Below are 54950 nucleotides of genomic sequence, written 5' to 3'. Positions count from 1 at the left end.
GGCATTCTGGATAGGAAACAACTGCTGGTTAATCGGTTCAAAGGCGTCAGTCAAAGCAGTGATAGGCATAAAGAATAGGGTCAACGTTAAGAGTCAGAAAGCTATTATACGAATATTTCAGCAATTACCAAAATTTATGCCGTAACGGTTTGTCACTTAGCGTTTTTATGAAAAAACCAATAGCCAAATAGTTGATAAAACTTATATTCGTATATAAAGACAGGATGAATAAATGTAAAAACCTCAACGGTTAAGCTGAGGTTTTTGAGTTATATGCATTAAGCTGTTTTTAGATTAATGGCTTATCGCTAGCGATAATGCCGTTATTGTCTGCATAAACAAACATACCAGAATTTAGTGTTAAATCACCAAAGCTGATTTCAAGATCGATTTGACCTTCATCGCGGCGATTTGATTTACGCGGAATGCAACCAAGTGCCATGACACCGATGTCCATTGCTGCCACATCATCAACATCACGGACGCAGCCGTATACGATAACCCCCGCCCAGCCATTATCAATCGCTGACTGCGCAATCATGTCGCCTAGCAGCGCACAACGCATTGAACCACCACCGTCAACCACCAATACCTTGCCATTGCCATCTTTGTCTTTACCATCGCTATTTAGCAATGATTTGACGCGACTATTGTCTTCGAAGCATTTCACCGTCACAATTTCACCGCAGAATTTCTTTTTGCCGCCAAAGCTATGAAAAGACTTACCTTCGATATTAGGCAAACACACCTGCGACTCAGGATTGGCATCCAATAAATCACAGGTCACAAAATTCTTTTTATCCATTGTTATTGATTCTGGCATGTCTGACATAGTGACGCTCCTTGTTATGTATGTTTGGTTATTCATGACTGACTATTTATGACTAGGGCTTAATTTTAATTGTTCCTTTAACTTAATACTTAGGCTATTTTTTAACTTTAGTCATCGCTAGCATTTGCTTATTTTCGATGATATCAGTGGTTTGGATAGCAGGTTCAGTACGGTATTTATTACGCTGATAAACATCATGCGCACTCATCGCCATGGCAATGGCAACGCGTTTGGCGGAAATGGGATGCAGTGACAATGATTCTGAAACTAAGGGCGATATCAGCTGAAAGGCTTTTTGACCAATACTTTCAAGCGGACGACCTTTATGCTTGCCAAGTAACAAGGACGGACGGAAAATAACTAGCTGCGTAAAACCTAGCGCCATAATAGACTGTTCAGTTTCAGCTTTTACGCGATTGTATAAAAACCGACTATGAATATCAGCATTCATGGATGATAACAAAAAGAAATTTTCAACACCTTTTTCTTGGCACAGTTTGGCAAAATTGACATTATAATCATGATCAACCTTTCGAAAGGCCTCATCGCTACCAGCCTGCTTCTTAGTCGTACCAAGACAGCTAAAAGCGTCCGTCTTTCGATCAACACCAACGCTGGCAAATATTTCAGCCAAATTATCAAAATCATTAACCTGATAAAAACGCATGCTGGTATTGATATAGCGTGGCGGACGCCTTGCAATCACAATTAACGTGTCATAAAGCTCACTAAGCTGTTTGACAAGATGCTGTCCGACCAATCCTGTCGCGCCAATCACAATTGCTTTTCGCTGCATAGCCTATCCATTTATAGTGTGTTGGAAAATAGATGATAATGAAAAATCTGATTTTAAAGCCTATCACCAAAGCTTTTCATCTTAGGGCGTATCTTCATTTTAGAAATGGTGATAAAAATGAGATAAATCATAGTCAAATGAGGAAAATAGCGCAGATACTATCAGAATGTTAAATAGTATCGGGATATTAACCAGCTATTTGACATTTTTTTTAACATTGTTTGGCAAGATTCAGCCACTTTTAGCCCATTTAGATGTCCATCGATTGAATTGAGGACATGCCCTAGTATCATACCTAAATTAACGCATAACTGAGGGTATTCTATAGAATTTATTGTAAGAGATTTTATCGGCTAAGCGATTTATTCACTCATAAGCGGTTTTTAGTGCAACAATATTGATAAATATTTCAAGAAACAGTTGAGTAGAGACACAAAAAACTGTCGTATATATGAGCACACAACTTCTTTAAGCATTAATCATCAAATATATTGTTCTAAGGGCGATAATTTGCTAAGATAACCGGCTTTACACGTTAACGCTGTTTAATTACTCCAAACAGTTTTGGCGCTTGCGATGCTCTATTGCTCATTTAGGTGCCTTTAATAACAGATAGGCACTTTAATATTAGACATCGACATCATGTTTGGCGAGACGGCTGCTCGTTACCGATGATGGTTAAACCCTTTTTTATTGTAATCCACATTCATATTTTTATCTGTCTTTATCAAGGAGATTCGCGTGGCTAATACTGCACAAGCTCGTAAACGCGCCCGTCAAAACACCAAACGTCGTCAGAACTCTGCGTCACAACGCTCTATGGTTCGTACTTACTTAAAACGTGTTGATGCGGCTATCGCAGCTAAAGATTATGACGCGGCTACCGAAGCTTACAAAAAAGCGGTACCAGTTCTTGATCGTATGGCTGACAAAGGTATTATTCATAAGAATAAAGCTGCTCGTCGTAAGAGCCGCCTGAACAAAACCATCAAAGGCCTACAAGCTTAAGATTGGTAACGTTTAGACCATATCTCGCCTTTATAGCGTGATGACTAAAACCTTGTTACTGGTTCTAATACTGGGGCAAGGTTTTTTTATGTCTGCTTGAAAAGTGAGTAGTAATCTATTAAATAGTATCTATATTAAATAGTATCTATATTAAATAGTATTTAGATCCATTTTACTTCTGGTGGTAAGAGCAATGTATTAGGATGAAAGCCGGCAGCACGGTAGTCTTCTAATAAAGTATGAATCGGGCGCACATACACTTCACCGCGCCAAACGAAGTGTGCACTGGCTTGTTCAAACGGCTTATCATCAAACCACAAAAATACGCCTTCCATCATCTTTGGCCAATCATTCCAATCAATCTCGACCACATCAAACATCACTGCTAAAAAAGCAGATAACAACGTATCATGACTAACAGCAAGCATGAGATGCCCTTGCTGCGGCTGATGTTGATAAAACAGTGATAAAATATCGAGACCACCTTGGTAAGCGTTTTTGGTACCTTCAAGATTGCCTTGCAAAAATCGATTGATAAAGTTGAGCACGCCAATTTCTTTAAATACTGGATTTGCTATTTCAGGCTCAGTCACTAGGCTACCAGGCTCGACCAACAATGACTGATGCGTAATATCACGTTGTAGTCCCGCACCTGCTTGCATCAGCTGCGCCGTGTCAATACAGCGTCCAATCGGACTTGAGATACTGTCTACATCAAGCGAGTACGGTAAATGCCCTGCCAACCAACGCCCCCACGACTTCGCTAGTACTCGACCTTTAGGTGTTAGGGGTAATTGATAACTGGCAAAACCATTGCCATCAGAGCGTTCACGTAAGGAATGTCTGGTAAATAAAATAAGCCGTTTATCTTCAGGCAATAAGCTGACTGAGGAAATCATACTATCAGGCAAGTGCGAAGGCGCCGGAGCACTTGGAGTATGACTCGCAAGCTTTTCAGCAGACAGTTTTGAGGGATTGTTATTGAGATATTTGCTCATGGTAGCAAGCGTAGCAGATTTTTTGATATGAATGAACAAAATATCAGTTCAATTGTAATATTGCTTACGAGTCTAGGCAGTTAGACTTTAAAATAAGCACTATTTTATATTCACTATTTTAAAAAATACGAATCAAGGTGACAAATAACTAAAAAGATATTTACTTTCAAGAGGCTAAAATTACTTAGCCGATATCAATGACTTTGTCCCACGCGAACGCTAATGCAGTGCTGCTCACCTCATTTGGATACGCACGTGGATTGACAATGACTCGTGTATTACCAATACGGTAACCAAATGCTTCGTGAGTATGTCCATGTACCCATAGTATTGGCGCCCAATCTTCATGCATCCAGCCAGATAGATCACTGATAAAAGCTGCGTTACTTGGTAGATTCGCATACTTCTCAGAAACCGATAATGGACTGATACTATGATGACTCATTACAACAGTTTTTTTGCCAAGTGTTTTGGCGGTGATCAATGCTTGCTTTAACCATTGACGCTGCTTAGCATGGATTTGCATCGATACTTCAGGTGAAAAAAGCTCGCCTCCAGCATAGATTTGTTTATAGTCACGCATAAAGCGCATAGCAGCAGCTATAGTATCTTCATTGGCCTGATATTGGTAATCTGTCCATAAAGTACAACCTAGGATACGTATGTCACCAATATCAACATGTTGACACTGTAGAAAACGGACGCCTTGCTGCGACTGGGCATTATAATTATCCCAAGTCGCAAGCTTTTTATCAAAATGTAGCACATCTTCATTAAAGTATTCATGATTACCAGCTATCGTAATCACAGGCACTTGCAAACGTGCTGCCTGCTCTTGTAGCCATGGCATACCACTATCGCTGTTGGCAGTATCGCCCGCGACTAATACCACGTCTGCATCAGTTTTGGGAATATGCCCTAGCGGATGTGACTGACGCGCATAACTGTCAATATGTAAGTCACTTAAAATCTGTAATTTCATAAGTTCTAATATCATTAAATAAACGTAAATAGTTTAGCACTTTTTGATATACCCGCAAAAATTAAAAAAAGACAGCGGATGAGGCTGTCTTTTTTATCATGCTGACACTATAAAATGCTAAACGCTTTGTAAATATCCAAATATTTTATAAGTATCTAAATACCTCGGAGTATCTTTTGTAATTTAGCCGCAGGATCTGCTACCTGAGTAATTGAACGACCAATCACCAAATAATCAGAACCATCATCTAACGCCTGTTTTGGCGTGCAAATACGCTTTTGATCATCTGCATTGTCGTCTAGCAAGCGAATACCAGGGGTAATCAATTTAAAATCCTGACCACATAGTGTCTTGAGCGTTTTAGCTTCTTGCGCTGAACAGACCACACCATCAAGACCTGCTTTCTTGGTTAATTGTGCCAATCGACTCACTTGCGCATCTAGACCATCGGTAATACCTGTTTGCATCAATGCTTGATTATCCATAGAGGTCAGCACGGTGACGGCTATCAGCAAGGTATCAAAGTTACCGTCTAACAAGCGCTGTTTAGCCAATGACATCGCCTCTAAGCCCGCGCTGGCATGCACATTCACCATCCATACGCCAAGCTCAGCTGCCGCTAGTACCGCTTGAGCGGTAGTATTAGGAATATCATGGAATTTCAAGTCTAGAAATACGTCAAAATTACGCTGATGTAGCGCCTTAACTATCTCAGGACCACAGCGAGTAAATAGCTCTTTACCCACTTTTAAGCGGCATGATGTTGGATCTAACTGATCAGCTAATGCTACCGATGCCTCCATAGTCATATTATCTAAGGCAACGATGACTGGGGAGTTCATTGTATTATTCATGGTTTTACCATATCTATATCAGAATTATCAAAACACTATATATGAACTGCTCATAGGTCAGTACAAAATATAATTTAGTCTCGTTTTTGTTTGGTAAGTGTCGCGCCTTCATCTACAGTAAGTACTTCTGCGTCTTGCACTTGCACATTGGTCGCTGTCGAACCATAAACAGCCTCTTCCACCGTTGGTGCAGTTGCTTGGCGATCAATGACAGCGTTGGCTTGTGTCAGTTGCGCTTGCAAGTTCACATTCGCTTTTTGCAAACGCGAGATTTCCCACTTATTCTGTAAGACACGGAAAATAAGTAGTGCCAACAAGATGCCAATAACAATACCAAGCATAAGGCATAAAATCAGCAGCAATCCTAGATTCATCGTCGGTGCTTGCGAGAATAATAAATTTACGCCAACTTCGGTATTGTTTGCCAACACCAAACCAAGTGCATAAGCAAAGCTCAAAAACAGCAATACAAATAGTAAAAAGCGCATGAGACGTCTACCTCGATTTGGAATGTCGTTAGTGTTTTAAAAATAGCACTCTAAAACCTTCATCAACCCACACATTTATATGCTTATAAACTCACTAGTGATAAGTTCTAGAAAAGGTGGCTGGCAAGCACTCTTGTTGGCAATTTTACCCAATAAATACTTTATAACACACTTAGCTATTTGCTACTGTATCATTGACTGCTTCACGTAATGCTTTACCTGGTTTAAAGTGCGGTATCGCTTTGGCTGGTACAGGTACGCTTTCTCCTGTCTTAGGATTTCGACCCATACGGGCACGACGATGGTGCAGACAAAAACTGCCAAAACCACGAACTTCTACGCGTCCATCATTGGCTAACGTATCGGTCATCAAGTTTAATATTTCACGTACTGCATCATCGACTACAGTATCAGTCATATTGTCACAGTTCGCACTTAAATTACTAATAAATTCGGACTTGTTAATCGCTTGCTGCATTATTACGCTTGCCTTGTTGATTAATGGATAAGATGACTGTGAATTGAACCATCATTTTCGATAGCTGGTTACTTTTAAGACAAGCTATACATCAATATCATAAGGATAAATAGCCATACACTAAAATAATCTCAGTGTCTTAAATAAGTAATAATTCACATCTCGTTACTCAATGTTGCAAATGATAGCGGATATTACGGTAAATGGAAATAAGAGTTTGCCTGTTTGAGCAAAAACCTCATTGATTAATAATACACTTAAAATTTAAGCAAAAAAAAAGCGACCATAGTCGCTTCTTTTATAATCTTATATCAATAACGTGCAGCTTACTGCATTTGCTCTTTGATCAAGTCACCAATTGTTTTTGGCTGTGCATCAGAACTGGCAGTAGTACTAGTCGTGCTAGTGCTGCTTAGCTCTTTAATCGCTTGACGCTCTTCAGCTTCGTCTTTCGCTTTGATAGACAAGTTGATGTTGCGAGTTTTACGATCAACACTGATGATTTTAGCTTCAACATCATCACCAACGCTCAAATGCTTAGTCGCATCTTCAACGCGATCACGTTGAATTTCAGAGGCACGTAGATACGCTTCAACTTCGTCAGCAAGCTCGATAGTAGCGCCTTTAGCATCTACTTCTTTTACTTTACCATTAACGATAGCACCGCGGTCATTGTTGACTAGGTATTCGTTGAATGGATCAGAGCTTAACTGCTTCACGCCTAGGCTGATACGGTTTGCTTCTGCATCTACTGACAATACCATTGCTTCAACGGTGTCGCCTTTATTGTAGTTACGGATAGCGTCTTCGCCAGTTTCGTTCCAAGAGATATCAGATAGATGAACAAGACCATCAATACCACCGTCTAGACCGATAAAGATACCGAAGTCAGTGATTGATTTGATCGTACCAGTGATTTTATCACCGCGCTCATGTTTCTTATCAAACTCATCCCATGGGTTAGCTAGAGTTTGTTTGATACCTAAGCTGATACGACGACGTTCTTCATCGATATCAAGAATCATTACTTCAACTTCATCGCCCACTTGAACAACTTTTGATGGGTGAATGTTTTTGTTGGTATGATCCATTTCTGACACGTGTACTAGACCTTCAATACCTTCAGAAATCTCAGCGAAACAACCATAATCAGTTAAGTTGGTGACGCGTGCTTTAACCACACTACCTACTGGGTAAGTGCCGCCAACGTTATCCCAAGGATCAGTACCAAGTTGTTTTAGACCTAGGCTAACGCGATTGCGCTCACGGTCAAACTTCAATACTTTAACTTTTAGGTCTTGACCAACTTCAACAACTTCAGATGGATGCTTAATACGGCGCCATGCCATGTCAGTGATGTGCAATAGACCATCGATACCACCTAGATCAACGAATGCGCCGTAATCAGTAAGGTTCTTAACGATACCTTCGATCTCGATGCCTTCTTCAAGCTTGTTCAATAGCTCTTCGCGCTCAGCTGAATTTTCAGCTTCCATAACTGCACGACGGCTAACAACAACGTTGTTGCGTTTTTGATCAAGTTTGATGACTTTGAACTCTAGCTCTTTGCCTTCAAGATGCGTGGTGTCACGGATAGGACGAACATCTACCAATGAACCTGGTAGGAACGCGCGTACTGAACCAATATCTACAGTGAAACCGCCTTTAACTTTGCTTGAAATGATACCTTTTACGATTTCATCATTATCAGCGATTTTCTCAAGGAAGTTCCAAGTTTCAACACGTTTGGCTTTTTCACGTGAAAGCAAGGTTTGACCCATGCCGTTATCAACCGCTTCAACCACGACATCAACGCTATCGCCAACTTCAACTTCAAGTTCGCCTTCTTCGCTTAAAAACTCTTCACGAGCGACGATACCTTCAGATTTCAGACCAGTATCAACAGTGATCCAGTCGTTATCAATGGCCACAACAGTACCAGTGATAACCGAGCCACGCTCGATATCCAGACCTGTTTCTTCGATGCTCGCTTCAAATAGTTCAGCAAATGATTCCATTATGTCTACCTTTGTATAGCCGTATCCTGTCCAGCACAGTACGGATCAAATTTATGATTGCATAAAACGAGAATACTGGTTTTATATCCCATACAATCATATATAAAAACGTTTGTTGTTAGTAAGCACATAACTTATTAAACTCACTAGCAACAACTGTCTTATATTGCAATGCCTTATACTTTTAAATCTCTATGATTTAGAAAGAATATTTTTATCACTCTCTATAGATTATTAGCGTCTACTACTGTGATTTTATACTAAAATCAAGCGTATAGGAAACTTTTTCATACTTACTAACTTGTTTTTATTAACTATTAAAGAAAATACCTTTATCCTGACAATGTCTTTTCACTTGTGCATAAACTTCATCAGCATCTAAGTTAGAGCTATCTAGTAGTAGAGCATCTTCTGCAGGCTTTGATGGTGCAGTCGACCGATTCTCATCACGATCATCACGAGCTTTAATCGTCGCTAAAATCGCGTCAAAATCTGCCGTCTGACCAGCATTTATTAACTGTGTTACGCGGCGCTCGGCACGCGCTTCAGCACTGGCAGTCAAATACACTTTTACATCCGCATCTGGGAACACAACCGTCCCCATATCGCGACCATCAGCGACCAATCCAGAACGAGTTGCCATATCTTGTTGCAACTTTAGTAATGCTTGGCGAACTTTTGGAAATACTGCTATTTGTGATGCATAGCCGCCCACGGTTTCATTACGAACCTGCTCACCAACCGCTTCACCATTCACTAAAACATCAACACGTCCTGATGCATTGTTAGGTACAAAAGCAATCTCTAGGCGCTGCGTTAATGCTAATACAGCCATCTCGTCAATGGCTTGGATTCCGTCTGCCGCAACTAATCCCGCTTCAAATGCTTTGAGTCCAACGATACGATACAGAGCACCTGAATCCAGCAGTTGATACTTCAATGCTTGGGCCAAACGCCACGTGACCGTACCTTTACCTGCTCCACTTGGTCCATCAATGCAGATAACTGGGTAGCGCAACACTGGCGCTTGGTTATCATTACTACCAGAACTAAAGTTATCAAGTATAGCGTTATCAGCTGTAGAAACGGTCATAATACTCACTTAATAGTAGACGATACTGATACGGCTTAGTACATGCTAGCTGCAGAACAATATTTACTTATTTATCAAACGCTTGACAATCAATTCATCATTTCGTCATCAAATAGGGCGATATTATAGCAAAAAAACCTACCCATCACTAGCAGCAAGACTGATATCTTGTTAATTGCTTATATTGTCTTTCCTTTTTGCCGCTTTTCGTCGTTCACGGAAAAAGGTCTTAAGCATCTGGCTGCTATGCTCACGACATAAGCCATTATGTACTTCGATAGCATGATTATAAAAAGGCTGTATCGGTAAATTTATTTGACTACCAACCATACCCGCTCGTGGCTCGCTTGCTGCATAAACCAATCTATCGACCCGCGCATGAATGAGCGCTCCGATACACATCGTACAAGGCTCTAAGGTAACGTATAACGTTGTCTGTAATGGTAGACGATAGTTTTTTAAGCGCGCACACGCTTCTCTTAATGCGACAATCTCCGCATGAGCGGTCGCATCGTGACGCCCAATTGGTTCATTAAATCCTTGACCAATAATCTGCTGATCGTGTACCAGTATCGCTCCTACCGGCACTTCTCCACGCTCAGCACCTTGCCTAGCAAGTTTAAGAGCTATTTTCATCCAGCTCATATCTTGAAGTGACCAAAATGCGCTGGCTTGCATATCTTCAATAACTAACTGACTATTTGCGGTTGGATGTGGCTTCAAGCTTATATTTTGTTTATGTTTCATTTATTTTGACAACTATTGCGGTAATTGCCAATCGATAGGCGTTTGCCCATACTGTACCAGATAATCATTGGTCTTAGAAAACGGCTTGGAACCAAAGAATCCACCACGATTGGCAGCAAGTGGTGATGGGTGTACAGCGGTGAGAATAAGATGCTTATCAGTATTGATATATTTGCCTTTTTTCTGTGCTTTACTGCCCCACAATATAAATACGGTATGTTCTGTTTGTTCATTTATCACATCAATCACCGCATCGGTAAACTGCTCCCAGCCTTCATTTTGATGACTGTTTGGCTCACTTTCTCGCACGGTCAGAGAACTATTTAATAGCAAAACTCCTTGCTGCGCCCAGTAAGTCAGATCGCCATGTTTTGAAGGTGCGATACCAACGTCACTCGCCATCTCTTTCAACAAATTATTGAGTGAGGGTGGCTTTGGAATGGCTTTGGGCACTGAAAACGATAAGCCCATTGCTTGCCCTGGTCCATGATAAGGATCTTGACCTAGTATCACGACTTTAACTTGTGATAAAGGGGTCAGGTTTAACGCATTAAATATTAAAGGTGCTGGCGGATAGATGCTGTTTTCTGATTGATAGGCTTCTTTTAAAAACGCACGCAAGTCGTCCATATTGTTAGAAGTTAACTCGTCTGCTAATGCCGTTTTCCAATCTTCTGGCAAGCGTACATTGTCTAAAATCGCCTGCTTTTGTGCTGGCGTTTTTGGCGTTTGTTCATCGAATAATTCCATATTATGTCCTTTTATATTTGTTATCGATTAGATAAATATCGAATGGGGGAGCGTGAACCAATCTCGCACATGAATGGGAGCTCGTGATTTCATACGTTGGTTTTGTTATGAATTATAGCAATAAAAAAACGGCTACCACAGTAACATGGTAACCGTTGTTATTACATTAGTAGCAAAAACTTAGCTGGCGAGTGACTCAGAGTCTGGATGTGGCTCATGAGTCTCAACGACCGTCAAGATAATACGACTCTCCGCTGACCCTTTATCTGTAGACTTATAATCCGTCTTACCACTGTACTTATCAAGCTTAACAGAATCACCATCTTGTTCATCATTAGCTTCAGGCTCTAAGGTGAGATGTACTACCCCACCATTGACCAAATCACCAAACAAAATCATACTTGCCAATGACTTTTTAATCTCATCTTGAATCAGACGCTGCATTGGGCGTGCACCCATTAGGCGATCATAGCCTTTGTGAGCCAAGTAATCGCGTACTTCGTCATCAATCTCTAAGGTGACTTGTTTATCATCAAGCTGAACTTGTAGCTCAACCAAGAATTTATCAACCACAGATACCACCACGGAGGTATCTAATGGGTTAAATTGGATGATGGCATCTAGACGATTACGGAACTCTGGCGTAAAGACACGTTTGAGCGACTCCGTATTATCACGGCTATGGTCTTGCTGAGTAAAGCCCATTGAAGAGCGGCTAATACTATCAGCACCGACGTTGGTCGTCATAATCACAATGACTTGCTTAAAGATAGCCACACGACCATTGTTATCAGTCAACGTACCATGATCCATGACTTGCAGTAACAAGTTGAAGACATCAGGGTGCGCTTTTTCAATCTCATCAAGCAATAAAACACAATGTGGATGTTGATTGATTTTTTCAGTCAACAAACCACCTTGATCATAACCGACATAGCCAGGAGGCGCACCAATCAAACGTGATGCAGTATGGGCTTCCATATACTCTGACATATCAAAACGAACCAATTCTACGCCTAACAAATTTGCCAATTGACGTGAAACTTCGGTTTTACCCACCCCAGTAGGACCGGCAAACATGAAGGAACCAATTGGCTTATCTGGTGCTTTGAGACCAGCACGTGATAGCTTAATGGCGTCGGCTAAGGTTTCAATGGCCTCATCTTGACCAAATACTAAGTGTTTAAGATCACGATCTAAGTGCTGAAGAATACTCTTATCATCACTTGATACTGACTTGGGGGGAATACGTGCAAGCTTGGCAACAATCGCTTCAATATCTGCCACATCGATTTTCATCGGTGGGTTTTTCTTAGCTTTGCCACTTTTTGATTCACTGAACGATTTGGCACGATCATTGGCTTTTGCAGTTTCCGCTTCATCCTGCATTTCGCTATCGCTATACGTGTCACCACCGAGACCCTCAACATCAGCATCAATCTGAGCATCAAAATCTTGCTCTATATCCGCAATGAAGCTTTCTTCTGCATCAATATCATTAGCATCAGGAATTACGCCTAAACGCTTATAGGCACCTGCTTCGTCAATCACATCAATCGCTTTATCTGGTAAAAAACGCTCGTGAATATGCTTAGCAGATAATTGAACGGCGGTGACCAACGCTTCATCGGTATATTCAACATTATGAAATTCCTCATAACGAGGCTTCAGACCGCGCAAAATATCAATTGTATCGTCGACACTCGGCTCTTTGACATCAATCTTCTGGAAGCGACGTGACAGTGCATGGTCTTTTTCAAACACTTGACGGTATTCGGTAAAGGTAGTTGATCCGATACAGCGCAGCTCACCATTAGCAAGTGCTGGCTTAATCAAGTTTGATACGTCCATATTGCTACTCATTGACGACCCTGCGCCAATAATCATATGAATCTCATCAATAAATAAGATTGCATTGGGCTTTTTCTTTAGCGCATCAAGCAGTGACTTCATGCGTTTTTCAAAATCACCACGGTATTTAGTACCAGCGATTAATGAACCGATATCAAGGCTATAAATCACACAGCCGTTCAATGGTTTCGGTGCTTTATCATTAATAATCAACCACGCCAAGCCTTCAGCAATCGAGGTTTTACCAACGCCTGGCTCACCAACCAATAACGGGTTATTTTTACGGCGGCGGCATAGCACTTGAGCGGCGCGCTCAATTTCAGGGCCACGTCCAATTAATGGATCCGTCTTACCTTCAGCCGCACGCTGGTTTAGGTTGGTCGCAAACTCAACCAAGGGATCCTTACTGGTTTTTTCTGAGGCACTACGGCGTTCACCCGTCATAGAAGCACGTGGCTCAGATGGCTCGTCTTTATCTTGACCATGTGATAAGTATTGGGTCAACTCAAGACGACTAATACCCTGCTTTTTGAGCAAATAAACGGCATAAGTATCGTGCTCTGAAAACATAGACACTAAAATGTCTGAGCCTTCAACAAGGCGACCACCGCCAATAGATTGCACATGGAAAATAGCACGCTGCAGAATACGATCAAAGCTTTGGGTTGGCTGCGGTGACTGCTCGGTGTCTGCGTCTACCGTTGGCGTATGCTTATTGATATAAGCTTCTAACTCGGTGCGCAGCGTTGAAACATTGGCATTACAGGCAGTTAATGTATTGGCAGCGTGAGTATTCTCTAATAACGCCAATAATAGATGCTCAACAGTGAGGTACTCATGCGATTTTTGGCGCGCAAGTGTCATTGCTAAACGCAAAGAAACTTCAAGATGACGACTTAACATAACGACTTCCTACGGTTATACCTATCTTTATAATTGATAGCTTTATGAATGAGTTAGTAAGTAAATCAGGGCGACAGATGGATTGTTCAAGGGCTAAATCTGTATTATCAAAAGACAGCGCTAAATGATATTGACCATGTATTACTCAAGTAGCAGTGCTATCTACTTGTCACCAATTAAGCGTTTTGATCACTCATACTTGCTTTTCTTTATCTCAACACGATACTTAAGAAGAGTCAATCTATTAACACAGACTAAAATGTATCAAGGCGTACTGCGCATCAATATTTATAGTAACGAAATAGTATGAAAGCTTCAAAAGCTGAGCAAATAAAGGAGAAATCGGTAATAGAATAATAAATGAGAGAATGAAAGATACAACTGACTTTTTTAAGCCATCAGCTGATTAAATTATAGAAAAATTCAAGTTAATAGGATGACTAGAAAATGATACGAGTGCAGCAATCATTTCTATAAAATTTAGACAGCTGTTTGATGTGATGACTTAATATAGATAAGGGTATATTAAAGAAAAATCAAGGTTAGGACATTTTTATAATAAGGAATTTATGAGTGACTGCTTGGATACAGAGTACCTATCAAGCTCACAATGAGCGGTTTTTAGAGCTTGAAAGGGTTTCTAAACGATAAAACCATTGGAAATAATAAGATAGAAACACGAGAAGAAGATAGAACTTTAAATTCATATTTACGCTATTTTCTTATTCGCCTTGATGTGGCTCAATCTGGGTCAATAAGGGATAGCCTTCACGATGTGCCAGACTATTTACCTTTTTGGCTTTGGTCTCAGCGATATCTTTAGGATAGATACCAGCAATGCCTTTGCTACTGTTATGAATCGTCAGCATAACTTCGACTGCCGAATCCATACTATGACGAAATTCGGACTGCAAAATATAAACGACGAACTCCATCGGCGTATAATTATCATTATACATAACGACGGCATACATAGGCGGCTTAGCCACTTCTGGCTCTGCTACCAGTACATCTGCTTGTGGCGAGGTCTCGCCATCCGTATCACCATCTTGTGCACGGTGAGCAGGTATGGTTGGAAAGTGCCAATCAGCAACAGTTGGCAACGCTTGCAATAGGGTTTGTTTTATCATAATTGGCATACAAATTAATGGTTATATTTATAACAGAATAAAGGGCGCTAGCAGAGGTTGGCAAACGCAATGCTTATTATAGCGCTCTTAAATATGAATAGATTAAGGCTCAATCGGACTTTCGTCGACTTCAGGTAAATCTAAAAGTGATAGCGGCATATTATCAACTCGGTCGCCAAGTTTCCAATCATAGAGCTGCTCCACTTGTTGTCCGCCAGCTTGTAAGCTAAGTTTGACTTGTAACGGTTTAAAACCTGATGGCATCATGAAACGACCACGAATACGAACGATACCTTCAATAGTATAAACTGGAGGATCTAGCGGCACCTCCACAAAATCATCGTCATTGAGCAACGTCAACGTTGGCTTTAGGCGTTTGGCTTTGCCATCGCTAGCAAGCATGCCTATATCGAAACCATATTCGAAGGCATTTTCAGGTAACGGTTCAATCTTTGCTGCTATTACTTGTAAAGGCATGCCGCCTTTGTCACGAAGGACATCAGCATATAACTCATTCAGTTGAGAGACTTGTCTATTCTCAACCATTAATTCTTGCTGGTTTTCACGCAACTCTTTGATGTTCGCCAAGCTAATCGCCAGCTCCTGCTTAGCAGTAGCCGCTTGATTGGCCGCTATTTTATGACTAAGACGTAAATCTTCAAGCGCTTCTGTTGCCTCAGTGCTATTGATCATCGCTTGCTTGGTTTCAGTTTGCATAGAATGAAAGCCACGCTGATATCCTAATTTATGACCGAATATCAATCCAACAATGGCAGTCACCAATATGACAACGACAAAGAGAGCCAACACCAATGTGGATGCCCCTTGTTGGGTACCACCTACCTTAGTTACTGAACTAGCATTGGTTTTAAGAGAATGCGGACTACGCTCTAAATGATACAAATCAGAGTCTTTGCACGATGAAGGTGCGGGCTGTGAGCAAAAGCGTCGTACAAGCTTGACACGCATTTAGACAATATCTCTTAACAGTAATGGCAATATTATAGCGGAATTTATAATCAATACCTAGCACCATAAATGTGAATGATTTGACCACAGCTAAACATCTGCTACGGAACAATAGGTGCAAAGTTTAGACCCATTGTTTCATCGAATCCGAACATGACATTCATGTTTTGTACCGCTTGTCCTGCAGCGCCTTTTACCAAATTGTCTTGTACGACAATCAATGTCAATTCTGCACGTTCATTGTCTTGATGCACAGCAATGCGTAAACGGTTGCTGGCGCGGACACTACGGGTATCTGGATAAATACCTTTTGGCATGACATCAATAAACGCTTCTGATTCATAGCATGTTTCAAATATCTGCTGCCAATCAATGGCAGCACCCGCATCCGTCAGCTCAAGATGAATAGAGCTCAGCATGCCACGTATCATCGGTACAAGGTGCGGTAAAAAACGAATGCGATGGGTGAACTGGCTGTCTAATAACTGCGCCACACCTTGCTCAATCTCGGGCAGGTGACGATGTCCTTCAACGCTATAAGCTTTAAAGTTATCAGTAGTTTCAGCATAATTAAGCGCAAGTGAAGCTTGGCGACCAGCGCCAGAAACACCAGACTTTGCATCGATAACGATGCGTGATTCCACCAGTCTCTCTGCTTGCTTATTTTGCATATCGATTATTGGTTTCAAACCCAAAATAGCGGTAGTCGGATAACAACCCGGATTACCGACGACTAAAGCAGTGGCAAGTTTATTGCGATTGACTTCAGGTAAACCATAAACGGCTGTCTTTAGCAGCTCAGGACAAGCATGCGACTGCTGATACCAGTGTTCAAAATCGGACAGCGACTGCAAACGAAAATCAGCAGCCAAATCAATGACTTTCACACCAGCTTGCGTTAGCGCCTCTGCTTGCTTCATCGCTACGCCATGTGGAGTGGCAAAAAAGACCACATCACACTTTTGCAGCGTTGCAAGCGTCTCATCGCCCAAGTCGCTAAAGACAATATCTGATATACCGCGTAAGCTTGGAAATATCTCATCAGCGCGTGTACCAGCTTCGCTACGCGAGGTTAGCAAATCAATAGATACTTCAGGATGCGCAGATAACAAGCGAATCAGCTCAATACCCGTATAACCTGTACCACCAACAATCGCTGCTGAAATCATAAGATATTCCTTTTTATTTTACTTGGTAAATATCAGTGTTTGTTAAACAAATCTTAGATAGAAAGCTCGCTTATATACCTGAACTTTGTCATTTTTGGATTCTAGCAGCTTTAGATTTTATAATCGTGCACCGCATCGATAAATACTTTGGCATTGTCAGGATTGACCCACTGCGTAATACCATGACCTAAGTTTGCTATATAACCCGTTTTTTCGCCGCTTGCATAAGCACTATCAAGCATTGCATTTACTTCAGCACGAATCGTCGCAGGTGAACCATACAATGTTGCTGGATCCAAGTTGCCTTGAATGGCTTTACTACTCTGTAGTTTTTTGTGCTGTTTGGTCAATTGACGCTGACTTTCAGCCAATACTTGGCGTGCACGATCAATGGGCATCGTCCAATCTAACCCTAAAACATCAGCTTGACTATCTGCTTGCACATCCAACCATAACCCACCACCTTTGGTAAATAATACCACTGGTATCTGCGGATGGCGTACTTTTAATTCAGCGACGATACGCTTATTATAAGCATGAGAAAAATCGATAAACTGACGATGGCCAAGCGCCCCGCCCCAACTATCAAAAATCTGTAAAATTTGAGCGCCAGCGACCACCTGTGCATCTAGATAATCAATGACAGAAGTGGCTAATTTATCTAATAATTGATGCAAGAAATCAGGGTTGCTATACAAAAAGCCTTTAGTATAACGATAGTCTTTTGAGCTGCCGCCTTCAATCATGTAGGTGGCCAATGTCCATGGACTACCAGAGAAACCAAATAACGGCACTTGACCATTTAATGCTTTGCGGATGCTCGTCACCGCACGCATGACATAATCAAGAGAATCATTGGGTTCAAGTACTGGCAATCTATCTAAGTCTGCTTGCGTACGAATAGGATGTTTAAACTTAGGGCCTTCGCCCGCCTCAAAGTATAAGCCTAGACCCATAGCGTCAGGTATGGTCAAAATATCACTAAATAAGATAGCAGCATCTAAATCATAACGGCGTAGTGGCTGTAAAGTGACTTCAGTGGCGCGGTCCGTATCTTTGCACAGGCTCATAAAGTCACCCGCTTCTGCACGAGTGGCTTTATATTCTGGTAAATAACGACCAGCTTGACGCATCATCCAGACTGGCGTGGTGTCTATTGATTCAAAGCGTAATGCCCGTAACAATCTGTCGTTCTTTAAAGGCGCAAACTCTTGCTGAATCGAGTTACTATTGTCTGAAGCACTCATGTACAAATCTCCAAAACAACACCGCATTCATGATCATCAATGAATACGGTGCTGGATAAAATAAGTTGAATAAAAGAATATTAAAACGTTTAGATAGCGACAATCTATTCTAAAAAACCACAAATAATGAGATATTAGTTAATAACAATTTATTGGTTAATATCTCTCGTGTTAACAATCATAAAAACAGTAATCATTAAAAGTATTTGTGTTTTTTAGAGCGTCATTTGCCGTTAGTCTTTAATCAATAATATCGTGCTCATATTTGAAATTAGATGAATACCATGAATGGTCTACATGGTCAGCGCTAAATTATCACGGTGTACCATGACCACACGCTCTTCATTATTACCAAGAATTCTATCAAACTGCTCAGTACGCTCACGAGCCACTCGGCAAGCATCCCGAGATGAGAAGTTCACTTGTCCAACCGCTAAACGCTCGCCCGTATCTTGGTGAACCACCTCAACCACATCACCTTCATCGAAATCACCGCGTACTTCCACAACGCCGACCGGTAGCAAGCTCTTGTGATGCTCGACTACTGCTTTTGCTGCGCCTGCATCGACTATTAGAGTGCCTGACATACGTAAATGTGCGGCAAGCCATTGTTTGCGTGCAATGATTTTGTCTTGATCATTGGTGGTCAACAAAGTACCGACCGCTTCGCCTGATACCACACGAGTAATAACATCATCGATAGCACCGCTCACGATAACGGTTGGACAACCACCCATCGCAGCAAGACGACCAGCACGAATTTTGGTCAGCATACCGCCGCAACCAAGCTTGCCACCATCCCCTGCAATATCAAATAAGTAATCCGCCATCGCACGCTCTTGGCGAATCATTTTTGCATTAGGATTGTCACGTGGGTTGTCCGTAAACACCCCATCTTGATCGGTTAAAATGATATATAAATCGGCATTGACCATCGCCGCCGCCATCGCGCCCAAAGTATCATTATCACCAAATTTAATTTCATCAATGGTAATGGTATCATTTTCATTGATGACTGGTAGCACGCGCCACTCTAGTAATTGTGTCAACGCGCCCGTCGTATTGAGATAACGGCTACGATTGGACAAATCATCATGTGTTAGTAGCAGCTGCGAGCTTTGAATACCATGTTGGATTAATGCTGACCACCACGTTTCAATCAAACCCATTTGACCAATAGAAGCACAGGCCTGTAGTGCTGCTAGTTTCTTCGGGCGCTCCTCAAGGTTCATTCGTACCACACCTTCAGCAACGGCACCTGACGATACTAGCAGTACTTCGACGCCTTGCTTGTGCAATTTAGCGATCTGCTTTGCCCACTCATATATGGCAGTTCGATCCAGCCCTCGACCGTTATTGGTTAACAACGATGAGCCAATCTTGACAATAACGCGCTGAATATCAAAGTTGCGAGTTTGTTTAATAAACCTTGCTTCTTCGGTCGTGTTTTCTATGTCACCTGCCATATAAACTCCTGTCTCTCATGTGAATTGATTACGGGGATTGATCTAAAAAATTCAAGTATATCAGCTCAAGCGTGTTAGCTTAAGGAACATAAATGACCTCGACACCATCTTCGTCGTCATCGTCAAAATCAGCATCGTCGTCGCTTAAATCTACACCTTCGCGAGCCGCTTTGCGAGCCGCACGATAGGCTTCACGCTGCGCCTCAGTGTTTAGACGTACTTCTACTTCTAAGCGCTCAAAACGGCTTCTTTGTGCTTCAGCGAAGATAGGATCTTCTAGTTCACGCTCACGCTCTAGTTCAATCTCATTCATTAAATGATATTTAACTGCATCCGTCCCTTCACCCATTAGGGTTGACGTGCGAAATACATCGCCTGTCCAATCAAGCTCGGCGACAATATGAGTACAAAGCTCATCTAACTCTTCGTCAGGCACCTGATCAATTTTGTTTAATATCAAAATCTGGGGCAAGTTGGATAACTCAGGCGAAAAACGCTCAAGTTCATTCAAGATAACACGAGCGTTGGCTACCGGATCGCTGCCATCAATTGGCTTTACATCAACCACATGTAACAGACGACGAGTACGAGCCACATGTTTTAAGAAACGAATGCCAAGTCCAGCACCTTCTGAAGCACCTTCGATCAAACCTGGAATATCTGCCATCACAAATGAGCGATGACGACCGATATCAACCACACCTAGATTCGGAACGAGGGTGGTAAACGGATAGTCAGCAACTTTTGGTCTAGCAGCAGAGACTTGACGAATAAAGGTAGATTTACCAGCATTAGGCAAACCAATCAAGCCAACATCAGCCACAACTTTTAGCTCAAACTTAAGAACTTTTAACTCACCTTCAAAACCAGACGTCGATTTACGCGGTGCTTGGTTGGTAGAGCTCTTAAAATGGGTATTGCCCAAACCACCATCACCACCTTTGGCAATCAGTAGCGTCTGACCAAGTTCAATCAAGTCACCCAACACTTCGTCAGTTTCGGTATCAACTACCGTGGTACCGATAGGTACTGGTAAAAACAAATCATCAGAGCCCTTGCCTGAACAGTTTCTACTGTGGCCATTCTCTGCTCGCATAGCATCATGACGACGGGTATAACGATAGTCCACTAGGGTGTTGGTGTTATCCTCTGCAATGACGTAAATATCTCCGCCCTTGCCACCATCTCCACCATCAGGTCCACCACGTGGGACATACTTTTCTCGGCGAAAACTGGCGATTCCGTTACCACCGTCACCTGCTTTTACCGTTACGACGGCTTCATCAATAAATCGCATCTTACGTTCCTTTATTTACACTCTAGTTTATAGACTCAATAGCAGTCATATACTGCTTCTTTTGCCTATAGGTATCTTTTAAAAAATAGGAGACTTACGTCTATGTTGCTATATATCATTGCTTTATTTATGACAATAACACCCGATAACCAATTGGACTATCGGGTGCGGTATATATTAACTTAAAAAATCACATCTATTTGTCCATGCTAAAAGTGACTATTAAAATACTTTCTTATAAAGAGTACCTCAATATTAAAAACTCACTACTGCTGTACAAATGTATTAAGCTGGAATCTGTGTATAACTGATGCCTGCCATTTGTGTGGCTAAACGTAATACTTGCGTACTATAGCCAACTTCATTGTCATACCAGATATAAACAATGGCATGATTGTCGGTCAAAATAGTCGCTTGGGCATCGACAATACCTACATGGGTATCACCAACAAAATCCGTCGATACCGCTTCAGTAGAATCTGTATAAGCAATCTGTGTTTGCCACTGACTGCTATTAGAGATTTTACGCATGAATTCATTTAACGCATCAGCATTTTCTGGTGCTGTTTTAAGATTCAAGTTTAAAATCGCTAAGCTGACGTTTGGCGTTGGTACACGGATGGCATTACCCGTTAGTTTACCACTAAGCTCTGGCAGTGCTTTACCAACCGCTTTAGCAGCACCCGTACTGGTAATAACCATATTCAATACAGCACTACGACCACGGCGATCCGCTTTATGATAATTATCAATCAAGTTCTGATCGTTAGTGAATGAGTGAATCGTTTCAACGTGACCGTTTTCGATACCGTATTCATCGTTCAATACTTTTAACGTTGGGGTGATTGCGTTGGTGGTACAGCTCGCCGCACTGACGATTGTATCTTCACCGACTGTATCGTTATTTACACCATAAACAACGTTTTTAATCTCACCGCCAGCTGGGGCTGTTAATAGGACTTTTTTCACACCAGTCGATTGCAAGTGCTTACCAAGACCCGCTTCATCTTTCCAAATGCCCGTATTGTCAATCACTAACGCATCATTAATACCGTAAGCCGTATAATCGATCTCGCTTGGATCTTTGGCGTAGATGACCTGAACAAAGCGGCCATTGATAATCAAGCCGTTGTTTTCATCATCAACCACCACGCCACCAGCAAAGCTACCATGAATCGAATCACGCTCTAGCAATGAGGCGCGCTTGGCCAAATCGCCAGATGCCGCAGGACGTACAACTATGGCTTTTAACTGCATACCTTTAGCACTTGACGCTTGTGATAATAGCAGGCGAGTTAAAATACGACCGATACGACCAAAACCGTATAGCACAACATCAGTCGCAGGATTAACCGTAGTGTCATCACTATTAACGGCTTGAAGTGCTGCTTGTAAATCACTGTCATTAGCGATTAATTGACCAACATCAACCTGTGCAGACTGAAGCTTATCATTAGCCGCTAGCGCTTTAACCATGGCTAAAGTGTCAGCGATATCAATAGATTTAGCCTCTTGGTTACGCAAGGCTACTTTTTGATGCAATGCCAATATTTGACCAACTGACGTCGTATTTAACGTGTCACCGAACAAGGTTACTTGTACGTCTTGCTCATTATAGAGCTTATTCAATAGCCCCATCAGCTCAATCGCTTGTTGCTCTTGATTGTTGTAGTTGCTTAAGTGGTCTTGATGTAATTGGCGTAAGGTATCAGCGTTGCTCACGAGAAACATCCTTATGGTCAGTAATGTGTGATCAGTAAATGATAGAGAATACAGATTAGATAGATTATGTGTGGTCTACGCAATCACTCTAGTATGGCAACCGCACGATATCGGTGTCAGTTATTGATATAGAGTATTGAGATCGCCTAGATTTTAGCCTAAAACGGCCTATTTTGCCAGTGATAACCGATCTGCTAGCGCTTATAAAGCATTTTATTGAGTTATGCAGGTTATTATAAAAATAAAGGCAGCCAATTATGCTGCCTTATTGTTTATTATTGCCAGTATCAAATAGTGGATGATGAAGTAACACTACTATTTAACCCAGTATCTAGTAAGTGATGCTCCTTATGGAACGAGACTAACCGTTTGATTGGTCTGCGAGGTTAACTTAAATTCCTTTAAGTCATAGCCTTGCTGTTGAGCGATTTGACGATATTTGGCATAGGTTTCTTGAGTGACGTTTGGCGAACGCGCCAATAACCATAAATATTTTTTATCAGGTGTTCCTACTAAAGCAGTCTTGTAATCAGCATCACGTGCTAGTACCCAATAGTCGGCACGACCAACTGGCAACCAACGAATCCACGATGGTAAAAATGTGACCTTTAACTTACTGCCTGACTCATCAACAGGCTTAGCGATACCCTCAGAAGTAATACCAGAACCGTCTTTCTGTACGCATTTATTAGTGACTATGATACCTGAACCATCGGTTTTTTCCGTATAATTGGCGGTGACATTACTGGCACAATTGCGCTGAAAATACATGGGCAAACGACCTATCTCATACCATGTCCCTGCATACCTTTTTAGATCAACGCTATCCACTGTGGTCGGTGTACTTGCAGACTTATGAATGATGGCATTTGGCTTAATTGACAGTGTCTCTGTAGTGGTTCTATCAATAGTGGCGTTAGCAGTCATGTCAGCTTTAGCATTGACTGGTAGCGTCGCCGCATACGCTGAAAATGCAGCTAATGGTATGATAATAGCTAGAGCTATGCCCGTATGCTTGATAAGTCCATTCATAAATATACGCTCCGGTATTTCTTTGTATGATGAGTAAGTAGAGGTTGATGATGAATCAGTATTTTGCTTTGAATGGTGGTTCTGTCCAGATTCTTTTTCGCTCAGCTCTTGTGACCATTTATAATCGTTAGTGCAGCGTCCACTATCCTTGATACAGTAATCACTAACGAAATTACTGCTTTCGCTATGTTTTGAATCGCCATCTTTGTTATTGTTGCTGTTAGTCATAGCAGACTCTTTTGCCCGTAGTGGGCTCTTATCGGCGCTTTTATATCCAAAATAGTGATCTTGCGAAGACGTTTTTTTTGCCAGATGGGTAGAATATTGGTCATTTAGATTATCATGGTTGTAGCTAGCATCGTTGCTGGCATGACCTGTCTGCCGTGTACTATCCTCATTCAGATGATAGTGGCGCGACTGGGTAGTCTGCTTAGATTGAGAACCAGCTTCCTTTGTATCAGACCATGCTGATTGAGGTAACTTATTGGTTTTCATAGAGGTACCATTATTGATAGTGACTGTTAACTATTCTTCTTATATGCCCTATATGTACTCTCATCTTCTGTGCGTCTTCAACTTTTAAAAATATATTGAATGTAAAAGCTGGCGCTGTAAAAACCAAATATTATGAGAGGACTTAAGAGGTATATTGATAAGCAATTCGCTTATAAGAATATAGAGTAAGTACTCTTTGTTTAGGTGATATATATTAATGGCAGCTCGACTATTAAAACAGTGTCGCAATGTAGGAAAAAGCAACGGTTTGTAAGTAACTATGCGTTTATGCAGCAGAATAAATACCGAGTAAACACATAGTTACTGATTGGATAAATATATTAAAAATCAATTATTTGCCCTGATAGATGCCAATTAATGCCAATTCTGGTTCAGGACTGGTCAGCATTGGTGCCAACACTCCCTCTATTAGTTTTTTACTATTCAAAGAACTGTCGAATACCAGCAACACTGATACCACCATGCTCTAATACTTGATGAATCATCACAGGTGATAAACCACCCAAACCGATAATCGGCATGTCAGCCAATTGTGCCAATGCTGACCATGATTCCCAACCAAGTGGCACAGTATCAGGATGTGTATGGGTAACTAGTACAGGAGACAAAAAGGCGCCAATGACGGGCGGTAATTGCTGCTGTAACCGAGTATGAGCCAGTTTATTGGCAGCATCAATACTAGCGGCATCATGACAACTGACTATTAACGGATAATTTTTAGACAGCACTGTATCTTGTGTATCCTTCGACCATTGTAACAATGCGGTATGAGACAGATGATTGGCAACGATTGAATTGGCAGTGGTTGTATCTTTCATTGCTAGCGGCGCTTCAGTGGTTAGGGTCTGTCCATTGACATCACAAGGGACAATCGCCTTAATATCTGGACGCATATGCATCAACTGCGCTGCTATACTTTCTGAGCCAGCTGCCTTTATTCGAATATATACCCAAGCATTGGCTGTTAGCTTATTTTGATGAAAAGTCAGCCATGCGGCCATTGGATCAGGTGAGGCATCAAAATGCGTCAATGGATAGGTAATTGCTATCGTTGTTGGCACACTCAACCATTCGAGAATCGTCTGGTTAGCAGCGGGTAAATGATACTTTCCTGCTAATAAATCTGCCTTATTTACCCACGTTAGCGCCTGACCTTCTAGCCCATATTGGCGATGCTTATGCTCCTCATACTGCTGCGCAGTCAGCTCAACCTTATAAATCTGTAAACTGACCTGTTTATCACCATAATCATGATGTAGACGTCCAAGCTTGACCATCGTATTGTCACAAATCTCAATACCTGTCTCTTCAGCGACTTCCCGAATCAATGCCTGCTCGGCGTTTTCATTGGTTTCTATTTTGCCACCTACAAATTCATAGCGGTTGCCTTGATGCTGGGCGGCGTTTCTAAATCCAAGTAAATATTGGGCTTTATGATGAATGACCGCAACTGCCACGTTTACGATAAGTACTTTTTCGCTGTTAAATGAGCTATCAATGTGGTTGTCTGCTTCATTTGGCATCGGCGTCTCCTTTATTACTGTTTTTTTAAAGTGCGATTTGATTGGTTTATACTTTCAAAAAACCAAGTCGATTTAAAACCAACCTATTGATTTATAATAACAATTAGCTGATTTTTATTTATTTAAACCTCATTTACAAAAGTTGCTTTAGATAAGTTTACACAATGACTGCATTTTATTTTATCAATTACCTTGCAAAATCCTTCAATGTAAATGATAATTATTATCGTTAAAGATAGTTACTGTATCGCCATTACTATTCAGCCATTTTTTATCAAAAGGAATTTATTATGAGCATGGTTATCTCTCGTTACTTGAATTGCCGTGAAAACCGTTTACCAACTTTGCAATCACAACACTTATTTGCACTCACTAAAGAAGTGCGTATCGAGCATGAGGGTGAAGAGTATCGACTACGTTTGACACGTAATAATCGCTTAATCCTGACTAAATAGATTAATATCATTGATCATCAATATTAGGGCGTGTCCTCATTTTAAAAATGGTGATAAAAATGAGATAAATTGCCGTCAAACAAGGAAAATAGCTGACTAATATCGAGATATTAGTCAGCTATTTGACGCCGTTCAGCAAGATTTAGCCATTTTAAACCCATTTAGATGACTATCGATTGAATTAAGGACACCCCCTAGCCTATCTATAAAAAAACGCCTTCATTCAAAGGCGTTTTTTATTGGATAAAACGATGCGATTTAGAACTGCCAACTGTAAACCACATCCACCGCGTTTTCTGCCGCTGAGGTTGCCTCTACATAAATACGTCGAGTTAACTGATAACGAATAGATAAGCTATTTTGAGCATTAAACACCCCTACTCCGTAGCGTATATACAAGTCAGGCGTCACGTAACCGGTGACGTTGACGTTGGTGTCTTCACTACTACCTGAGGCATCAACGGTCAAGCTCTGAAAACCAAAAATCTGACCGATTTGATTGGTTAGATTGCGCGTGCCACTCAGTCCAAAGCTTAAGCCCGCGGCGGCTAGGTTATTCGTCACTTGCGATTTAAAGCCTTGCTCACTGATTTGGGTGGCGCCCTTGTTATTAATTCGACCTGTCACCAAAGCATTCATCGCCTGCTGTTGGGTCAAACCTGCATTATTAAAGACAATAATATTGGGGCTTTCTGTATTGCCTTTGACACGCACACCTACCGTTTTACCACTGATCGTTTTAACCGCCTCAATACTGAGGTTAGGTTTCATCACATCACCGTTGAAGCGCACTTGTCCGTAGTTAAGCTCTAGGTTCTGACCAAAAGCGTTGATATTGGTACGACGTGATACTTGCACCACCCCTTTCGCACGCATGACACCCGTGCCATTTTGAGTGATATTAATCGCACCAGCTAAAGGAATAACGGCACCAAAACCACGGAAGTTGATATCATCACCCAAGTCGACACCGATATCCGCATTGATTGACCAAGGTTTCGATATTGCCAATACCTCATCAATATTGCCAATGAGACGACGATCAAGAACTACTGCATCCTCGGTTTGAGTAATGATATCTTCGCTGGCTTCTGGCGGACGAATGGTCGCTGACGGTACGCTGACCGCCCCTTTAATATCGACATAACGATCGCCTGGACGCACGATGATATCAATATCAGGATTGATTTCTGCCACTAACAATGGTGGCTGAGTAATCACCAAACGCTCGCCGCTGACGCTAAGCTTGGCTTGGAGTTTTTGTTGCCAATTAACTGTCCCAGTCAAAACCCCTTTACCCGTACCACTGCTAAAGGTTCCATCAATAGTCGCTTGCGTACCACGAATTTTGGCGTCAGTATTTACATTGGTTAAATTAATGGGCAAATCAAGCATCGCAATACGGCCATTAGCAAGTTTCACATCGCCATAGAATTGCGGCTTATCTAATGTACCGCCCAATCCTCCTGCCATCGTGACATTGCCCTCTAGCACTCGCATACCTGGGAAGAAAGGCTTGAATATCGCAAGGTTAAGCTCATTCAATACCAAAGCGCCCGAAATTGGCTTAGGTGTCTTATAAGGATCAACGACCACTTCAGCATAGCCCCGCGCACCGCCACCAGTGTTAATATCGGTACGTAGTTTGATGCCCTCAGGGACGGACAGTGCAATCAATGAGACCCGCTTATAAGGCAGAGTGACGGGTAAACTATCACCATCTTGAATCAAACCGATTTTGCCGTTGTCTGAATACAGTGTGGTATTAATCGTCGGTGGACGACCACGTTGCCAGCCAACAATCGCCTTACCATTAATTTTGCCATGCCAGTCGATATCTTTGGGTAAAAAGACCGATAGTAATGACGTATCTAGATTTTGTAAGGCGATATTCACCTCACCTTTATCAGGTGACGCGATTAAGTTTTCACGTAAGCACACCTTGCCCGTTTGATCGGTGGCCTGCCAGCAGTGCGCTGCCAACTGTACTTTTAAATCGGTAGTATTGCCATTTTGATTGTTGGGTAAATTAACAATTAACTGCGCTGGCTGTAACTGATTTAAGGTCGCATATTTGGATTGAACACGGCCCTTACCGATGACGCCAGACCAGCTTAGTTTATCCCGATTGAAGCCGCCTTTAAGCCTTGCGCCAATCGTAAGCTGCTCATTGGCAACGTCAAGATTGACTACATGCGCCTGCTCAGTACCATTAAAGGTTGCTTTAACGCTTTTAAAACTCTGTCCAGCTGCATCTAAGCCTTCAGCGGTGATAATAAGTTGACTTGGGCTGTTTGCCAAATTGACCAGCTTACCGCGCACGCGACCTTGGCGCAAAATAAAGCCCGGCAGCGCAATCCGCTCACCAACCAAATCGATATAAATGGTTGGCAGCGCTTGTCCTGTTGGCTGTGATAAGGTCGCACCGCCAGTGACTTTGCCAGCCAATTTATCTGACAACTGATCCAGACTGGTGATATTAATTTTGGTTTGTAATTGCTTAGCATTGCCATTAGCAGTGACATAATTATCACCCCAACGTAGCACTAAATTATCCGCGTTTAAGCTGTCTATCAAGGCATTTACTTGCTTATATTGCGCCTGTGCATCTTGCGTTTGTAGACGCTTGAAATAGCTTGCCAAATCTTTTGGCAGACGCATCTTCGCCGCTAAGCTACCCTTGGCACTAAGCGGTTGACCCTTTAGCATACCTCTTAAATCAATTTTTTTGATATTAATGATTTGCTGCGAGTCACTCCAGCGCCCATCCGTATCGATAGTACCGGTGATAAGGCTTGGGGTATCTTTGAGGAAATAACCAATATTAAAACGATCCATCACTGCGTCAATATCCCATGCAATGCCTTGACGTACATCAACCGTCCCTTTGGCGTCAATACTGCCTGCCGCGCCCACATGACGGAAACGCTTGATACGAATCAGCTGATCATCACCACTGGCATCAATGGTCAGCTTGCCCGCTGGCAATTGCTCAGCATCTAGCACTCCATCAAAATTCACCGCAAAACGTTGCAGTTTGCCTGCGGTATTTTTACTATTCTTAGGCGCAGTTTGCCACTCGCCACTGGTTTTTAGATCACCAGTGATAATCGCTGGATTATTGGGTAAAAAATAACCCAAATTGAACTTGTCGAAGCGACCATCTATCGTCCAGCCGATATTTTTACGCAAATCGATGACGCCCTTGGCATTCACTGCGCCCGCTTCACCATTGTAATTGAGCTTACGAATACTAATAAACTTTGGCGTGCCAGCCGCATCAATAGATAGGCGTCCTTTTGGCACATCTGCAGTATCGACTTGTCCATTGAAGCGCGCATCGAACATAGACAGCTCGCCACCAACGATATCGATTTTGGCATCACCCGCACCCGTTATGCCAATAGCACGGCCATCTTGAGTCGCATCAAGTTGCGCCTGCAAGTCGGTATCGTTTAAGGTAATAATATGACGCTGACCACTAACGCCACCTTTAGTAATAGTCAATAAACGACCACGCGCGCTGACGCTACCGGTTAGGCGCTCAAGCGGCAAATCACTGCGATACTGTTTGGGTAATAACCCATTGGTACGCGCATCTATCTGCCATGTCAACGGACGCTTTTTATTTGCCAATTGAATCTGTCCAGTACCTGATAAGTCGCCCACGACCCCTTTATAGTTCAGGCGATTGATGTCGATGACATCCCCAGCTTTGCGCACGCGCACATCATAGTTGCCTTTAGGAGCGGCATTCAATTCATTAATGACTGCATTGGCATCTACTGATAACCGTGAGCCACGAATGATGACATCCGCCTGTCCACGCGGACTATCAATATTACCGATATTAGGCACATCGCGGCGGATTAGGTTTTGCCATTTGGCATCGATATACCAAGGCGCTACCTGTGTCGACTTCGCTGACGTTTTGCCTTGGACGATATTAGCATTCACATGCTCGCCATCACGTTGACGCAAATCTGCATCAAGCTCTATGTTACCAGCGCTGTTTTTCTGCTGATAATGTAGTGACAATCGACCATTCAGCTTTTGCGGTGCATATGCTTTGAAATCAGCATAGTCATCAGGAATAACGCGGCGAATATCAAAATTGCTACCTGTCGCTCGCACTTTTGCATCAAAGCTGTCTTGCCAATCTAAAATACCTTGCAGAATTAAATTTCCAGCTGGCACCTGAGCATCTAAGCGATCAATACGTAACTGACTGTTTGCAATGACGGCGCGACCTTGATAGTGACCAGACGGAATGTCTTTAGCCGTCAGCTCAGTATTGATACGCAGACGTATTTCAGAGATCACCCCTGTCGCGGTAGCAGTACCACTTTTTAAACGAATTTTTTGGCTTTCCGCATAAGGGATCAAAATATCATCCCATTGCAATTTTGCCTGGAATGGCGAGTCCTGATCCAAACCCTGTACAACAAAATCACCGCTCACATCGCTGTCATTGTAGCGACTACGAACTTTACCAACCGTACGTTTTAGCGTCCCTGTTGCCGTGATATTCAATGGGTCAACATAGGCTTTTTCTAGCGCACTGACTTCTGCAATCGCGCTTAAATCTAGCGGATAGTCGCCTTGTAAATCAATTTTACCTTGTAAGGCACTGATTTTGACGATATCAGCATATTGTAAATCGCCGCGACCAACCGTTACCATGCTACCGACCCATGTCAAATCACGGGCAACAATATCCTGCACAACGATTGGCTCTTTGGTCACTTGTTTATAAGTAATATTTTTTATTTTAGCGTGATCAAAGCGTAAGTTCACTGGTAGCTGTAACGTTTTATAATCGAACGGCTCACCCGTTGGTGGCTTGTTATTGATAATCTCAATGGTTTGTATGTCTGCATCACGCAGATGCACTTCTTTGGCAAATATGGCACGCCAGCCTATCTTGACATAAGCTTTATCAACCAATACTTCAAGGTCTTCAGTCGCCTTGATATCGATATCAGTGACCCAGATTCCATCACGTAAATTACCGCGACCATATTTAAAATCAATGCCCGTCTCAGCACTGACTTTCTCTAATATAAACTTCGTACCCGACTCTGTGCCCATTGCGTAAAAAAACACGGCAAACATGATGGCCAGCACAATTAAAATAAGCACCAGTAATTTGAGCAAAAATGACAGCGGATACCAACGTCTGACGGCACGAGCATCGCGCTGTGCTGGATCTTCATCTGGGGCGTTATTAGGCGGGGTATTTTTTGTCAGCATGACACTCAACTACGTTAAAGAATGGTCACCGGCAATCGGCACGATAAATAAGAAATACAACGGATATTACTAATAGCGTATATTGAACCTGTCTCAATTTCACTAACTGAGACGACTTAATAATGTTCAATACGCGCTAAATGATGTCACTACTGGATTACATGGCTATAAAGGCGAGCCAATAAAGAAATGCAGTCTAACGGGTATGCTTTCTTCTGTCACCCCAGCAGCCACATCAACTCGTACCACACCGACTGGCGATGCCCAGCGGATACCAACACCGACGCCGACCTTTGTCTCAGTCTCGAAGTTTTTGTCGTAAGCATTACCCACATCAGTGAAGAATGCCCCGCGGAATCCTGGTTTAAATTCATAATTATACTCTGCACTACCAACTGCGAGCACTTGCCCACCAGTCAAATAGCCCTTGTCGAGCGGTGACAAGCTCTCATAGTCATAGCCACGAATACTTTGGTCACCACCCGCAAAGAAGCGTAATTTATAAGGCACATCATAAAAATCATCTGCCCAGATGTAGCCTGTATTCAGACTGCCCAGCACTTGATGCTTTTGCTCATCGCCAAAACTATAAATGCCGCTGACACCCGCGCGAATGATTGCCATATTAGTGTCGCTAAGGGCTTTATCAGCCCCTGCTTCAAGCGAGTAATATTGACGCATACCGCGAGTCGGATTGGTCACGCTGTCTACGTCGGTTTTGTTCATACCATAACCAAATAGCAGCGCTTGCTGCTTAGGCTTAGAGGAAGTAAAGCGAATAGGTAGATCGTCCAACTCTGTTTCATCGACCCCAGTCTCTAGCTCATCTAAACGGTAATTAACAGAGTAGCTACGATTCCAGCCACTGTCACGGCGAATATTACGCGCCAATGCTGCTTTTAGCGTCGTAGTAGATAAGTCGAAGTTGCCTTCACCTTGGTCGATGACCTCTTCTTCATAGGTAAGACGTGCATCTAATTTATCGTTAAGTGGATGTTTCCAAGGTCGACTGGCATAAACAGCGACGTTTTTAGTAATTCTGGAAACCTCGGTCTCCGCACCGGCTTGATAGCCTTTACGATTGAGCAAATTATAGTCTATTTTTGCCGTCGCTCGCACGCCCGTATCTGTGCCGTAACCAAGACCTACTTGGGCATCGCGCGGCTTACTTGAAGAGACAAAAACATACAACGGTACTTTTTTACTTTCTGCCACTTGTTGCGGGGTTTTTCGACCAGCCAGCGTTGGTGGTACAAAGTTTTCATCAGTGATTAAGCTTTCTTCATCAGGGAATATTTTTTGCGCAATATTACTGATGCCGTCGCTTATCTTACCCAAAAGATTGTCCGCCTCTTGGTCTTTTTCATCCAATACACGGTCATTTGGTAAGCGGCTCAAACGCTCTGCTTTTTGTTTGATAGCTTGTAATTTATCAAGTGTTGCTGCATCAGCTTCAAAATCGATCGCCGCAATGTCGGCGGGATTGACTGTTTCACCGCTATTGGCAGTCGTATTACCCTCACTCTCTGCGTTATTTTCATCACCGTCATCAGCGCTATTGTCTTGATTAACACGGCTACTATTAGAAGCAGCTGAACTTTCAGCACCATTATTGCCCGCAATGTCTGAGGCGCCATCACTATTGATATCGTCGTCGAGTGTGCCGCTATCATTGGTAGGTGTGTTATCAAAAGCCAAAGTACTGGCTTCACTGCGTTCATCTGGCGGCAATATCGACTCAACGTTGACCGTATTAAAATAACGAGTCGCTGATAAGTCATTGCTAAACTCGGTCACCGCTGGACGATAAAAAGGATCACCGCGCTTAAAGTCAAACAACTGTTGTAATAGTGGCAACTCAACAGGTAGCTTGTCAGGATCTTGGGTTAAGGTGTTGGTTTCTTCATCGTATGTAAAAAACACAACGTCATCAAACTCATAACGATCACCAGTGTTGTAGACCAGCGACACATCTGCTGTATTATCTGGCAAGATAATATCAACGGATTTATTGAGCCAATATTGATCAAAATAGCCATAAGTATTACTCAGCGACTCAAGGGCCGCCTTGCTATCTTTATAAACACGGTGATTGAAGATATCACCGACTTGTGGCGGCAAGTCTTTTTCAAGTGCTATATATTCTGGTTGTTCACTGCCTTCACCGCGAATCTCAACAATACGGCTGTCCACACGTACCGGCTCGCCCAGCTCTTCGATAATGACATCGATCGTGTCAGCATTGCGCTGACGTAGGCGTAACGTAATATCATAGTAACCCACTGCTTGGGCTGCCTCTAATGCTGTTTGGCGCAGGCGTGGCAAGGCGGCCGTAAAGTCGGTAACTGACTGAACCGTCGTATCATCAAGGGCAGCCTTGATGTTTTTCATGGGCTGAACGTCATTATCCGCTTTGGTGAGCTTTGGCTTACCATTGACAGTACCTTCAGCGGTCGCTTGCCGTAGATAAATTGTAGTATCTACATGTGGTAATGCCATCACACCTGCATTGAATAAACGGTTATAAAGGCGTTTCACGATATTGCCTTTATTACGCGCCATTGGCTTGGGCTTACTAGCTTGTTCGATACTCTGGTTTATTCCCTGAGAGTCCGCTTGATAGTCTGGCAAGTAGTCATCAGGATTGATGATATCTGATGTTGTACCATCTTCATTGGTCTCATCACTGGCATTGGCAACAATCTCATTATCGAAAGTACCGGTTCCATCCACGCGCCCACTACTGACAGAGTCGCTAACATCGATCGGACGCGACATAACTTCAGCCGTCTGTGCACTTTCAGCGGCGCTCTCATTCCTACCCAATGTCTCAAGGTTGTTAGGAGTTGGCAGATTGGTCGCATCCAAATCCACATCTAAACCAATAGGCGGGGTTGCATCATCTAATGTAGCAATTGGCGCGTCAAAATCGCGATCGTTATTGCTGATATCATTATTGTTGTTACTGTAATTGTTATTAACGTTGGTACTATTAACGTCAGTACTGCTATTAACGTCCGTACTATTATTGATGTCATCAATATCTTGGGCATTCTGCATGTCCATCGCAGCCAGCTCACGATCAATCTCCTCGGGCGTCATCATCTGATAACCCTGCTGCTGTATGGCTGCGGCTTGTTGCAACAAGTCATCATTGGCGCTATTGGAAAGATCGAGCTGAGCATCATTTGCGCCAGCCATATTATCCATGGCATTTGCCTGAGAATTGGCCATACCCTGAGACTGAGCAGCTGGTTTTTTAGCGCTTTTATCTTGAGCATCAGACTTCTTAATGCCTAGGCTTTGTTCGCTGTACTCATCCAATACTGACTGATCGATAATGCCCTGCTCTACTGCCTTTTTTAGGCGCAATGCATCCAAAGCGATATCGAGCTGAGTATCATCATCTGACAGTGTGGTCGATTGAGTTCTGGTTGGTTGAATGTTTGATTGATCGACAGCTATTTGATTGCTCGTAGGTGGTTTAGGAGAACTGACATTATTTGTGGTATCAGCCAATGCAGCAGGTGCCATACCGAAACCCACCAGGCTGGTCGCTAGCGCAGTGAAAAGTGCTGAGCGCGTAAAATGAATGCGCGGCGCATTGCTATGAATTGTCACAGCTGCTGTACGACGTGTTTTTTGAAAACGGTCACTCTGAAAATCTTGAATTTTAATATCCTCTCGAACATTATCCGTATCACACTGCATCATCGATACATTGCGCGCGAGCGTTGAAGGCTGGTGTTTCATGTGTATTTCCTATCACCTCACGCGGCACAATATTATGAACGATAACAATCGCCTAGTCTTACCGGTGAATAAACTTATAGCAGTTGGCTGAATTATGGTTTACTGTCTTGCTTTAGATAATGACCGTTTATAACGCAAACCTTGGTGTCAGATTAGCACCATGTTTTTATCAAGATATGGACATGCGTGAGTGGTACAAGCCTTTGCCATCACTCACACCTCGCGACGCAACCATGCAAAATTTACAAATCATAACTTAGATAATTATGAAATCATAGCGTCGCGCGCATGTATTTTTACCAAAGCCTTGCTATTATACGGCTTAATATTGATAAAACCTATGCTATATTTCGATAAGTTTTTGATACTGTTAATAATTATATCGATAATTACTTTCACTTTAAAAGCGGTATTCAGCGCTTTTCTTTGATCTAGCAACCGCGACCCGTCTGTAGGAATTTTCATGGCCAATCAGTTTCAATTATTTAAGCACCGCCGTTTTAGCGCCATGTTTTTTACCCAGTTTTTGGGCGCGTTTAATGACAATATTTTTAAGCAAGCGCTCATACTGGTTTTGACTTACACCGCTGCGAGTCAGTTGGGCATGGAAGTCAGTATTTTGAATAACTTGGCCGCGATGTTGTTTATTTTACCTTACTTTTTGTTTTCTGCACTGGCAGGACAAATCGCGGATAAATTTGAAAAATCAAAACTCACACGATTGATTAAGCTGCTTGAGTTCGTAATTATGGTAATTGCGGCAGTAGGGTTCGTGTTTGAATGGTATGCATTGTTATTTGTTGCGTTGTTTCTCATGGGTACTCAATCTACTTTTTTCGGGCCTATTAAATACGCCTACTTACCACAAGCAATGAAAGAAGATGAATTGGTTGGTGCTAATGGTTTGTTTCAAATGGGGACATCGTTAGCAATCTTGCTCGGTATGATTATCGCGGGTGTTTTAACCCAGATAGCGCAGCCGCTCTATTGGATAAGTGTGACCGTATTGGTCATCGCCGTATTGGGTTATTTTGTCGCACGATTAATACCCCACATGCCAGCGATGCAGCCAAACCTAAAAATCAACTGGAACATTGTGACCACTAGTGTGGCGACGGTGCGCTACTTATATTCATTGCCTTTTTTATTCTTTGTCATCCTTGGTAATAGCTGGTTTTGGTTTTATGGCGCGACGTTTTTGACCCAAACGCCAGAATTCAGCAAGGTCATCTTACATGGTGATGAATCAGTGGTTATTTTCCTATTAACCTTGTTTTCTGTTGGTGTGTCGATTGGCTCATTATTATGCAAATCGCTAACCAAAAACCAAGTCAGCTTACGTCTTTTGCCCTTTGGTATCGCCGGCTTAAGTATTTTTGCAATTGATTTGTATTTTTCACTGTCAAGTCTCAACATCAATGTGAATAATGCGACTCTGTTTGGCATCAGTGAGTTATTTGCGGTGAGTGGCAGCTGGCGCGTGTTTGCTGATTTATTCTTTTTGGGCTTTAGCGGCGGTTTATACATCGTACCGTTATATGCCTCTATGCAAGCCTATGCACCCAAGAGCCACCGCGCGCGCGTCGTTGGTGCCAACAATATCTTTAACGCGATATTTATGGTCACCTCAGCGATTTTCTCTATCGTTATCTTGAACGCTTTGGGATTCAATTTACCTCAGCTGTTTTTGGTGACAGGACTCATAAACATTGCCTTCGGTGCCTTTTTATACAGTAAACTCAATAAGCATATTAAAAATGCGGTCATCCAAACGCATGATGAAGTGGCTCCATAAGTAAGATTGACATGCTGCTATAGCAATCGGTGTGTTATCAAATGGATAATATTGGTGCTGATAATTTAGATTGTTTGCTATAGTAATACCTATGCGTTAATCACTATCATTATTTTAGAAAAACAGATAATGTTTTTAGAAGAACAGATAAGTTTAATTTTTTGATCGTATTTAAGCCATCAGGAGTGAATCATGGCCCTGCGTCCCTTATCCAAAGTCGACCAATTGTTACTTGGGGTCGATAAGGCATTACGAGCTGTCGTACCACATTCAAACCCTAGCACTCGTCCACTACCAGTCAGCAGTGACGAGATTCCTGAGCTCACAATCACCGAGGCGCGACATGTCGCAGGATTGATGCGTATCAATCATACTGGTGAAGTATGCGCGCAAGGTCTGTATCATGGTCAAGCATTTGCCGCCAAAGACAGTGGCGTCAAGCAAGCCATGCAGCAATCAGCCGAAGAAGAGGTCGATCATCTGGTCTGGTGCGAGACGCGATTAGACGAGCTTGGCAGTCATGCCAGTGTCTTTACGCCATTATGGTATGGCATGTCTTTCGGTCTTGGCGCAGTCGCGGGTGCCATCTCTAATGAATTTAGTTTGGGATTCGTCGCCGAGACAGAAGCTCAAGTCAGCGAACATTTACAAGACCATATCACCCAATTACCAGAGCACGATAAACGCTCAAAAGAGATACTGGCACAAATGGATATTGAAGAGTTGCATCATCGTGAGCTGGCATTAGCAAGTGGCGGCGCAGCGTTATCACCACCTGTACGTCATACTATGCGCTGGATGGCCAATCGCATGAAAGCCACGGCATATCACTTATAATTGCCATCTTTGATAGCAGATTTTGAGCAATAGATTGTGATGGTAAGTTCGTTGTGATGGTAAGTGCAGTGCGCTTTATTATTGATATTGCTCTCATTTACCCTGCTGTCGCTGGCATGACGTACACGCTATCGCGTTACTATTAACAATCCTACTACTGATAGCGCTCAGCTGAATTTGTTAGGGTATTAAAAATTTGTATGATTTTGCCGCAAAGACATGAGCTAATAACCATTCAATTGCTAAATAACAACTAAATAAATTAAGGTAACGATTTTTATGAAAGCCATCAACCAATCGACTCTCTCTGCCCGTTCGTCTAGCAAGTCGCCTAAACTGGCAACTCTGACAGCACTGGCAACAGCTTGTGCCATGCTATTATCAGCGCCTGTCAATGCGGCTGAAACCAATGCGGCAACAGATGCTGCAAAGACCGATACTACTGCCACATCGGTGCCTAGCGCTATGGATTCTAGCAAACGTGTGATTCGCCTTGCTCGACCGACTGCGGCTAGTACAGCACAAGAGGGTACTCCATCCACTTTACCTACTGCGGCGGTGACAGCCAATACTCAACCAACTGACCTTCAAAGCACTAGCGTTCCACAAAGCGCTCCTTTGCCAAATAATGCTCAGCCGTATCGTGCGCCAATGAGTACATTGCAACCACAAGATGTTGTACCAGCACCAAAAATACCTGAGTTCACTGGCACCACTCGAGTTTATGAGCCTGGTCCACTGACCGCTACTGGTGTCGACCTGCGTAGTGGTCAGCTTGCCAATATACCAACGCCGCAAGTGCAATTGTCAGACGTAAGCTTTGTACCGACTGTGTTGATTCCTCAGCAAAACGGTAATAACAACGATCAGCTAGATGTGAGCTTGCTTGATGACTTCATCGAAGACGTCTCACCTAATGCTCGTCATTATCCACCAAACTTTCCTAACCGCTCACAGCGCCATTATACGCGTGAAAAAATCAAAGTATTGGCTGAATGGATACAGCCTTATGCTGAATCAACAAACGCCTCTTATGATGTATTGATTCGTGCCGCTAAACTTAATGGCATGGGACGTAACTTAGATTTGGGATCAGACTATACGATACGTGGTGGAAAATATGTTGACCGTGCCATTAAACTGCAACCTAATAGCGGCGAAGCCAACTTCTTATATGGCATGATGTTGTCAGAAGGCGGCGGCTTCAAAGAAGGTCAAAAATACCTAGACCGCGCAGTGTCTCTTGGCTATACCGAAGCAGAGCAAAGCTTGGCACAGTCAGACTTGTTAAGTGATCGCCGCGATAATGCACTAGAGCGCTTACGTCGGCTCGAACAGAAAAACCCTAACAATGACATCATTCGTCAGCAAATCAAACTTATTGAAGAGGGTAAATTCTACATTTGGGATATACCTGCGCCTGACATCAATGTTAAGCCTAGTGCTTAACATTGATTGGGTTTTTAAATGTCATTAAGTGAATTTAACAAATACCATGATTGCTCCATAAGCTAGATTGACTCGACTAAGCCCCTGACTGTATATCGAAATTACTTCAATATAGAGTCAGGGGCTTTTTTATGTCTAGCGAAATTCCATTGAACCCAACTTGCTGTCTACCTTATTTAAATGCGTGTTCGATTCGATTATCGAAGTTTAAACCGTATTTTTGAAATTTAAATAAAATAGTTTAATGCGAAAAGTTACGCTACACTTCTTCTTATAAATTACTGACTCAATCATGCTTTTACGACTAACTGGACTCACCTATGACTTTCGCTAGCCCTATCAAAAATATGGTGACGCATGCTAAGAAAACCCCATTTTCAATCACATCAGTCGCCTTGATAGCCGCGGTAGCATTACTACCTGCGTGCAGTACGGTATCAGTGAATAAGCAAGCGTCAGCGAAGACGATTACTGCGCAGCGCGGTAATATCGTCACCACCAAAAAATTAAGCAGTGATACGGCATCAGCGCTCTTATCGGCAGGGCTCAATGAGCAAGCCTGTATGCAGCAGTTTGATTTATGCCTCACTCAGCTTACTGACAGTATTTTGAATGAACACTACCGTCCTGCTTTGGCAGTTTTTGCAGAGTTACACTACGCAAAAGCGCGACAGCTTTCTGCCTCTCAGGACTGCCGCAATGCGCTGGCTCGCCCGCCACTTGATCCTTATTATGCCAATGCACCTTTAGAAGATACAGAAGCTAAAGTCCAGCAAGAAAACACCAATCGCTGTCTAACAGGTTATCAAGAACGATTATTCGATGCTATCAAATCCAGTTATACCTATTTATTTTATGACAGTTTGACGCATGATTTTGAGGGCGCAGATCAAGACAAAAGCCCCTCTCAGGCACAGAATCGTATTCCAAATGACACCGATATTCAGACCCAAGACATCTATAATGCCGCCAGTAATGATGTGATAACCCAGCTTTATAGATCAACCAACGGCTCAAATAAATTGATGGGCGGCACCAAAGTAGATTATTTACCCACATCCGCTAGCAATCTTAATGACAGTAGCCAAGCCGCGATTGCCAATTATTCACCGCTCAAAGGTAAACCTACTGATCAAGTCAACGTCATGAAAATACAAATTGATGATTATGATCTTGGTGTTTATTTGCCTAATGAAAATAACTATTTGCAAAATGCACATAAGCAGACCTCTGCACTAGCAGACTTGGTTTCCACTTACGAATTACGCCTCTCTGGGCTTAACTCAATCAGCAAACGTCCAGGCTTAGGTATCAGCTTGGTGGCCTCACTGGATGACCGCTATACCACCACGATTCGCCAATTATTAGTGTCATCATTGTCAGGTCGATTGACCAATGAAAAAGATGGAGACACAGATGAGAGCAAGCCAAGTTCGCGTATATACCCTACTGGACATTTGCTATTAACAGGATTGATTGAACCAAGCGGCGATAGCGTACTGGATGTACTAAGCAGTCGCAAACTCGATATTCATTTATACAACCCATACCAAAGCGAAAGCGTTAATATCCTTAATAGTGACTATCCACTGGCGGCTAACTTTTCTGCAGGTTATGGCTTGTGGCTGTCTGAGAACCAGCTAGATGGCGTCGGTTATCTCAATTTAATCACTCGCCAGCCAGAGGCCAGACTGCCCAAATTATTCATGCTTGAGCCTTATGATCCCAATAAGCGTGTCCTGATTATGCTGCATGGTTTGGCTTCTAGCCCTGCCACTTGGGTCAATTTAACCAACGATATTCTCAACGACGATAAGTTGCGTGATAACTATCAAGTGTGGCAGATATTCTATCCAACCAATTTGCCCATTTTAGAAAACCGTTATCAAATACAACAGTTAATCAACAGCACCTACGAGCAAACTGATCCTAAAGGACAAAATCGCGCCAGCAAAAACAGCGTGATTATCAGTCATAGCATGGGTGCCATTATCGCCCGCATGATGCTATCTGATGAGAACTTGGTCGATGACCTAGATCGATTAGACGATCAAAATGTGCTGTCTGACAGTGAAAAACGTAAGATTCGTGACGCACTTAAAGCATCATTTGGTGAAGATCAGCTAAAAGAACGCTTTGAGCTAAAAGCCTTACCCCAAGTAGATACGGCTGTCTTTTTATCAGCGCCTTTTCGCGGAACTGACTATGCAGATCGCTGGTTCACTCGGGCACTGCGCCGTATTGTCTATTTGCCAGTCGGTTTGGTAAAAACTGTCACGGACAACTTGGCAACTATTGCCACACAAGGTGATTTGGCACAAAATCCTTTGGGTGCGTTATATTTACAAAATGGCGCAAGTCAGCTGAGCGACAAATCCTCTTTTATACAGCTGACGAAAGACATCACCATCAATGATCGTGTGACCTATCACTCTATCATTGCCAATAATGATGCCGATATTACTAAAGGATTGGCGCAAATGCAGCCAGCCGGTGCAAAGGTTGATTTATCGCAAGCAGTAGAAGAAGACACCAAAGATGAGACAGGCGGTACCAGTAGCTCTTCTGATAACTCAAAGCTATCTGCCCAACCGCTAGTTGCAGCCGTCACCGTCAATGAAGATATCAGCCAAGCACTAACTGAACGTCTCTCAGATGGTATTGTTCCTTATACCAGTGCTCATCTTGATGGCGCAGCCTCTGAGACGATTATCAGCGGTGGTCATAGCATTCAAACTAACCCGCAAACTATTTTGACATTGCGCCAGATTTTACACAAACAATTACAGGAATGATGATTGCTTGTGTCATATAGCACTGCACTGGTCTTTGCACTTTAAAATTAAGAGTAAAGCAGATGGCTTTGCAACTTTGTACTCTGTTGGATATTTGTGCCTATACTAGTACACAAATAAAACATTACTGTTATTAAGGTGAACTTGATAACACCTTGTTTTCCCAAGCGATTAGTCTGATATATTTGGGTTTATCTCAGCAGTTTTTAATGACTAACAGGTATGCGACCAATCTGTTGCGCAGCTTGCGTGTGTATCGAGGGAAGCGCATAATATATTGACAGCACCTGACAGTAATGTATTAATTTATAGGGATATAAATTACTTAATTCAGCTAAACAGTCGTTAGCTTAGCCGCACTCTATCCCTAAGATTGCTCGCTAATCAACACTGAGCCATTGCCCGTACTATTTTTTACCTTAATCTATAGACGATTGCGGGCAGTTACTTGAGCGTTTTATGGAAGCCAGCGCTATTCAGCTAACAGATAAGGGTAACCGTTTATGTTCGCTACGTTTATGATTGACCAGCTCGATGCGCTGATGCTCGCGCGTATCCAATTCGCTTTTGTTATCTCGTTTCATATTGTCTTTCCCGCCTTTTCTATCGGACTTGCCAGCTGGTTAACGGTGCTTGAATTCCGTTGGCTCAAAACAGGCGAGCCTATCTATGCTGAAGTCTACAAGCATTGGGTCAAAATATTTGCCGTGGTATTCGGTATGGGCGTGGTATCCGGTGTAGTAATGTCCTACCAGTTCGGTACTAACTGGGCGGTCTTTTCTGACAAAGCCGGTAACGTCTTGGGCCCCCTACTCGCCTACGAAGTATTGACCGCGTTTTTCTTAGAAGCGTCTTTTTTAGGTATTATGCTGTTTGGTTGGGGGCGCGTGAGCAAACGTATGCACTTTGCTTCCACTGCCATTGTCGCCATTGGTACACTGATTTCAGGCTTTTGGATTTTAGCCGCCAACAGCTTTATGCAGACGCCGCAAGGCTTTATGATGGGCGCAGATGGTCTTTTATATCCTACCAACTGGCTTGAGATCATCTTTAGCCCTTCATTCCCTTACCGCTATGCTCATATGATGACAGCGGCATTCTTGACGACTGCCTTTGTCATTGGCGGGGTTGGTGCTTATTATATTCAATCTAAAAAGCATACTGAACACCGTCAACATGGTCGTGTCATGCTAGGTATGGCCATGATTATGGCGATATTTGTCGCACCCGCTCAAGTATTGATTGGCGATGAGCATGGTCTAAACACTTTAGAGCATCAGCCAGCCAAAGTCGCAGCGATGGAAGGTATTTGGGAGGATGAGCGCGGCGCAGCGTTACGCTTATTCGCTATTCCTGACCAAGAAAACCAAACCAATAAATATGAAATAAGTATCCCCTATGTTTCAGGTTTGATTCTTACCCATTCGTTAGATGGGGAAGTAAAAGGTCTAAAAAACTGGGCACCTGAAGACCAACCACCGGTGATGATTGTATTCTGGGCATTTCGCATCATGGTTGGTATTGGCATGTTAATGGTGCTGGTCGGCTTATTTAGTCTCTATAAATACTTTAAAAAGCAGCAGTATAATCCCGAAAGTGTCTGGTTCCACCGTGCTTGGATGATGATGACCCCACTTGGCTTTATCGCATTATTGGCGGGCTGGTTTGTGACCGAGACAGGACGTCAACCGTGGACTGTATATGGTGTGATACGCACCGCAGAAAGTATGTCACCGCTCGCAGCACAACAAGTGGCAACCACGTTGATTGGTTTTATTGTCCTCTATATATTTGTCTTCGGTGCAGGCAGTTTTTATATTCTACGCTTGATCGCTCAAGGGCCAAAACCGTACGAAGATCCTGCCGATGATAACTTCTATGAGCACTCAGTGACCGAAAGCCAAGGTCGTGCGCTCAGTGGCGATAGCAATCCTGCTAAGAGTACTGAAGAAGATATAGATACTCCTGCAAACGACGTCGATGATGGAGGGTTACGCTAATGTTTAACTACGGTGATGTATTAGACTTACCTTTAATTTGGGGCGGACTGATCGCTCTATCCGTCTTTATCTATGTATTGCTTGATGGCTTTGATTTGGGCTGTGGCATTTTGTTTCCCTTTGCTGGCTCAGATAAAAACCGTAGCCGCATCATGAACTCTATTGCCCCGTTTTGGGATGGTAACGAGACTTGGCTAGTATTGGGCGGTGGCGGCTTGTTCGCTGCTTTCCCAGTGGCTTATGGCATCATTATGACGGGGCTTTATCTGCCTGTTACTTTTATGCTATTCGGTCTAATAATGCGCGGTGTGGCATTTGAATTTCGCTTCAAAGCATCTTCACGTCGTCACGTATGGGACACTTTCTTTTTTGTTGGTTCAGTCGTTGCTACATTCTCTCAAGGTATTATGCTTGGGGCGCTTGTACAAGGTCTTGAGGCAAGCAACCGCCTATATACTGGTGGGCCATTTGACTGGCTCACACCTTTCTCGATCGTCTGCGGCTTTGCCATGATTATTGGTTACGCCTTACTTGGCTCTACATGGCTCATTATCAAAACTGAGCATACCCTACAAGTCTGGGCACGCAAAGTGTCTGGCTGGATGCTGTCTGCTTTGGTAGTGGCAATGATCGTCGTCACAGCGTTTATGTATTTTTCAGACATTAATGCCCTCGAAGGCTGGTTTGGCTTTCCAGGTCTATTATATCTAGCGCCTATGCCAATTATAGTTTTACTATTATTTTTCTTGATGCGTAAAGACTTAAGTGGCGAGCGCGAATATCGTCCTTTCTTGTTGACTGTGGCACTGTTTTTGATGGGCTATATCGGGGTTTGTTTCGCCATGTTCCCATACATCGTACCGTATCAGATGACGATTTATGAGGCAGCCGCAGCTGACACCTCACTATCCTTTATGTTAGTTGGTGCCGTTATAATGCTACCGATTATCCTGAGTTATACCGCTTTTGCCTATTACACCTTTAAGGGTAAAACTGGACATGAGCATATGTACTAAGGGTAAACAAAGGATATAAAAATGTGGCTACTGCAAATATTAGCAGTGGCTACACTTTTTAAAGCGCATTAACATGTAGTAGGAGGCGAGCATGAAGAAGCTCAGTAAGAAACAGTCACAATGGGCATGGTTCATTGGGCTATATATAGCAGGGTTTGCAGTTATTTTTACGATTGCTCAATTAATCAAGTTGGCTATGGGTATCTAGTAGTCATTTGCAGCCCACTTAGTCATGGCTATATCACATAAAAAAGCAGCGCCGATTCATCGACGCTGCTTTTTTATGTGATTACTTATATAAGACTAATAAGAATTAGGCATCTTAATCTAAGCCCTTTATTATAAACACCATAGTCTAAACGCCATAATCTAAGCGCCTTGATGGTGATCAACACTGTTACTTTTGATAAATTCATTTACCTGCGCCAAGCGTTCAGGCGTGCCCACATCTATCCAATTATCAGAAATTATTTCAGCCGTGATTTGGAACTTTATCATCGCTTGCTTGAGCAATGGTGCCAACGCCGCTGGCTGACCTGATATCAGCCCATCGACCAATCGTGGTGACATCACACTAATGCCAGCAAAGGTGTATTTGTCTGCATCACCAATCGGCTGCTCGCTGGCTAAACCATTATTGATCGCAAAATCACCGCCGTTATTATGCTCTGGATTGTCAATCAATAACAGATGTGCGCGCTGATCTGCGCCAAGCTTATAATCTCGCAACTGCGCAAAATCATAGGTCGTCCATACATCTGAGTTCACTAAGATAAATGGCTCGTCGCGCAGCTTGCCAGTTTGTAACGCTTGAAAAATACCACCTGCGGTCTCTAGAGGCTCATCATCCTCTACTGACCAATGCAATTTAACACCGTATTGACTGCCATCACCCAGTGTATCCATCAGCTTATCAGCCAGCCATGACGCATTAATGGTGATATCAGTGATACCAGCTGCTTGTAGCGCTTTAATGTGCCAGACGATAAGCGGCTGTCCACCCACCTCTACCAGAGGTTTGGGCGTATCAAGTGTTAACGGACGCAGACGCGTGCCCTTACCAGCAGCCAAAATCATTGCTTGGGTAATCATTGCTCGGTCAATCTCAGACATGTGCGCTCCTTTTTTTATTTTATGGGATTATACATTCAGATTAAAACTTGCTAATGTTTTAACGTCACTTATCAAATGAGCATTACTTATCAGATGAGCATTCGCGTCAAATAAAGCTCGCAAGTGCTTCGTTCTAAATATATTGCTGTACGAACTTACTTTGATAAGCTGGCAGTATATTATCCCTGAGACTCTCATTAAACGGCGCTACTGCTTGTTGCATATGCGGTCTACCGTGCGCCTCTAACCATTCTAACTCGAACATTAAATCACGCATCACCTTAGGAATATCCGCCAAATAGCGGTCTTTACCATCTCTCTCAGACAAGCGAATAAAAATTCCCAACACTTTTAGATGGCGCTGCACGCCCATGACATTTATATCGTTTTCGAGCTGCTCTATGCTATCTGCCGTAGTCAAGCCTGCCTGCTTTTGCAACTGCCAAAAATCATTAATCCATGCAGAGACTTGGCTCTCTGGCCATTCTACATAAGCATCTCGCAGCAATGACACCAAATCATAAGTATAAGAGCCGATGACGGCGTCTTGAAAGTCAATCACGCCTAAGCGCGAGCGATCCGCTTGGTCCTGCATCAAATTGCGACTGTGATAATCACGATGGACGATGACTTGTGGTTGCTGCAAAATCTCTTTTATTAAGGCTTCTTTTAAAGTATTCCATAATGCTTTATCAAGCTCGACACCGATATAAGGTATAAACCAATCGCTGAATAAATCCATCTCACGATCTAATAACTCGGTATCATAATCTGGCAGTTGATGTTGCGACTTGGCTGTTTCAACTGGCACGGTCTGTAGCGCGACCAACGTCTGCATTGCCAACTGATAATGCTCATCTATCTGCGCAGGCGTCGCATCAACGAGCAGATGGGCGAACTCTACCGCACCAAAATCCTGTAACACCAAAAATCCTTTCGTCACGTCTTGCGCGATGAGCGTCGGCACATTGATCGCCGGTGCCATCAGCTTAGTCACATTGATAAACTGGCGCATGGCGTCTTGTTCGTCCGCTGAATCCATGACAATATAATGTGCGACTGTCGTGTCATTACTGTCTGACAGCTGGATTCTATGGTATTGGCGAGCACTTGCGTCACCGGGTAGACTATCGAGTTGGAACGTTTGACCAGCAAATACTTGCTGCAACCAGCTCTCTAATTGTTGTAGACGGCTATTGAGTTTGGTATCGATCATATTAGGCTCTAAAAGTATTTTATCAGTCATAATGGGCATCGCAGGTTAAATATAAGTTATAAACAATTAAAGTAGTGATAAGTCAGGCAAAACCTTGTTAAAATAGCAACGTCTTGAGCCAAAAAAACTGCGATAGCAGGCGTATTGGGATATCATTCGACATCTAGCGCTGAGCATAACCTCAGCAACCATTCAAAAAACAGCTTGGCTATATTATAAATTTTGGTAAATAGTGTAGCTGATTTGGTTTTTTTTGACTATGATTAGTCGTCATTATATGTAAAACAGCCAAATTCTTAAGATAGCATTATCAATCAGTGATTTTTTAGTCGTTTATTAACCGCCATACATGATTAATAATATGGTTACTAAATTCAGTATCGCAATTCAATAGGCTCTGCAATCATAGGTGTGCCCTTGTTATATTCTCCGCTTTACCAAAGCATCCGTTTGATCTTATTTGGTGCCTTAGGCTTGTCCAGCCTAACCGTTAGTGCTGCGCCCAGCAATGCTGACACACAGCAAACTGAGTCGCTAATCACTGACAGTAGCACCCGCTATATCTCTGATGTTACACCTGATGCCAATCGCAGTAGCGTCCAAAAAGACAGCGACTATAATGATATCCGCTATCAAAATAGCAATAATCAAAAGACTGACTTTCAGCGTAATACGTCTCAAAAGGCTGCTACTGATGACAATGCGTCAGACAATAGTTTTGACAATACTTTTAATGAAAGCGCTTTTAATGAAAGCACCTTCAACGACAGCATCTCTAATGAGAATGCTACTAATGAAAGTCCTTTAGACAACCGCCCTCTAGAAATTACCGCCATCAACGAGAGTGATGATAAAGGTTTTGTACCAGCATCAGATACGATTGCGACCACTCAGAACAATAGCACTGCCCAGCTTGCTGAAACCACTGCACCTAAAGCCGCACAGAAGACTGGTAAAGTTGATGTGAGTGATGAAAGTATTCAAGATAGTCTGATGCGTTTAGCAGAATTTTATGAGCTGACACCTGATACAGATGCCTCAACGTTAAACAATGGTGATAATGCTAACCAAAATGTCATTCAAAACGAGCTAACACCTACCCCGCAAACCATTCCAAAAGTGGGTAAAAACTTACAGTTATTACCGAATGCTGTAGATAGCGCCCAACGCTGCGAAGGTCAATGGGTTTATCCAAAGAGCAACCCCAACTATCAACGCGCGGTCAATGAGGCAGGAGCAACCAATGGGCAGCCTGCGCCAAACTTAAATGGTCTCCCGAATAATCAAGCGCCGCTGTTTTCAGAATCAGATTATGGTTATTATGACAATGTCGACTATGCAGAGCTGTCGGGCAATGTCATCATCAATCAGGGTACCCAGCAGATAGAAGCAGAAAAAGTCTTGTTAGATTTGAGCAATGGCGTTGCCGCCGCTCAAGGCAAAGTCATGTTTACTGACCAAGCGACAGGTCAGCAAGTATTACGCAGCAACGCACTAGATAGCAATGCAACAAACCGCTCATCGAATAACCCCCAAGCCAATTTCACTGAGAAAGCATCAAAAGACGGGCTTATTGGGGTCGCCGATAGTTTAAATTATAATACTGAAACTGGACAGTCGACAGCCAATGATGTGGCTTTTGCTAGTGTAGAACTGCAAGCTCATGGTTATGCCAAGCGCTTGAACAGACCGAATGACAGTCAATATGAGCTAGATGACGTCATGTTTAGTACCTGTCCACCAACCAATCGTAAATGGCAGTTTGATGCCAAAAGCATTGATTTGGATACCGATACAGGTCGCGGCGAAGCCTATAACACTACTTTCCGTATCGCTGACGTGCCTGTGTTCTATTTGCCTTATTTCAACTTCCCGATTGATAATCGTCGCACCAGTGGTTTTTTATTGCCGAATGCCAGTATCAGTAGTGAAAGCGGTCTTGAGGTTGATATACCCTACTATTTCAATTTGGCACCCAATTATGATGCCACGCTCAATACCCATATTTATACCGATCGTAATCCTATGGTGTCAGGCGAGTTTCGCTATCTGACCGAAAGTTATGGCGAAGGTATTTTTAATGGTTCATATTTGCCTAATGACAAAGAGTACAATGACGAAGACCGCTCTAGCTTCTTTTATGATCATTATTGGTCATCTAAGAGCATTCCACGCTTAAGCGGTGATGCAAAATACAGCTATGTGTCAGATTCAGATTACCTCAATGATTTTGACACGCTGGGTCTATCAGACAGCACCATAAACTTACCACGCCGTGCGCGTGTCAATTATTATAATGACTATGTTGATGGTGAATTAAAGGTAGAAACCTTTCAAACTCTAGACGCTTTTACCAGTAATGGTAAACCCTTAGAAGACAAAGATAAACCTTATTCAAGATTGCCGCAGCTCAAGCTCGATTATCGACTGCCTTGGGCGAAGAGCTTCGATATCACTGGTGTACATGATTCCGCTTATTTCAAAAAATCCATCGACGATGGCTCTGAGAATGAAAAAAGTGGCGGGCGAATTTATAATAAACTCAGCGCCGTTTATCCAATGGAAAAATCTTGGGGTTATATCAAGCCCAAACTGAGCTTACAACATCTCTATACTTCTTATGACGAGGACAGCTTAGCCGACAACCAGTTGAGTGATAAAGACGGTAGCCAGTCGGTATTTGTACCTCAAGCCAGTATCGATGCAGGTCTGAATTTCTATCAAGCAGGCTCGCCTTTTGGCGCATTCGACGATACCATGGGTGGCTATCGCTTGCTAAGCCCACGATTGAAATACACCTACTCGCCATATGAAGACCAAAACGATATTCCGAACTTTAATACGCGTATTGCCTCTATTAACTATGAACAGCTGTTTTCTGACAGTTGGTTCTTAGGGCATGATCGCTTGCAAGATTTGCATTCGATTACTCCTGGTATCAATTATCGTTACATCGACGCAACGGGTGTGACACGTTTTGATGGTAGCATTGCAGAGCAGTTTTATATCGATAATGGACGTGTTACGCTTGATGATCAGCAACCTGTCTTCACCTCTTCATCTTCAGGGATGGTTTGGGATACCAGCACGCAACCTTACAACAACTTTTGGGTTGATGTTAGTGGCGCACTGACCAATGATTATGATTTAAATTATATTACGACTGAGCTGCGTTATCAGCCGTCTGACAACAGCTTGTTTAATGTTGGATTTGTCAAACGTCAACGTGATGAAAACACCGATCAGCTGCCACTCTCTGCTTTTACCGCATCGGCTGTCTTTCCAATCAATAACAGCTGGCGAATCTTGGCTCAAGGTCAATACGATTACAATCGTGATAAAGTCCTTGATTCGTTGGTCGGCGTTGATTACGAAGATTGCTGCTTTGGTTTTGCAGTTTATGGTCGTCGTTACTATAATGACTTAAATGTCAAAGACAAACCAACGCAAGCTATTATGGCAGAGATTAGATTGAATGGTTTGGGTAGTGGTAGCAGCCGCCTGACTCGCTTACTCTCTGATAAAATCTTGGGCTTTGAACCTGTCCAGACTGCTTGGAAAGATTAAGACCGTGCTTGTATAAATATTTTTGCTATATATTTCATAACCCTGTTTGTAACCCTATTATGGTCAATCCTGTCTAATATTTGACTGTTAAAAGTATTAAACAGTGTTGACCAACTACCATCCGATGCGATGACATTGATGAGGAGCATCATGAGATTTTTTTCTTTACGTCAAACCAGCCGTGCTGTATTGCTAGCTATGAGTGCCAGCCTTGCGCTTACATTGAGCGCCCAAGCTGCCACCGTTAAACCTGCAAAATCACAAGCGCCTCAGGCAAATGCCGTGACCGCGCAGAATAACGTCAATCGTTTGACGCCAGCCAATAGCACCGATGGCATTATTGCTTTAGTCAATGAAAATGCTATCTTAAAGAGCGATTTGATCGATGCTACTACCCAAGCACAAGCACGTGCACAAGCGGCTGGTGAACCAATAGCAAACTCAGCACAACTACAGTCTGAGGTGTTAAATGCGCTCATATTGCGTGAGTTACAACTGTCCATGGTTAAGCGCGTCGGTTTAAACCCTGATGAAGCGGCTATTAATCAACGCCTTGGTCAAATCGCGCAAGCAGAAGGGCTGACGAGCATCTCAGCTTTGCAACAGCGTTTGGACGCAGCAAAACCTGGTAGCTATGCGGCGCTACGTGCGCAATTAATCGAAGACGCAGCCATTCAAGCCTTGCAACAGCGCCAAATCGGTAACCGCGTGCGCATTAGCGAACAAGATATTGATGCATTTTTGGCCTCGCCTGAAGCCAAGCGCTTAAACCAGAGTGAGTATCAAACGATTCATGTACGAGTGCCTTACATGGATGACTACAGCCGACTCTCAGAAGCCCAACGCAATGAGGCGTTAAAGGTAGCAGAAGCTCTGCGTACTCGCCTGCTTGCACCAAACGTTGATGTCGCTGAAGCGGTCGCTGCCAGCCAAGGCAACTATCCTATTCCGCTACAAGGTGGCGATATGGGCTTTCATAAAGCCGCTTCTCTACCTACAGAGCTATCAAGTGAGATTACCAAACTTGAGGTTGGTGCGGTCAGCGCACCACTAATAACGCCTGAAGGCATCGACATCATCAAACTTGCTGACAAAAAAGCCAGCGACACTATGCTGATACCACAGTGGCGTACTCGTCACATATTGGTAAAAGTTGATGAGCTACAGACAGACGCGCTTGCTGAGCAAAAGATTAATGATTTGTATGAACAGCTACGCAGCGGCGCTGATTTTGCTGGTTTAGCATCGACCTATTCAGATGATCCCGGTTCCGCTGGCCGCGGTGGCGATCTTGATTGGGTGAGCGAAGAAGATATGATTGGTCCATTCGAAGCCATGATGAAAAATACGGCGGTTGGTGACTACTCTGCTCCTTTCAAAACCCAGTTTGGCTGGCATATATTGAAAATAGACGGCAAACGCCAACAAGATATTAGCGATCAATATCGTCGCAACATGGCACGTCAAGCGCTTTATCAGCGCTTAGCACCGCAAGCCAAAGAAGACTGGCTACAAGAGCTACGCGCAGGTGCTTACATCCAAGTACTTGGCTAACTGATATAGGCATCGATAAGTCAAATCTAATAATGCTTTGTCAAAAAGGGTATATGCTAATGCATGTACCCTTTCTTTATTGACGTTTATTTATGCGCTAAAAATAATCAGAAGGTCATCTTAAATATATTGCAGCATATCCAAACACAAGAATATCGAATAAAATAAATGTAAGCATTACGCACACAAAGAAAAGCCCCGAACCTAGGGCGATTGGTTCGGGGCTATGGCGCTTCATATTGTTGTTATTATTTCTTCCATGCTGACTCATCCTAAGTCATAAACAGTATCCTATAAGACAGCGGGCTGACCTGTGTTTTATTGATACTGTCTCAACACTGCATCCATGCGTATCCTTGTGTTGATGCAGGTATTGTAGGGTAATCAGTTTAATGCGACTAGAGGCTAAAGACCTTATTTAACGTAAGCATATGCTTACAGCCTCTTTTAACATTGCATCATACGATGGCTATAGTATTGGCAGGCTATCAACCCTAACTTCTCTGCTCTTCTGCATGTTCCTTTGAGACTTTTTCACCTTCTTTTTTACCTTCTACTATTTTATTATCAGTCTCTTTTATATCTTCCGCTTCTGCAGTAGGGGCATTTTGCGCTTGATTGCTCTCCTCTTCTGGTTCGTATTGTAAAGTCGTCATAACAGGAAAGTGATCCGAACCTATCGACGGCATACGCCGAATATCTACCACCGTAAAGCAAGCACTATGGAAAATATGATCCAGCGCCCAACGTAAAAATGGATAGCTGACATGAAACGTATTGATAAAATGTCGACCAATACGCGGATCCAACAATCCTGAGATACGTTGAAAGCGTCGAGTCGTCTTTGACCATGCCACATCGTTGAGGTCGCCTGCCAATATCGCCGTTTGCTTGTTTTCTTTGATGTGTTTGCCAACCATCAATAGCTCAGCATCGCGGGTAGTAGATTTATCCGCTTCCGTCGGGCTTGGCGGCATGGGATGCAAGCAATACAACCAAATCACGCGACCACTTTGCAGGCGCAGTTGGGCATGAATAGAAGGTATGTCATCAATCATCAAGTACTTAACTTCAGGATCAATCAACTCAAGCTTAGAATAAAGATGCATCCCATACAGATTATCTAGTGGCACTTTCACGGTGTAAGGATAATCAGCTTCGATTTGATGCAGCGCTTTTTCCCATTTTTCATCACTCTCTAGCGTAATTAAAATATCAGGCTGTCTTTGCTTCACCAAATCCACCAATTTTTGGGTGTCATCATTGGGCGTTAGTACGTTTGATACCATTATTTTTAGTTGATGCACCTGCCCTTCTGGCTTGTCTTTTGCCTTTTGAACTTCTTTTTTCCATAGCTTGGTATAAGGCAATACCATCCTAAGCTGAAAGGCTAATGTAATGCTTAAGACGGTAAATAACAGCCACTGTCCCAGCTGCCACTCTGACCAAAAAATCAGCATACCAACCCAAGCAATGACACCCAATACCATGATCTGAATACGCGGAAATTCAACACCGCGCACCCACCAATTATCCAGTGGTATCCAGCCCCAAATCGTCACAAATGCGATGAATCCTGCTAGCCACTGTATGCTGTAATATAATAGTGAGAGATCCATAGTATGTATTAGCCGTCTATTAAATGATGAATATCGCCATGGTTTTAACTGAACTGACGTTAGCTGTTTACTTTAGCATTTCAGAAGGTTATCGCCTACTGATGAGCATGGATTATTCGTTAACCGCTATAAAACATTACACTTTTAATTCGCCCACCATAACGAATACTACGGACGAACTTATTTTTAGGGCTATCTACTTGTGGCGAGTGAGGCATCGCCACTATCGCCATTAGGTTAATAACTTAAAGTTATACTGAACATCATTAATAGTGTATGAAAAACCACTAAAAACGGCCAAAACGCCTTGCTTTTTATGGCTATTCACGGCATTGTTATCGGCTGACAATGCAACAATTTATGGTAAAAAGGATTGAGTTTCATGAGTAATTTAACAGTANNAGTAGGCTTGGTAGGCTGGCGCGGCATGGTCGGTTCAGTATTAATACAACGTATGACTGAGGAAAAAGACTTTGACGGTATTACACCCGTGTTTTTCTCAACCAGCAACGCAGGTGGTGATGCCCCAAGCCTTGATGGTATTCATACCGGCCAATTAAAAGATGCTCATGATATTGACGCGCTAGCAGCTTGTGATGTCATCATTACCTGCCAAGGCGGCGACTATACCTCGCAAGTCCATCAACCGCTACGTGATA

Annotated in this window: 38 protein-coding genes (1 of these 38 running past the window's edge); 12 read left to right on the top strand and 26 right to left on the bottom strand. The window is 42.8% G+C overall.

Annotation, left to right across the window (positions count from 1 at the left end; all coding sequences use genetic code 11):
* Positions 1 to 289: 289 nt before the first annotated feature.
* The gene (gene rraA / locus B2575_RS01145) at positions 290 to 823 is read right to left on the bottom strand and encodes a ribonuclease E activity regulator RraA (protein ID WP_296239895.1); all 534 of its coding nucleotides are present in this window, start codon (positions 821 to 823) and stop codon (positions 290 to 292) included.
* A gap of 103 nt (positions 824 to 926) precedes the next feature.
* Positions 927 to 1628 (bottom strand): NAD-dependent epimerase/dehydratase family protein, encoded by a 702-nt coding sequence (locus tag B2575_RS01140; RefSeq protein ID WP_045445057.1) that lies wholly within the window; start codon positions 1626 to 1628, stop codon positions 927 to 929.
* Positions 1629 to 2369: 741 nt separating this feature from the next.
* On the opposite strand from B2575_RS01140, the gene rpsT reads away from it, so the two are divergent.
* Positions 2370 to 2636 carry a 30S ribosomal protein S20 gene (rpsT, locus tag B2575_RS01135; protein ID WP_010200097.1) on the top strand — a complete coding sequence of 89 codons (267 nt, stop codon included), beginning with the start codon at positions 2370 to 2372 and terminating at the stop codon, positions 2634 to 2636.
* Between the two features lie 161 nt (positions 2637 to 2797).
* Here the strand turns inward: rpsT and B2575_RS01130 are convergent, their stop codons facing one another.
* The 19 genes from B2575_RS01130 to B2575_RS01040 all read right to left on the bottom strand — a co-directional run bounded on the left by B2575_RS01130 (position 2798) and on the right by B2575_RS01040 (position 25869).
* Entirely contained in the window at positions 2798 to 3634 is an 837-nt protein-coding gene (locus B2575_RS01130) for a histidine phosphatase family protein (protein WP_193009477.1), read from the bottom strand.
* A gap of 184 nt (positions 3635 to 3818) precedes the next feature.
* The gene (locus tag B2575_RS01125; RefSeq protein WP_296239829.1) at positions 3819 to 4616 is read right to left on the bottom strand and encodes a metallophosphoesterase; all 798 of its coding nucleotides are present in this window, start codon (positions 4614 to 4616) and stop codon (positions 3819 to 3821) included.
* Between the two features lie 155 nt (positions 4617 to 4771).
* A complete protein-coding gene (gene pyrF, locus B2575_RS01120) occupies positions 4772 to 5470 on the bottom strand; it encodes an orotidine-5'-phosphate decarboxylase (protein WP_201559850.1) in 699 nt (232 codons plus the stop codon).
* 74 nt (positions 5471 to 5544) lie between these two features.
* Positions 5545 to 5958, bottom strand: coding sequence for a lipopolysaccharide assembly protein LapA domain-containing protein (locus tag B2575_RS01115; protein WP_201538859.1), 414 nt, complete (start codon positions 5956 to 5958; stop codon positions 5545 to 5547).
* 172 nt (positions 5959 to 6130) lie between these two features.
* Entirely contained in the window at positions 6131 to 6436 is a 306-nt protein-coding gene (locus B2575_RS01110; protein WP_045445047.1) for an integration host factor subunit beta, read from the bottom strand.
* 326 nt (positions 6437 to 6762) lie between these two features.
* Positions 6763 to 8454, bottom strand: a complete 1692-nt coding sequence (gene rpsA, locus B2575_RS01105) for a 30S ribosomal protein S1 (RefSeq protein ID WP_055124414.1) — start codon at positions 8452 to 8454, stop codon at positions 6763 to 6765.
* A 310-nt stretch (positions 8455 to 8764) separates the two neighbouring features.
* The gene (gene cmk / locus B2575_RS01100) at positions 8765 to 9547 is read right to left on the bottom strand and encodes a (d)CMP kinase (protein ID WP_296239820.1); all 783 of its coding nucleotides are present in this window, start codon (positions 9545 to 9547) and stop codon (positions 8765 to 8767) included.
* Between the two features lie 171 nt (positions 9548 to 9718).
* Complete coding sequence (gene tadA, locus B2575_RS01095) at positions 9719 to 10294, bottom strand: tRNA adenosine(34) deaminase TadA (RefSeq protein ID WP_296239818.1); 576 nt, start codon at positions 10292 to 10294, stop codon at positions 9719 to 9721.
* A 12-nt stretch (positions 10295 to 10306) separates the two neighbouring features.
* Positions 10307 to 11044, bottom strand: a complete 738-nt coding sequence (locus B2575_RS01090) for a uracil-DNA glycosylase (protein WP_296239817.1) — start codon at positions 11042 to 11044, stop codon at positions 10307 to 10309.
* Between the two features lie 180 nt (positions 11045 to 11224).
* The gene (locus tag B2575_RS01085; RefSeq protein ID WP_296239813.1) at positions 11225 to 13798 is read right to left on the bottom strand and encodes an AAA family ATPase; all 2574 of its coding nucleotides are present in this window, start codon (positions 13796 to 13798) and stop codon (positions 11225 to 11227) included.
* Between the two features lie 722 nt (positions 13799 to 14520).
* A complete protein-coding gene (locus B2575_RS01080) occupies positions 14521 to 14928 on the bottom strand; it encodes an ATP-dependent Clp protease adaptor ClpS (protein WP_087814601.1) in 408 nt (135 codons plus the stop codon).
* Between the two features lie 102 nt (positions 14929 to 15030).
* A complete protein-coding gene (locus tag B2575_RS01075) occupies positions 15031 to 15897 on the bottom strand; it encodes a hypothetical protein (protein ID WP_296239810.1) in 867 nt (288 codons plus the stop codon).
* Positions 15898 to 15998: 101 nt separating this feature from the next.
* Positions 15999 to 17066: an N-acetyl-gamma-glutamyl-phosphate reductase gene (gene argC, locus B2575_RS01070; RefSeq protein WP_296239808.1), complete on the bottom strand. Its 1068-nt coding sequence runs from the start codon at positions 17064 to 17066 to the stop codon at positions 15999 to 16001.
* A 110-nt stretch (positions 17067 to 17176) separates the two neighbouring features.
* Positions 17177 to 18313, bottom strand: coding sequence for a uroporphyrinogen decarboxylase (gene hemE, locus B2575_RS01065; RefSeq protein WP_045445031.1), 1137 nt, complete (start codon positions 18311 to 18313; stop codon positions 17177 to 17179).
* A 293-nt stretch (positions 18314 to 18606) separates the two neighbouring features.
* Positions 18607 to 19779: a glutamate 5-kinase gene (gene proB, locus B2575_RS01060; RefSeq protein WP_201559853.1), complete on the bottom strand. Its 1173-nt coding sequence runs from the start codon at positions 19777 to 19779 to the stop codon at positions 18607 to 18609.
* 79 nt (positions 19780 to 19858) lie between these two features.
* Entirely contained in the window at positions 19859 to 21076 is a 1218-nt protein-coding gene (gene cgtA / locus B2575_RS01055; RefSeq protein WP_201559854.1) for an Obg family GTPase CgtA, read from the bottom strand.
* Positions 21077 to 21361: 285 nt separating this feature from the next.
* Positions 21362 to 22807, bottom strand: coding sequence for a glyceraldehyde-3-phosphate dehydrogenase (locus B2575_RS01050; protein WP_201559855.1), 1446 nt, complete (start codon positions 22805 to 22807; stop codon positions 21362 to 21364).
* Between the two features lie 339 nt (positions 22808 to 23146).
* Positions 23147 to 24325 carry a lipocalin family protein gene (locus B2575_RS01045; RefSeq protein ID WP_296239802.1) on the bottom strand — a complete coding sequence of 393 codons (1179 nt, stop codon included), beginning with the start codon at positions 24323 to 24325 and terminating at the stop codon, positions 23147 to 23149.
* Positions 24326 to 24765: 440 nt separating this feature from the next.
* Positions 24766 to 25869, bottom strand: a complete 1104-nt coding sequence (locus B2575_RS01040) for an NUDIX domain-containing protein (RefSeq protein WP_201559857.1) — start codon at positions 25867 to 25869, stop codon at positions 24766 to 24768.
* A gap of 296 nt (positions 25870 to 26165) precedes the next feature.
* Between B2575_RS01040 and hemP the strand changes: the two genes are divergently transcribed.
* Positions 26166 to 26324, top strand: coding sequence for a hemin uptake protein HemP (gene hemP, locus B2575_RS01035; protein WP_227672156.1), 159 nt, complete (start codon positions 26166 to 26168; stop codon positions 26322 to 26324).
* Positions 26325 to 26582: 258 nt separating this feature from the next.
* On the opposite strand, the gene B2575_RS01030 is transcribed toward hemP, so the two are convergent.
* Together B2575_RS01030 and B2575_RS01025 are read right to left on the bottom strand one after the other, a co-directional pair.
* Positions 26583 to 31577 carry a translocation/assembly module TamB domain-containing protein gene (locus B2575_RS01030; RefSeq protein WP_296239798.1) on the bottom strand — a complete coding sequence of 1665 codons (4995 nt, stop codon included), beginning with the start codon at positions 31575 to 31577 and terminating at the stop codon, positions 26583 to 26585.
* A gap of 165 nt (positions 31578 to 31742) precedes the next feature.
* Entirely contained in the window at positions 31743 to 35330 is a 3588-nt protein-coding gene (locus B2575_RS01025) for an autotransporter assembly complex protein TamA (protein ID WP_296239797.1), read from the bottom strand.
* Positions 35331 to 35793: 463 nt separating this feature from the next.
* Between B2575_RS01025 and B2575_RS01020 the strand changes: the two genes are divergently transcribed.
* From B2575_RS01020 to B2575_RS13555, 7 genes are all read left to right on the top strand, one after another.
* Positions 35794 to 37125 (top strand): MFS transporter, encoded by a 1332-nt coding sequence (locus B2575_RS01020; RefSeq protein ID WP_055124429.1) that lies wholly within the window; start codon positions 35794 to 35796, stop codon positions 37123 to 37125.
* 198 nt (positions 37126 to 37323) lie between these two features.
* On the top strand, positions 37324 to 37962 hold the full coding sequence (gene coq7, locus B2575_RS01015) for a 2-polyprenyl-3-methyl-6-methoxy-1,4-benzoquinone monooxygenase (protein ID WP_198329827.1): 639 nt from the start codon (positions 37324 to 37326) through the stop codon (positions 37960 to 37962).
* A 279-nt stretch (positions 37963 to 38241) separates the two neighbouring features.
* Complete coding sequence (locus B2575_RS01010) at positions 38242 to 39411, top strand: hypothetical protein (protein WP_296239796.1); 1170 nt, start codon at positions 38242 to 38244, stop codon at positions 39409 to 39411.
* Positions 39412 to 39731: 320 nt separating this feature from the next.
* Positions 39732 to 42206: an esterase/lipase family protein gene (locus B2575_RS01005; RefSeq protein ID WP_296239795.1), complete on the top strand. Its 2475-nt coding sequence runs from the start codon at positions 39732 to 39734 to the stop codon at positions 42204 to 42206.
* Positions 42207 to 42709: 503 nt separating this feature from the next.
* Positions 42710 to 44206, top strand: a complete 1497-nt coding sequence (locus tag B2575_RS01000) for a cytochrome ubiquinol oxidase subunit I (protein WP_087814611.1) — start codon at positions 42710 to 42712, stop codon at positions 44204 to 44206.
* Positions 44206 to 45222, top strand: coding sequence for a cytochrome d ubiquinol oxidase subunit II (gene cydB, locus B2575_RS00995; protein ID WP_045445007.1), 1017 nt, complete (start codon positions 44206 to 44208; stop codon positions 45220 to 45222). Before B2575_RS01000 ends, cydB begins: the two co-directional genes overlap by 1 nt.
* Before the next feature lie 91 nt (positions 45223 to 45313).
* Complete coding sequence (locus tag B2575_RS13555; protein WP_372815413.1) at positions 45314 to 45430, top strand: DUF2474 domain-containing protein; 117 nt, start codon at positions 45314 to 45316, stop codon at positions 45428 to 45430.
* A 161-nt stretch (positions 45431 to 45591) separates the two neighbouring features.
* Here the strand turns inward: B2575_RS13555 and murU are convergent, their stop codons facing one another.
* Together murU and B2575_RS00985 are read right to left on the bottom strand one after the other, a co-directional pair.
* Positions 45592 to 46335, bottom strand: coding sequence for an N-acetylmuramate alpha-1-phosphate uridylyltransferase MurU (murU, locus tag B2575_RS00990; protein WP_296239794.1), 744 nt, complete (start codon positions 46333 to 46335; stop codon positions 45592 to 45594).
* Between the two features lie 133 nt (positions 46336 to 46468).
* Positions 46469 to 47551: an aminoglycoside phosphotransferase family protein gene (locus B2575_RS00985; RefSeq protein ID WP_296239793.1), complete on the bottom strand. Its 1083-nt coding sequence runs from the start codon at positions 47549 to 47551 to the stop codon at positions 46469 to 46471.
* Between the two features lie 993 nt (positions 47552 to 48544).
* On the opposite strand from B2575_RS00985, the gene B2575_RS00980 reads away from it, so the two are divergent.
* Together B2575_RS00980 and B2575_RS00975 are read left to right on the top strand one after the other, a co-directional pair.
* Positions 48545 to 51118 (top strand): LPS-assembly protein LptD, encoded by a 2574-nt coding sequence (locus tag B2575_RS00980; protein ID WP_413786812.1) that lies wholly within the window; start codon positions 48545 to 48547, stop codon positions 51116 to 51118.
* A 150-nt stretch (positions 51119 to 51268) separates the two neighbouring features.
* Complete coding sequence (locus B2575_RS00975; protein ID WP_201559866.1) at positions 51269 to 52672, top strand: peptidylprolyl isomerase; 1404 nt, start codon at positions 51269 to 51271, stop codon at positions 52670 to 52672.
* 494 nt (positions 52673 to 53166) lie between these two features.
* On the opposite strand, the gene B2575_RS00970 is transcribed toward B2575_RS00975, so the two are convergent.
* Entirely contained in the window at positions 53167 to 54291 is a 1125-nt protein-coding gene (locus B2575_RS00970) for an endonuclease/exonuclease/phosphatase family protein (RefSeq protein ID WP_201559867.1), read from the bottom strand.
* 382 nt (positions 54292 to 54673) lie between these two features.
* On the opposite strand from B2575_RS00970, the gene asd reads away from it, so the two are divergent.
* Positions 54674 to 54950: the 5' portion of an aspartate-semialdehyde dehydrogenase gene (gene asd, locus B2575_RS00965; protein ID WP_296239792.1), read on the top strand. Its footprint extends 854 nt past the window's final position; the window shows 277 of its 1131 coding nt (coding positions 1–277); its start codon is at positions 54674 to 54676; its stop codon lies off the right edge, out of view.

Origin of the sequence: Psychrobacter sp. UBA6739 (genome assembly GCF_002453835.1) — a bacterium.
GTDB lineage: Bacteria > Pseudomonadota > Gammaproteobacteria > Pseudomonadales > Moraxellaceae > Psychrobacter > Psychrobacter immobilis_A.
Note: the sequence above shows the minus strand (reverse complement) of the source record. Positions and strands in the feature narration are given on the sequence as shown.

Excerpts from the sequence above, each read along its gene's own strand:
- B2575_RS01130 (WP_193009477.1), bottom strand. The coding sequence starts at position 3,634 with ATGAGCAAATATCTCAATAACAATCCCTCAAAACTGTCTGCTGAAAAG.
- B2575_RS01090 (WP_296239817.1), bottom strand. The coding sequence starts at position 11,044 with ATGGAATTATTCGATGAACAAACGCCAAAAACGCCAGCACAAAAGCAG.
- B2575_RS01025 (WP_296239797.1), bottom strand. The coding sequence starts at position 35,330 with ATGAAACACCAGCCTTCAACGCTCGCGCGCAATGTATCGATGATGCAG.
- B2575_RS01115 (WP_201538859.1), bottom strand. The coding sequence starts at position 5,958 with ATGCGCTTTTTACTATTTGTATTGCTGTTTTTGAGCTTTGCTTATGCA.
- B2575_RS01000 (WP_087814611.1), top strand. The coding sequence starts at position 42,710 with ATGTTCGCTACGTTTATGATTGACCAGCTCGATGCGCTGATGCTCGCG.
- B2575_RS01085 (WP_296239813.1), bottom strand. The coding sequence starts at position 13,798 with ATGTTAAGTCGTCATCTTGAAGTTTCTTTGCGTTTAGCAATGACACTT.
- B2575_RS01080 (WP_087814601.1), bottom strand. The coding sequence starts at position 14,928 with ATGATAAAACAAACCCTATTGCAAGCGTTGCCAACTGTTGCTGATTGG.
- B2575_RS01050 (WP_201559855.1), bottom strand. The coding sequence starts at position 22,807 with ATGTTTCTCGTGAGCAACGCTGATACCTTACGCCAATTACATCAAGAC.
- hemE (WP_045445031.1), bottom strand. The coding sequence starts at position 18,313 with ATGAGTGCTTCAGACAATAGTAACTCGATTCAGCAAGAGTTTGCGCCT.
- B2575_RS01075 (WP_296239810.1), bottom strand. The coding sequence starts at position 15,897 with ATGCGTGTCAAGCTTGTACGACGCTTTTGCTCACAGCCCGCACCTTCA.
- B2575_RS01005 (WP_296239795.1), top strand. The coding sequence starts at position 39,732 with ATGACTTTCGCTAGCCCTATCAAAAATATGGTGACGCATGCTAAGAAA.
- cmk (WP_296239820.1), bottom strand. The coding sequence starts at position 9,547 with ATGACCGTTTCTACAGCTGATAACGCTATACTTGATAACTTTAGTTCT.
- B2575_RS01040 (WP_201559857.1), bottom strand. The coding sequence starts at position 25,869 with ATGCCAAATGAAGCAGACAACCACATTGATAGCTCATTTAACAGCGAA.
- B2575_RS01125 (WP_296239829.1), bottom strand. The coding sequence starts at position 4,616 with ATGAAATTACAGATTTTAAGTGACTTACATATTGACAGTTATGCGCGT.
- cgtA (WP_201559854.1), bottom strand. The coding sequence starts at position 21,076 with ATGCGATTTATTGATGAAGCCGTCGTAACGGTAAAAGCAGGTGACGGT.
- pyrF (WP_201559850.1), bottom strand. The coding sequence starts at position 5,470 with ATGAATAATACAATGAACTCCCCAGTCATCGTTGCCTTAGATAATATG.
- B2575_RS01020 (WP_055124429.1), top strand. The coding sequence starts at position 35,794 with ATGGCCAATCAGTTTCAATTATTTAAGCACCGCCGTTTTAGCGCCATG.
- B2575_RS00980 (WP_413786812.1), top strand. The coding sequence starts at position 48,545 with ATGCGTTTAGCAGAATTTTATGAGCTGACACCTGATACAGATGCCTCA.
- murU (WP_296239794.1), bottom strand. The coding sequence starts at position 46,335 with ATGTCTGAGATTGACCGAGCAATGATTACCCAAGCAATGATTTTGGCT.
- B2575_RS13555 (WP_372815413.1), top strand. The coding sequence starts at position 45,314 with ATGAAGAAGCTCAGTAAGAAACAGTCACAATGGGCATGGTTCATTGGG.
- tadA (WP_296239818.1), bottom strand. The coding sequence starts at position 10,294 with ATGAAACATAAACAAAATATAAGCTTGAAGCCACATCCAACCGCAAAT.
- B2575_RS01110 (WP_045445047.1), bottom strand. The coding sequence starts at position 6,436 with ATGCAGCAAGCGATTAACAAGTCCGAATTTATTAGTAATTTAAGTGCG.
- B2575_RS00985 (WP_296239793.1), bottom strand. The coding sequence starts at position 47,551 with ATGATCGATACCAAACTCAATAGCCGTCTACAACAATTAGAGAGCTGG.
- B2575_RS01030 (WP_296239798.1), bottom strand. The coding sequence starts at position 31,577 with ATGCTGACAAAAAATACCCCGCCTAATAACGCCCCAGATGAAGATCCA.
- B2575_RS00970 (WP_201559867.1), bottom strand. The coding sequence starts at position 54,291 with ATGGATCTCTCACTATTATATTACAGCATACAGTGGCTAGCAGGATTC.
- B2575_RS01045 (WP_296239802.1), bottom strand. The coding sequence starts at position 24,325 with ATGAAAACCAATAAGTTACCTCAATCAGCATGGTCTGATACAAAGGAA.
- B2575_RS01140 (WP_045445057.1), bottom strand. The coding sequence starts at position 1,628 with ATGCAGCGAAAAGCAATTGTGATTGGCGCGACAGGATTGGTCGGACAG.
- B2575_RS00975 (WP_201559866.1), top strand. The coding sequence starts at position 51,269 with ATGAGATTTTTTTCTTTACGTCAAACCAGCCGTGCTGTATTGCTAGCT.
- argC (WP_296239808.1), bottom strand. The coding sequence starts at position 17,066 with ATGATTTCAGCAGCGATTGTTGGTGGTACAGGTTATACGGGTATTGAG.
- hemP (WP_227672156.1), top strand. The coding sequence starts at position 26,166 with ATGGTTATCTCTCGTTACTTGAATTGCCGTGAAAACCGTTTACCAACT.
- rraA (WP_296239895.1), bottom strand. The coding sequence starts at position 823 with ATGCCAGAATCAATAACAATGGATAAAAAGAATTTTGTGACCTGTGAT.
- proB (WP_201559853.1), bottom strand. The coding sequence starts at position 19,779 with ATGGCAGGTGACATAGAAAACACGACCGAAGAAGCAAGGTTTATTAAA.
- rpsA (WP_055124414.1), bottom strand. The coding sequence starts at position 8,454 with ATGGAATCATTTGCTGAACTATTTGAAGCGAGCATCGAAGAAACAGGT.
- B2575_RS01010 (WP_296239796.1), top strand. The coding sequence starts at position 38,242 with ATGAAAGCCATCAACCAATCGACTCTCTCTGCCCGTTCGTCTAGCAAG.
- cydB (WP_045445007.1), top strand. The coding sequence starts at position 44,206 with ATGTTTAACTACGGTGATGTATTAGACTTACCTTTAATTTGGGGCGGA.